This window comes from Rhodospirillum sp. A1_3_36 (assembly GCF_047263945.1).
GTDB lineage: Bacteria > Pseudomonadota > Alphaproteobacteria > Rhodospirillales > Rhodospirillaceae > Rhodospirillum.
Map to the genome: position 1 here is coordinate 1 of NZ_JBLAVB010000020.1, position 54561 is coordinate 54561.

The window sequence follows — 54561 nt, forward strand, 5'->3', positions numbered from 1 at the left end:
GGTGATGTGCTGCTCGCCATCGTCACTGCGCAGTTGGACGTTTTCCGGATCGGCCACGGGGTTTAAAACGCGCGGTTGGCTGCGTAGACCCACAATCGCCATACCATCGGATAGATCGTGCATCCGCCGTTCGGCCTGACCCTGAATGCCCCCGGACTGCCACCAGGAATCAATGCATCGACTGGAAAAGACCACCATTGCCTCGTCCCCCGGCTTAATGGGAAAGGTCAAGCTAAAGCCGCCTCCGCAGGGAAAACAAACCGGAACATCGACCAGCAGAGGCAGGGTCACCTCGGTCGCTTTGCCACGCTCATCGGTCAGGATACCTTTAAGAGATGGCTGGACCGTTACGGTGATCGCCTTGGGATCGTAGGATTGAATAATTCCCGGCAACGCCGTCCACATCTCGGCCTGTCGACCGTCCTGGGCCATACGGTTGCTTTCGGTGGAATCCTGAAGCCTCTCGCGCCGATCCATCTCAAACTCCTATCTGGTCCAGAGGAATATGCATGGTGTCGTCCATGCCGATGGCGAGCAGGTCGGCGGTCCAATCCTGCCCGTGGGTATCACCCTTGAAGTCCGCCTTGATCAGGCGGTAAATCCCATCGCTGTCGATCATCGCCGACTTGTTCCAGGCCCCGATTGTCAGCGGCGTCTTCGCCCGCTGGATCGACTCGTTGTTCAGCTTGATCCTCCCTCCGATCCGCAGCCGAGGGTTCAGCAGGCAGGTGACCTTGATGCCCTGATCGGTCTGCTCGGGCATGCCCAGAAGCCCGGTTTCATGGGTCAGGACCACGGCCTCGCCGGGCAGATAGCCCGCCAGCCTCACCATTTGCAATGCGCCGTCCTGAATGGACCAGACCGCGCCACGATCCTGCCCCACATCGCGCAGGTATTTTCTCGCCATGCCGTGCATGACTTTCCCCCGTGGCAGCGGCTGGCCGCCGATATCGGCGATATGGCCTGTGGTCACGCCTTTTTCGGCCATGGATTTCCCGGCGACAGCCACCTGATCGACCGGCCGCGCACCTGCGGCCAACGTCGTGGAGACTGTAGCGTGGGCATAGGCATGGTCGCCGTCGGCTGCGGTCATCTCCAACCAGGACTCCGTTCCGTTTTCCCGTCCCGTCCGGACCTGCCGGATGTTGCCCGAGAAAATCAGGCCCGCGTTACCCTGATAGCCTGCCGATAAAAACACGGTCGTGAACTCACCGCCGATCCGGCTCGCGGTTGATTTCGACAGATTGGTGATGGTGATCGTGGCGCTGTTCGGCGTTTCAATGTCGCCCTTGGTGGTTTGGAATTGGACCCTCAACCCGGACAGGTCGAGGCCTTCGCCCGAGGCCGTTCCGACCAGGAGAGAACAGGTTCGAATCCATTGACGGTCTCCGCTCATGCCGCATCCTCCGTTTGAAAAATCAGCTTCACGGCGGTGCCTAAATCGTCCTCACCCGCCGGTTCGCCGTCCGCCGATGACACCCACAGCGCCCCGCCGATTTCCAGATGACCATAGGCGGCCAAAAGATCGCAGCCCGTGACCAAAGGCATGGCCGCGATGAGAGGCACGTCGTCCTCGGCCTTGGCGAGATCCAGCAACCAGCCACCTTCATTCGCCCACCCCCACCGAATGGTCAGGCGGCATTCGACACCGACCAGGGTGACCGTGAAGGTCTGCGGTTCGGGGCTTAGGGGGATGATCCAGCTCGCCATTATCCGAACGCCTTTTGTAGTGCGCTTTCCTTTTGGGGCTGTTTTTTCCCCTTGTCCGACACCCCGCCGGTTTGATTCCCAGAACGGTGCCGGGCGCGGGGCGGAACCGTGGTGACCGAGGTCGAGACGATGATCACTTCCCTCAACTCGACGGTCGCGATAAAGGCATTTTCGGTATCCGCGTCTGTGGTGGTCGAAATGCTGATAACGAGCATGTTTGAATAAAGCCGTTTGCCCGTAACGACATCGAAAGGCTCGCGCCTACCCTGAAGCTCGCGCAGCTTGTCGTAGAACTCCTGGCTGCGTTTGGCGCCTTCCGTGGCATCCGCGCCAGAGTCCGAAGCACCGATGCGCAGAACCAGCGACTGGGGCTTAAGGTAGGCATGGTCGGAAATGACCGCGCCCTGCTCCACCGGGAATTCCGTGACCTCAAGACCGTCTTCATGGGTCTCCTCAATCACCACATCGGCGGTCAGCCCGCCGATGTGGCGCTCGGGCATCACCGTCACCGGTTCGGTTTGCTGTGCCCAGCTCATCGCATCGCGCCGGTCATATACCGGGCTGCGTTCGCCGCCGCCCCATCCTGCTCCCGGGCAACCGCCCGACCGGCGGCCATCGCATCGCCGGTCGTAGTGACGGTGATTTCAGTTTTTTGATTGATGGTGACAGGCCTGCTTCCCGCGCCAGATGTCTCGCCGCGCCCCGTCGAGACCGCCGCAGGCGATGGCGTCAAGGCCGGGGCCGATAAATCGGGAGTGGCCGGTGGTTGGTCGATTTTTGGCGCGGACCCCAGACCGACCGCGTCCAACACGGAGTCCGGCAGAAAATCCAGAACCTTCCGGGCCTGATCGCCAACCCAGCGGAGGGCGCTGCCAATACTGTCAGCGATTGCCTTTCCTGATCTTTCCGCCCAACCGGCGAAATCGGGGAATGCCGCTTCGATCCCCGCCCACATCGGCTTGAACAGACTAAGCAGGGTATCGATCATGGCCTTAACGGTTGCGATCCAGCCATCGGCGAACCCGACGATGATCGCCTTGCCCGCGTCTACGGCGCCTTGTAGATCGCCGGAAAAGACCGCCTTCACGAAGGCAATGAACCGGTCAACCTGCGCCGACAAATGGGTGAGCGCGACCGCGATAGGTTGGAACAGGATGGCCGACACGCCGGTGATCACGGCCACGGCCTTCTCGCCCCAGGCCGTGAAATCGGGGAATGCCGCCTTGAACGCCGCACCCGCGGCGACGAAATACCCGGCGATCCCCTCGGCCAGACCGCTCCAGATGGCGAGGATGGTTTCCGCCATCGTCTCGCCAATCGCTATCCAGGCGTCAACCGCGCCCTGCCAGTCACCGGTGACCAGGGCCACCACGCCCTTGACCACATTGCCCGCGATATCCACCAGTCCGATAATCAGGTCGACTGCGGCGCGGACAGCGGCGCCGATCAGGGTTAGCGCACCCACGAACTGCCCCTTAAGAAGCCCCACCAGGGGCTTTAAGAGGCCCCAGACCTTTTCAATTGTGCCCGCCCAGGGACCCCAGTCGATCAGGCTTTTTCCACCCTCCAGATAGGTCTGGAAATCGTCAATCAAGGCAATCAGGCCGATGATCCCGGCCACAATCCAACCGAGTGGGGTCGCCAAAAATCCGGCGTTGAGCAAGCGCCAAGCGGCCAGCAGGCCCACCACGGCCATCGCCGCGATCCTTTGGCTTTCGTCCAACCCCAAAAAAGCATCGGCCAGATCCATAACCCATTCGACCAGGCGCCCGATGAAGGCCATGGCTGAACCGGCCACGCGCAGCACCAATGAAATGAAGGCCTGGAGGGTAGCGCGGATGCGGTCGAAGTTTTCGGTGATCTTTCGGCGCAGACCCTCGAACCCCTCGCGCAGCTTGTCGAAAAGAGCAACGCCGACCGCATCGGCCACCAGCCCGGCCATGGCCTTCAGCCGCGTGATTTCCGCTAAAAGGGACCGGGCAGACTCGGCGGCGGCCTGGGCACCGATCCCTGCCACCCCGGCCATGGACCGATATTCGGCGGTCAAGGCGCCGACGTCGGCGGTCAGCATGGGAATCAACGCAGGATCTATGCCCATGCGCTGGGCATAAAGCTCGCGCGCCGCCTTGCCCATGCCCGCCATGCGCTCGCGCGCTTCTTCCAGGGCCTTGGCGGTGTCGGTGATGTAAGGCCGTGTCGAAATCATACCGGCCAGTGACGCGTTCAACGCTTCGGCGCTGGAGCCCGCCTCTTCCGCCGCGTAGCGCAGTTCTGCGAGGTGATCGGCAGAAATGCGCAGGGCATCAGATGAGGCGCCCAGTTCATCGTACTTGTTGGCGATGGCCAGGATTCCGGCGACGGCTGTACCGGCGGCCACACCTACGGCAATCCCGAAGCCCTTGACCTTGGTCAGAGCATTGGACATTGAACTGTCGTCGGTCTGGAACCCGACTTTCGCCAGGAATTCCGCGATTACGCCACCGAGCATGACTTAATCTCTCCTCCGTGCCGCCCACTCCCGGCCCCGCCGCTCGTTTTCGTCCCGCACATCCAGGGCCTCGTTCAGATCGGCGACGTCCGCCAGGGTCAGGGATCCATCAAAAAGACTTTCGACCCGACAGCACCCGGCGAGGACGGGCCGATAGAGCCAGTCTTCGCCGGTTGCCATGCTCACCCATTTGATGTCAGGCCCGCCAGGGCTGGCCCAAGCCCGGGCAGGGCGTCCGTAAAACCCGCGAGGTTACCCAACAAAACCCGACCGACGACAATCAGCAGCGTCGGCAGATCGATGGGGTACATAAGGACCCCTCTGGCCCGCAGGGGCGCCCAGCCCCCGCCCGTTTGCTTGACATCGACGGTGTCGAGGCAGGCGTCGAGGATATAGTCGACCTGCTCGTCGGGCAGGCTTGAGAGGGCCTCGCCGATGGCTCCGGCGATCTTGAGCGCCTCGGCCTCGGTCGCCGATCCGGCAGACCGGAAAGAGCCGACGGGCAGCCCGTCGACTTTGGCCAAAAGGCTGGCCAAGCGCCGGGCGATATGGAATTGCTTCCGGGCATCCATTTTTTTGGGCTTCAGGGTCAGGGGGCCGGCGGTGAATTCTTCAAGTGCCATGGTATCCTCTTATCTCTTATGACTTTTCGGGTGTGCCGGTGCCGAGCTGGCGGTCGATCCGCCCGGCATGAAAGGTCCACACGACATTTCCGGCCTGCTCGGCATAGCCGTTCGGGGCATCCTTGGCGAAGGCGCAAGCGGTGCAGGTGTAGGTATCGCCCCGGGCCGTATCGCGAACGGTGATCGTGTTTTGCCCCCACCGCGCCGACGAACCTTCCTGATAGGTCAGCAGGTTTTGGAGCTGGGCGTTCATCGAGCTCGTCTTCAGCAGATTGATGGTGACCGTGCCAGATTTATCAGCCCGTAAAGTGTGCATGACCGAGCCGTCGGCGCCGACCGTCATGGCGTTCTTGTCCCCGGTTGCGTCGAGCGAAATTCCCTCGGACGCGGTTCCGGACTCTTCGCCGCCGATGGCGATATTGCCCCCCGGACCATCGATGGCCGCGTGGACGTCTAAGAATGAATAGGCAGGCATGACCCTTTCTCCTTTACCGATTCACATCAATGGCGATGTCGAGACTGTGGATCGCACCGGCCAGCTTTGCCGCGATCTGGATCGGTGGCGCCTTACGCTGCTCCCGTTCCGACTGATCCTGGTCATCCACGCGTTGGGCGTAGATGTACCAGCCCTTGTCAAGCCGATCCCCGCGCTCCAGCTGGCCGAACCCATCGGCGTTCCAGATGCCCGGGGCGATCAAGCCGTTACTCACGGCCTGAGCGAGGACGCCTTCAATGGCCGTTATGATCTGGTTCACGCCGCTGTCGGTCTGGGGGATCTTGGTTTTCGACTGATAGAGCAAATTGTAGGCCGAGACCTGGATGGCGTTGGCCAGCCAATCGAGACCGTGGATTTCATCGAAATAGGCGTCACCGCACATCACGCCTTCCTGAAAAATGGCCGTATCATTGTCGTATGCCGCGAAGACGTTGCAGCGCTTGTTAGCCAGCGCAATCGCCTGCGTTTCGCGCAACCCCTCGGCCACAATCCCCACCAGTTGCTTGAACTTCAGCGTGATCGTCGACCGGTTCATGTTGAAGTTGACGGTGAAGGCCCGACCCAAGGCCGAGATGATCGCATAGGGATTGGCCGAATAGGCCACCGTGGTCCGGGTATACCCCAGGGCCTTGAGGCGGGTCGCCAGATCCAGGACATAGGTCGAATCCATAACCCGGGTATCGGTGATCGTTGCGGCGTACACCCGAGCCTTGGCGCTGGCCTGGATGTATCCGGCGACGGCGATGTGTTGGTCGACGGTCAAATCGGGATCGGCGAAATACAGCCCATACCAGTCGCTCGCCAGATCGGCGAATTCTACTGCGGCCTCCAGCGGTGTCTCGGCGGCCATACCGCCCACGGGCGCGAGGCCGGTGTCCACGGTCAGCTTCATCTGGGCGGCCAGGGCTCCGGTAGCCCATCCCAAAGAGGCTGCGGCGCCGGTGGCCGCCGTGGATAAAACGAACCGCTCGCCGTCGTAGGTCAGGCCCGCGCCAACGCCACCCAGCGCCGCATCGATAATCGCGGCGATGCCTTCCAGGGTCGAGGACGCGCTGAAATCCAGATTTGAAACCGTCTGTTCAACACCGCCGACGGTGATGGTCAAGGATCCGGCATCGATGCCGGTCCATTGTCCGATATCGGCTTCCTCGGTGGTCAATGCCGCGCCGCGAAGGATGGCCGGGGCATCGGCCTTGACCCAGCGTCCAATGCGCAGGATTTTCGGTCGCGGACTCTGGCTGAAAAAGATCGTCGCGGCGGCGTATTCCGGGGCAAGCACACCAAAATCCGCAACCACGCCCTTGAGGTCGGTATAAGTTCGGATCCGCTCGGACTGATCGATCACGGACGACGCCCCGACGATCAGCGGCACACCGAAATTCCGCCGGGCTGCCGCCAGCGGTTGTAGATTGATGGTGACGTTGACAAGGCGGTCGACAGACAGTTCCTTGACCATGACGGCTCCTATGAATTGGCGGTGACGGTGAGTGCGCCACCGGAAAGGACAACCGGGGCCTCAACCAGATCGCGAATGGGAACGGCGACATCGTCCCCGCGCCGCAGCGTGACGGTCAGATCCTGGCGGCCAACCCATTTCTGCCCAACCAGATCTGGCGCGGCGACGAGGCCGCCGACCTTGACCAGCACCATGCCCGCTCGCCACAACCCCTCACGGTTTTGTTTGACGGCCAAACCCAGCTTGACCGCCTTGGCCTTGGCATGGGCCTCAGGGCCATAAAAGCTGGCCATGATCGTTAGCCGATCCTCGGAGTGGAGGACGGACAGACCGGGCTTATGGCTCAGCGAGATCCCCTCGGGTTGCTCATCGATGACACCGAAGGCACACCAGTTTTCATGCTCGGCGGGTTGTGGGGGCGGCTTGGGCTGCCAACGCGGGCGGACCATGCCGCCGGACAGGCCGGACAGAGCGGCGATGGTCTCGCAGATCGCGTCTTCTTGGGCATGAGCCGTCAGGCCCGTATCCAAGGGAAGGAAGCCGCCGGTGGCGCTGTCGTTGCTCATTGAACACCTTCCTGCGTCGCGAGCGCTCGGACGTAGCCGCCCTTCGGCCAGGGCTCCACGGCCTGGATCAGATAGTCGGTCCCCCGCCAATTAAAGCGGATCGCCGCATCCTCGCCGAGCACATCGAGATCCGTGATGGTCCAAACCACCACGGTTGCCTTGTCGCGCTGCCCATCGGGCAGGCTTTCCCGTTCGTCGGGGCTCGCGGGCTGGATGCTGGCCTGGATCTCGTGTAAAACCTCGGCAGCCTCCACAAGCCGCCCATGGTCATCCACGCTTTCGGCGGTGACCCGCAGGCTCAGGGGCTCGGTAAACTCCGGGTCGGACAGAATGGCGGACAGATCCAAGCTCATTGACCGCGCCTCCGGATCACGTAGGTGATGGCGTTTCGCAGGGCGCCACGAAAGATCAGGGGATTCGACCGGGCGGGCTTGCCCGCTTTGCGATGCTTGCGTTTCCCGCCCTCGGGAACCGGATCGGCGGGGTTTTCTGCCCGCCACCGCGCGGCAAGCGTCGCATCGGCCAGGGCAGGCCAATCATTGTCGACGAACCTGGCTGTAACCGCGTTCACCGCGACCTGCCCGGCGGCGTGGAACCCCGCCATGACGCCGCCCGCGTCCCCCCGCAGGGCCGCCCGCGCCGCGTCAGCGAGCAGATCGGTGATGTCCTTCGCCGCCGCCTTCATGCCCGGATAGAGAAAGGCACGGGCCGGGATCCCGGCTTCGGGCGCGCCGAATTCCTGTATGTAGCCAATCGCCGCATTGCCGATGGGCTCGCCCTCCCGCGTGTTCTCTTCAGCCGGGATGCCCACTAACAGCTCGGAGCCCTTCAGGAGCGTCATGGTGCGCTTGACCCGCGCCTCCATTTCCCTTTGAGAGGGGCCCTGAACAGTGATGTCGGGGATCATGCCACGAGTCCTCCAGCGCCGATGGTCGCGGCCAGGGACCAGTACTGTTTTCCCCAACTGGTCGAATTGTAGTCACCTCCCCGAATGTCGGCTGTGGCCGCCGCCCCGCCGCGACTGATCGATGTGGAGATCGACCCGACCGTCTTGCTTTCGGACACCACGCCACCCCCGGCGGCATCCAGGCCGCCGGTGCCATCGGTGGCCTTGGAAGCTGCGGCGATCAAGGTCAGGTGGTGGGCCGCGAGAAAGGCGATACCGTGGGGCTGGAGATCCTGCCACCGCTCCAGCGGGCACCGCTTTTCAGCGAAGGCGAGCCAGCGCGTCACCGTCGCATCCGGGAAGACGGTGGCGTCAGCGAAGGCGGGGATCATCTCTCGGAATTCGGCGGGTGTCATGGTGCGACCTCATGGTTCGATCCGGGCGCCCCCGGGGCCTGATCAACAGGTCCCGGGGGCCGGTGGTGGCGGGCCTCTCACCCGCCTGGGGCCGGTCCCGGCCTGGGCGCTGTTCGGGGCGGACGGCCTCCTGACCCCGGGCGGCCCACCGGGCCTACACGTCGCTGCTCTCCCCTGCGGTATTCCTATTCGGGTTCCTGGGCCTTGGCCCGAAAGGCTCCCCAGGCCGCGTCCCGTTCCGCCGCCGTGACCGTCCGGCCCGCCGCCTCGGACAGAGCCTTGGTTTCGGGAAGACCCGCCTTGGTGAAGTGGTCGGAATTCCCGGTATCGAGCTGGCCGATGAACGCGACCAGATCGGCGGCCCCTTCGGGCTCGGGCTCGGGTTCGGACTCCGACACCGGTTCGGGCTTCGCCCAAACAAAACGTCCCGCGACCTCGCAGGCCTTGAGGTAGGGGTGCGCCTGTTCCGATCGGGTCACGGTCTGGATGCCTCTACCGATGGTCCGTCTCCCCAGGGAAAAGGGCTCGGTCACGATGATCTGGCGATCCATGGCTTACGCTCCGAGGGCGACCAGATCGCCGTAGCTGACGGTTTCGGGATAGACGAATTCAACCCAGCCCAGCAGGCCGTAGTAAACTGTCAGGTGCTGAAGCCCGCGGACTTCAAGCGGCGTCTTCTGGACGGGAACCAGGGGGAACCGCAGGTACCGTTTGCTGCGTGTGTAGGCGACCGCGCGGTCCAGACCACCGACACCGGCGCCAACGGACCATTTGAGGGGAAGAATCTCCAGGTCCCGCCCGTTTTTGGCGGCAGAAACGCACATCTTGGAGACATATTCCAGGATGGAAATGGAGCCCCCGCTGGAGACCGGCTGGAGCAGCAGCGCGAAGTGCTCGGGAGGCAGGCGCAGCTGATCCGGGGCGACGGTGTAGGCCGAGCGCGTCCAGGCGTGGGTCAGGAACAGGTTGACGTCGGCCAGGATTTCGGCGGGCGTCGCCGTCGACCAATCCGCAGAGAGGCCCATGGGGGGAATGGCGGTGTTGTTGAGCAGACCCGTCGCGCCGACCACGCCGTCGCCCATATAGACCATCTCATCGACGTCCAGCTGATACTTCATCTGCATGGCGTCGTACTTCTGCGTATCGATGGGGCGATTCAACCGCTGGGCCTTGGCCGCCTCGATCGTCGAGAAGCCGATCTCACGGCCCCACAGGTGCAGGGGCTGACCAATCTTCGCGGTATTGATATCGACACCGCCAATGGCGGTGGAACCCGATCCGATCCAGGACTTGCCCTTGCCCGCGAAACCTGCGGCGGCGAAATCGGTGACGGTGAAGGCCGCGACCTCGTCCTCCATCGCGATATCCTCGCGCAGGTCGATGTCGCGCTGCCAGGTCACCTCCGTCAAAGGGGCGTTGAAGGTCGTATCCAGCCGCTCCAGTTCGCCGACCAGGAAGGCACCGGCCTCGTCCCGGGTCCGCCGATCGTATGTTCGAATTCCAATCATGTCGGCGCGCTCCTTAGATATTGAAGGCGATTTCGACGGTGCCGTCGGAATCCTGGGGGCCCATGAAGGTGGCGCCGGGAATGGCGACGCCCGCGGAGACGGCGAGTTCGCCGGTGACGTATTCACCCGCGTCGGCCTCGATCAGCTTGACCGAGCCACCGCGCACGGCCGCCGTGGCCTCGGCTCCGGACAGGCGCACGGACATATAGCCCCGGCGGAGCTGGTCCTGAATGGACCCGGCGCTGGCCGAATTTCCGCCGGTCCCGGCGCCGGTCTGAAAGGCCCGAGCGAGGAAAGAGACGACGCTGGCCGCCGTCACGGCCGCGCCAGCCGCGCCAGCCGTCAGGGCCAGGGGAGTGCCAAAGGGCGTCTCGGCGGACAGCTTGACCGGCTCCAGGGTGGCCTCGGCCCGGCGGCTGACACCCCCGGGGATGCCGGTGGGCATGGAAGTGGAATAGGCGGCCATCGGTTATCCCTTCATGTTCTTGCGGTATTCCGCGAATTTGGCGTTGAGGCTGGCGGGGGTGTCATAGGCCCCCGCGTCGCGTCCCTTGGCATCACCCCGGGTCAGAGCATCGGCGGTACGGCCATTGGTCGCAGACCGCTTGATCTCGACCGCCGCCGAAAAAGCCGCGTCGAGGGTTGGGCCGGTCGCCCGGTCGATGCCGTCGCGGGCAATGGCCTTGACGGCCCGGGCTACGGCGCCATCCTTCATGGCAGCACGCAGCGCGACCCGCTTGACCACCGAGGCCCGGTCGCCGGTACTGGCGATCATGCCCGGAGACAGGATCGCGGCATCCCGAACCAGAGTGGCCGTGGCCCAGTCGCCGGTTTTGCGCGGCTTGCGGTCCTTGGTGACCTCGGGGTCTTCATCCTGGACGTCCTCGGGGTCCTCATCCTGGGTGTCCTCGGGATCCTCGTCGGTCATCACCTCGGGATCCTCGTCGCCCGTCGCGCCCATTTTTTCAACCAAGGAACGCAGCAGCATCTTGATCTCAGCCATGTCTTCGGCCAGATCGGGTTCCCCCTCGTCCGTCGCCGGGACCGGTTTTTCCTCCGGATCTTCGTCCCCGGCCTGGCCTTCGACCAGGGCCTCGTCGAGGGCCTTCTTGACCCTGGGGTCGGCGTCCATGGCCTTGCGGACGCCCGCAGACCCCAAGAGGGTCGCCAGAAGCCCAGGCTTTTTCGTCTTCATGTGGTGATCCCTCGTCTTGGTGCGCCAGTCGCGGATGGCGCAGCGCGGGCCGCAACGGCCCTCGCTCACCAGAGCGACATGATTCCCGCGCAGGTGGGTTTGACGGCCCCGGCCAGGGGCGATTTCGATGTAGTCGGCGTCATAGCCGCAGGACAGTTCGCGCAGGCCCCCGTTGACCGCCTTAATGGCATCCGCATCGGTCACCAGCAGATCGGCGAGCAGCAGATCGGCCTCGGGCCCCGTACCCCGCCGGACATTCTGAACCACACCGCGGGCGAGCTTTTTCCATGTGGCGGGCGTGACGTCGTCGGACGGATGGCCGTCGGTCAGGGGGCGGCCCTCGAAGCTGGCCATGGTGGCCTTGTCGAACAGGTCGGCCTCCCCCCGCTCGATTAAAATCATGTCACCATCGCCCGGCGTGACCGGCACTTCCTCGGGCAGGTATTCCAGGTCGCCGGTGCGGGCCAGGGCCACGCCCTCGCACAACAGATACCCCTCGGGGGTCTCCGAAATGCGATCCGACAATCTGGTGGAAACGAGGATGAGGGGCACGGGTTCGCTCCTTGAGTTGCGACAAGGAGGAGACTACCGGTCGACCCGAGGGCTGGCTTGCCCGGAACTGTTCCGGGCCAGGGGGAAGGTGGGGGATTTTTTTGGGCGCCGTGGCGCGGGAGCTAAGTGTTCGGCCCCTGATCGCGGGATGAGCCCACTTGGCGATCCCGGACCCTCTTAAGGCCCCTTATGGGCCGCCCTGGGGGCAGATGCGAGCCCCAGGGTGGGGCGTGGCCTCAAAGGGCTCCATTGAACGCCCATTGAACGGGGCAGGATCGCCGGGGCGGCATCGGGAGCCCCAACCATGCCAGGGGGCACCGAAGAGCCCCCTGCGGGGAACCTAGGCGGTTTTCCCGGTCACGGCCTCGACCTGGCTATCGTGCAGCTTGACCTCGACGTAGGATAGGTCGTAGGGGTCGGCGCTGTTGTTCGGGCCGGGAATGACGAATTCCAGGACCTGAGTATCGGGCACCGATGGACTGGAGATGATGACGGTCCCCTCGAGCCCCGCGGCCAGCTCGAAGGGCGCATCACTTCTCATATTCGTTCCGATCACTTTTTCCTTCAGGCGAAGGCGGGTTTCCTCGGGATACATGACTCACTCCTCCCCCAACCGTACGGCCGCGACAAACGCGCGGCCCTGATCTGTTAAAACCCAGGCCCCGGCATCAGACAGAGCCAACCCCTGACGAACCGCCAGACGGGCCAGCTTAAGGGGCAGGTGATCCAAGCGCCCCTCAGACCCACCCTCGGACCCGGCGGTCAGGAGCCAAAGGCGCATGGCCTGCTCATCGGTTAATGCGCCGGTCATTTCCCGGACTTCTCCATCACGAAAGCCGTGGTCATTCGGGGATGCTCCGCCTGTCTGCCATTAGCTCGAGCATAGATCCAGCCGGTCTCAATCTCAACCGTTCGTCCGTTGGGGCCGGTGACGGGAATATAGGCCGTGATCCGCTCGCCATATTCATCAACCTTCCCCCGCTTGGTCCTGGCGGTAGCCAACCCCTCCAGCAACTGTCGCTGAAGGTCCTCGGCGTGACTGACATCCATGCCCAACGCAGATTTGAACACCCGGGCCTTGTTCTCGTTGACGAGGGAGTAGTTGGCGATTTTGCCGATGGGCAGGTCGGCCCGCTCATGGCCGGGCAGGGGCTGGTCCGGTTCATATGGCACCACCTGCTTATTGTGCTTTTCCCAGTGGGAGAGAAACGTCGGCTTACCCCCGGTGGATTCCTCGGTCGGTAGCGGCTGGGCCACGGGTCTGCCCGTGCCGGGGCGAGGCACCACCGGCTCACAATAGCATCTGCAGTTGGCAAACTCCCCCGCGTGGGCCGTATACCCGTCGATAGTTGGTGGATGGTCCCATTCGATAAACTTCCCCTCCATGGCCGCATGACTCCCCCGGACACCACCGTCCCGGGCCGTGCGCCAGATATATCCGGTCCCGCCGATCCCCTGCGCCCGCTGTTTCGTCAGGGCCGTGTTGGCGCTGGATACCGCTGTCCGAGCCAAGGTCCGCGCCCGCGCACCCGTGGCATCCCCGGCGGCTTCGATCTTCTTGGCCAATTCCTCCGGCCTCATACCGGTCACCAGGGCCTCCTGGGTCAAATTGGCCAACCGGTCGGCGGCATCGCTGGCAAGACTTTTCATGTTGCCCGCATTGACCGCGATCAGCTTTTGCAGGGTCACGCCATTGACCGAACTGGTCAGATGCTCACGCAAGCCCTGACCGATGCGCTCGGACTGACGGCGCCAGATCTGATCGTTCTTCCGCGCCGCCGCCGCAATCATGGTGGTTGCCGCGGCCTCGGCCCAGGCGTTCAGGGTCGTGGCATAGGCCCGCAGCAACCTGATCTTTTGATCGGGGTCCCCACCGCCCGCCGTGATCTGGCGGACCCGTCCGGCCACGGAACCCAGTTGCTTGGCATAGGTTCTTTCGGCAGCTTTGCTGGGCTGGAAATCCCCATCGGCCTTCTTGGCCTGATCGGTCCAGGACCACGCCAACCCGGGCCAGGGTTGGGCCGGGTTGGCGTGGGTGGGGGCATTGACCTCAGGCGTCATGGGCCGGGCCAGGCGTCAGGGAAAGGGGATCTTCGTCCGGCATCTCCGGCAGGGGCGGGGCGATATTTGCCTCCCGCGCCGCTTCAATGTCCTCATCCCGGATCCCGGTGAACCGCCCGGTGACCCGCCCGCTTTCGCGCAGGGCCTCCAGGGCCTGTCCATGGTCGATGATGCCCCCGGCGGTGAGCGCGGCAATGGCCTGGGAATCCGCCGTCGCGATCTGACTTTTCTCCAGCGGCGAGGGGCTGGCCAGTGGCGCGAAACTGAACGTTAAGCCGTCCGGCGGGGGCTTGCCAAATACCGACCGATAGAGCACCTCCAGCAGCAACCAGACGGCCCCGCGCAGGTCATCCTCTTGCGCAGTCGAGATCGTCTCGTAGTACATCTGCAGGTCGCTATCGCCCGTCGCGAAGCCCTTTGGGGCCTGCCCAAACAGGCGCACCAAGGGAATGCCCGAGGCGCCGGAGATCTGCTCGCCGAAGGCCTGAAGGGCATCGTACACACCGGCGAAAGACCAGTTGATCGCGCTGACCTGGTCCTCGGAATCAACGATGGTGATGCCCTCGTTGGATTGGGTCTGGCGGACCATCTCCATCATTTTCATCAGGCCCGATTCCGCCGGGCCGCCCTGGGCCAAAATCCGGCGGAAATCCTTGATCGAAAAGACCCGAAGGAAGCTCTTCATCATCAAATTGGCCGAGCCGTAAGTGGCGCTGTCGAGCGCCAGGATCCGATCAAACGCCCGTTCAACAACGGACGCGCCCCACCCCTGTTCCCGCAGTTTTTCGTACCGGGGCAGCTCGACCCCGACAAACCTCAAAACCCGGCTATGGTGGACCCTTTGCAGGTCCAACCCGGCCACGTCATCAAGGGTATAATAGGCCGGATATCCCAGCATCGGGCCGAGGTCGCGGATTTTCTCCTCGGACGGCGTCACCTGCCAGCGGTCAGCCACAATCAGGCCCTTGAAGCTGCCCTCACCAAGAGTATCCAGGTCCAGGGGTTCGTCCAAAGCTTGCCCGTCGATCAACAGGATCGCCAGGGCACCGCCGTACAGCCTGCCCCATTTGATGGCATCGGACAGGCGCCCCGGAATCCCCGTCTCGCGCCAACCGGCATGAAGCCGGTCGATATCCTCCGGCGCCATCGGGCCTTTGATTTCGAGGCCGGCGCGAACCATGTCCTCGGCCACGACCTCGACCATCCGACCGACAACCCAGCTGGTGCGGTACATGTCTTCCAGTTCGGTTTGGTCGACGATCCGGTTTTTCCGGTATGTGGATCCGGCCAACATATTGTCGGCGCCAAGACCAAGCCGGGCCGTGACATTGTCGAAGCCATCACGGACGCGGGCGCGACCCAGGAAGGATTTGGCGGGACGGGCGGGACGGGACGCGGCTGATGCGCGGCGGGGCGGGCTCATTGTCCAAGGGTCTCCCAAATGGCCAGGGAATCGCCGACGAAATAGCGCAGAGCCTGGGTCATGGCATCAACCTGATCATCGTTCGACCCGGCCGGAAAGGCGATCACCTCGCCGTCGAAGTCCTTGCGCCACGCGGCATTGCGCGGCACATACACGTTTCCGGCTTTCCATAACGGCGTGACAGCCGAGGCTCGCGCTACCTTTGATCCATCGGGCTCAATGGGGATCAGGCCCGGCACGGTATTCTTCAAGGTACTGATTACGGCCGGTCCATTGGCCTTGTCCTCCACCAGCTTGGCCAGGGCCTCGGGCCATTTCTTTGTCATAACCAGGACGGCCTCGACCGTGGCCGTGAACGACATGCGGTCGCGGATTTGATCCAGAAGGTAGTAGGCCGCGCCCCTTTTCCCCCAAATCTGTCCGACGACGAAGTCCGACCCCAGGGTATCCTTGAAGGTCATGTCCCAGGATTGAATCACTTCGTCGAAAACCGGTGGCAGATCGGCGGGGAACCACTCCTGGATCCATGCTTCCTGGAAGATGTTGCCGCCGTCCTGGACGGCGTTCTGCTGGAACAGCGCCGACCATTTGGCGGGCGCCATCAGCCTCTTGAATTGAAGAAGTTGTTCCAGGGGATGAAGCTCCGGAACCAAGGCCTCCCCGTTGTCGTTGATCGCCGGGAATTTCAGGTGAACCGCGTCCGGATTGTCTTTCAGAATCGTCGCCGCGAGATCGTCCGTCGCCCAGGACGTGGCCATAATGATCTGACCAGACCGCTTCGAGAGGCGGGTCAGGAAGACGGTTTCATACCAGCTCCTGATCCCCTTTTTCACGGCGGGGGAGCGCGCCTCGGCCTCGTTCTTGATCGGATCGTCGATAATGCCGATATCGACGCTTTTACCCGTCAAGGGGCCGCCGATGCCCGTGGCGAGGTAATAGCCCTTTTTGCCGACAATATCGAACCGGTCGGAATTGCGGAGGGCCTCGCCCTCGACATGAGCGGCCCGCCTCGTGTTGAGCGCGCTGCGCGGATAGACCTCCCTGAACTCTGAAGCCATCATGATCCGCTGCACATCGCGGTTCATGTCCTTGGCCAGATCCGCCGAATAGGAACAGGCCGCGATCCGGGTATTCGGCCAGCGACCAAAGATGTAGGGGGCCAGCATGCGGCTGACCAGCTCGGACTTGCCATGCTGGGGCGGCGCCTGAAGAACCAGGATCGGTCGCTTGCCCTTGTGCACGTCATCCAGAAACCGGTCGATAGCGGCGCAGACTTCGCGCGAAAACCGGGACCAAATATAGTCCCGGCGCGTGTAACCGACGAAACCGCCGAACGTTCTCCGGGCCAGCTCTGCTTCGAACTTGCGCCGATCCCTTTCGGCCAAAAGCGGATTAAGATCGGGGGCGGATGCGTTCACGGATCGCCTCCTCAAGCTCCGCTGTTGTCATCTCCTTGGGGTCGCGGCCATCTTCCGGCATCAGGGCGGCGAGGCGTTTGTGCGCCGCCTCCTCGGCCTTTTTGCGGCCCCGCTCCTCCGCCTCGGCCTTGAATTTTTTGAGGTTCACCGAAGAGCGTGTCAGGGTCGCGATGTTCTTCGCGGCCTTCGACAACAGCTCGACCCGCTCACCCTGTTCCATGTCTTCGGCCTTGGCCTCCTGAAGCGCCATGATGGACTCGAACAGTTCGGTCTGGATCATGGCCGTTAAGGCCTCGGATCGGGCATCTAGGCTATCCTCAGCCCCCGCCGTGATAATCTTCGCGGCCTCGGTGCTCGCCCGGATCGCCGTAAGCCGCCGGTTCAGATTCTGACCGTATCGCCCGAGCGCTGACCGCGACGGAAGGTCGCCCTGGCCAGCGTCTTCGGGAAACCGTTCCCGCAAATCGCCAATGAGTTCGTCCAAGGTCATTGAATCCGCCGCGAGGGCCGCGTCGATATGATCCTTGATGTCTGGCCGGAGACGGCGAATGGTCGAAGGGCGGCCCATGGCTCACCAATACTTCGCGGGGCGCGCGATGCCCGGCGCGCAGTCGATGGTGTATTCGGCCAGATCAACCCCATACCGGGTTAACTCGGCAAACCACCGGCCCGTGGGCTCCTTGCGCAGATCCACCAACCTGCGGTCGGCCAGATAGTCCAACTCCTTGCGCAGCTCCAAGGCCGTGGCGTCCGAATACTCGGCCTGGGCAACGGTCAATACCGGCCCTTCATAGGCGCCGATTGGTCGGGCATTATTCAGCGTCAGAATGATCAGCCAGCGCAGGTATTCACGCCGGGCCTTCGCCGGATCAACCATGGTTCAGTCCTCTCAATTGGGCGTTTTCGAGCTTGATGGCCAATCCGTCCATCTTGGCTTCCAAGATGGATTGCCCGCGCACGTAGTCTTCGCGACGGACATAATCGACCGGTAGATCGGCCTTGAGCTGCATGAACTGTTTTTCCAGGTCACGCAGATCGTTGGTCGCCTTTTCAACGATGGAAAACCGTTCGTCGAGCCGCTGCCCGATCTGACTGAGAAGCAGCTTTCCGGCGCCAAACACGAACCCAAAAAAGGCAACAAGCAGGCCGATGAACTGATAGAACTCAAGTTGAACCGTCATGCCCGCATGTCCCTTTCGTGATCGTCCTGGCAGTCGACACACCGCGCAGCCCAGGGCAGAACGGCGAGGCGCTCCGCCGGGATCTCGCACCCACAATCCCGGCAGATCCCATTTCCATTGACCTGCGGTCGGCGCGAATGGGCGCTTAAGGCTTGCGCAAGGTGCCGCTCCATGGCCGCTTGCGCCCGGTCGCCATCGTCAGCCACCGGAGCCGATGGGCCGCTGGGCCTTGAGCCGTCCATAAATCGCGAGCACGCCACCCGCCGCCGTCCCGAGCTGCGTTGCGATATCGACCACGGCGGCGGTCGTCTGGTCATCGATGGGGAAGCCGAACGCTTGGAGAAGGCCCCCGACGGTTGCGATTAAACCGCCCCATACGGCGCGGGACTGGTACCAATTTTTATTCACAGTGCTCTCCTTGATGTTTGAGAAATCAGATCGAGGGAATCCAGCGGGCGCGGGCGAGCCAACCGGCTTCGAAGGCCTTGAGTGCCGGATTTTTTTTGACCAAAGCCAGATAGAACCGGCGCTGCTGAAGGCAGAGTTCAGAAACAAGGTGACCGCGAAGATGGATTGCGCGAATGGCCGAAAGGGTCTGCGGCCCCACGATCCCATCATCCACCACGCCAACCCCAAGGGGTACGGTCGCCCGCTGGAGGAGCTTGACCGCCTGCCGACCCCCCATGTTCACGGCCACATCAAAGAGCTTGATGGCCAAAATGGGGGAGATTTCGGCGATTTTATCGCAACCGCAGGGACCCCAAAATTTCAGGTGAAACAGCTCGGCGGCATCGTCCGACGTCAGGGCCTTGATGTCATCGACATCAATGTCGCCGTCACCGTCCACATCGCCCAGCTCAAGGCCGAGCGAGCGGAGGAAGCGAAGGGACACCCCATGGTTCGTCGCCCCGCCGGGATCGGCGGGGTGATTGACGAAGCCGCCCTCGTGGGCCAGGACCTCGGCCCGGGCCAAGGCCCAAACCCGGTCGGGCGACAGACTATTCACCGGATTATTCACGGGACCCTCCGAACCATTGAACAGCGGCGTTAAACACCGGGGGCGCGGATGGCCGCGCTACGGTTCGGAGTATGGTCGGAGGTGGGGGGTGAGGCTTGTCCGGAACAGTTCCGGGGGAGGGGACCTAGAACAGGTCGCCCTGTCGGTCATCGCGGGCCTTGCCCGCATTCCGGACCATCGAAACATACCGCTCGGTGCAGCCCAGTTGCAAGGCTGCCTGACGGTTGCTGAGGCCGGGGTTCTGGTGAATCGCGGCCTTGACCATGCGAGAGTAGACGCCACGAGGAATATCTAGTCGCTGGGCGCCAAACGCCGCACATAATTTTTCCATGTCAGCGAAACCAACGACCTGGGCAAGAGGATGATCGGCTTCGGCACGCACGGGTATATAGGTCTCTACGCCACCAATGGCCCTGCCCAGCAGTTCAGCCTTGTCCTCACCAATCACCTCGGCGATCCGGACAAGGCCGATGGGAAGAGTGCGGGGGCGGCTCATGGCCGCCCCCCGCCAAAGTCATTGAACGAGGCGCGGCCCCAAAGGTCCGGCGCGCCGGTGACGGAGGCGAAGACCGACGCGGTCGGGGTGGCCGATGCGGTCCATGGGAAACGGGACAACCGTCCCCTCTGCCTTTTGCCCAAGCAGTTGATCGACGCAGGCCCTAATAATCTCCTCCACTTCCGGATCGATCCAGCGGTCAGACATGGGACGCTCCCAGCAGGCCGATGGCGCGCAGACGGGCCGTGATATCCTTGACGTAGGTGGGGCGGCGCCCGGTCAACTTGACGATTTCCGACGTCATTAAGCCCAAACGCCGGTACCGGAGGACCCGCCGGGCTTCCGGTGCCAACAGGGGTACCAGATCGTCTGGAGATGGCAGGGCCATGGACCGGACCAAACGGGCCGCGAGGTCCAGAGTCGCGGGCAAGGCGGGTTCTTCCGGATGAGCAAGGGGCGGCTGCGCCTTGCCCTCCAGTACGTCCGATACCCAATCCCGGAAGGCCGCTGCCCGATCCGTTCGGGCCAACATGGCCACACGCGCCGCGCCACGAGGAGAGAAAATCCGAACTTGCTGGGCGCCCCCAGGGGTGGGGGCCGTGATCGTTGCCATCATCGCCGCCCCGAACTCTGAGCGGTGAGCCTTGATCAATCGCTTGAATGTGGTTTGGGGGATTCCAAGGGTGGTCCGGATGTGGTCCCCCCTTACCCAACGAGTTCCATTCAAGTCGAAGACATCGAAGGTGGTGTCGAGAAACGCGACCTGGGCCGCAGGATGAATGATCATCACGGGTACTCCTACTGGCTAAAGTGGGAGCGCCTTGGCCGTTTTCGAGGCGGCACATCGGCGCCCAGGGCTCGAAAACACGCAGTAGGTCGTGCCCGCATGTCTTTAGGCCGAAACCCTGGACATACACATGCGGACCCTGGGCACAGTGGGAAAAGGAACCACCACGCTGTCGGGGGGCGTTGCCGCCTACTGTCTTCGGGTTTTCGAGGCCCTTAACAACGACGGTACGCCCGGCGCGGCTGAAAATCAAGATGTGGTGAGATGGGTTCATCATGACCCTGTTCGCCCCAACCGATTGCCGTACCCCGGATCCAATAAAGGAAGGGCGGCAGCGGCTTCGCGGCGCCCCGGTCGGTTCGGCCACGCCTTCATCCAGGGCAAAGGCTCCAACTCAGGCGCTCCGCTCGGGCTCCATTTGAAATACCCCAGTGCGCCGATGGCCGGGATCGCGGGGACTTCAACCTGATCGGCAAGCACAAGGCCCCGGGGGCCGAAGAACCAGGGGCTCTCATGGGCCTTCACGATGGCCGTGACTGTGGCGGCGCCGACGATGGCGCCACGCACAAGACAATCGGGTCGCGGACAGCGGACGCCGAGAGACGCCATAAAGTCCCTGGCATCCTCATATTCCTCCCGGGTCATGCCCTTGCTGGCATGAATCGCCACACGCCGGGGCTCGAAGCCGCCTTTGGTCACGGCGAAGGTGGAGCGGTTCTCGATGTTCTTGAAGCCCGCCACGATGGCCCAGGCCCAGGGCTGCCGGACGGATATCGCGATTTCAGGAAGGTCCATCATCCCCGTTTCCTTTTCCGCGAATGCCAAACGAACCGATGGATCCTGGCGTCGTCATCCAGCCCCGCGAGGCTGGTTGGCTCGGCATCAACGATGAACCCGCTCTTTCCCGGCTCGATTTGAACGACCAGATAGGCCCGCCGGGCACGCTTGCCCCGGCTGGCCAGGTACTCGCCAACAAGGGGCAAGGGCCGGAACCAGGGGCTCATGGTGAGCCGTACCGTCCCGGGGATCCTACGCATGACCAACCGCCCCCGTTCGAACCTCGGAGGCGCGGCTGAAAATCAAGCGCTCGCCCATTGCGAAAAGCTGCGGGAAATCACCCGCTCGACTCCCGCCGAACCCGATGGCATCCTGCACACCTTGATGGTGTTCGGTGAGAGGGTAATGACGATGATCAAACAGAAAATCAAAATTTTGACCTATCTTTTGGTTGCGGGAACCGGACTTTCCGGTTGCAAGCCTGAAACGGCGATGACTGTTTACCTGTCGGATATCCAGGCTGCTGTGGCGGGCGAAGTCCTGACAAGCGAAGCCCGATTGTCCGTACCCATGCCGAATGCCGAGAAGTGTCAAGAATACGGGCCGACGGTTACAGAAGCCCTGACCCCCTATCTGCCGAATATTCGCAATCCGCAATGCCGCAAGACCGGCATGGATAATGCGCTGGATGTTACTTTCGATATCGCCGTTCTCAAGAATGGCGAGGATCGCGACAGCTGGCCGATCATGGCTGTCGCCGCTACAGAGTCCGAGGCCGGTGACGCATATAGGATAGCCCTGACCCTGAACCGAGAGCAGGTCGGCGCGGCGCAGGCGGCCGTGGAGCGGAAACTCAGCGGTGCCCCGCGCGCGAATTTGGAAGAAACAAAGGTCACCGTTTCCTTTGCGAATGACCTGAAGGACGTCAAGACCATGATGGTCGGCAGCGTCTTCGTCGGTGACGTCGGCGTTCCGTTTCAGGGTGAATACGAAGTTCGGCGCCGCGAAGAGCTTCGGGTCGTTTTTTCGGACGTCACGACTGCCCGACTTTTCCAGAGCGGCGAGACGGAGTTCGGCCTCCTCTTCAAGGAACCGATCCCCGAGGGCAAGTGAACTGACCCTACCCATTCCCGCCCCCGATCATCCGGGGGCCGGAGCCCGAGCCCGAGACGCCGTGTCGGAGCTTAACGCCGTCAGCTGCTTGGTATCCCGCCTCGCGGCTTTTGCAATGACGGTCTAAATTCTTCGGTACAGGAACGTTCCGGGTTCTCAGCCCGGAAAACCGCCGATCCCGCTCCGCCTCGGCCTGCTCAATCAGCAAGGGGTTAGGTGCCCCGAAATGATCCCGCACGGCCAACCTCAGCCGATCCGTCATTCCCTTGCGGAATGCCGTGCAAGCCCGGCGCCGGGTGACACCTTTGCGCTTTTTCTTATATTCCGCAGACGCTTTGAAGCGATCAACCGCCGATTCAATATACCGGTGAAGGAAGGTGTGAAGGTAGGCGGCGATGGTCGGACCCGGCGCGCGACCGATGTAGCTGCGGATACCGATGGCTGTATCGACCACGCTAACACAGCCGGTATAAGCGCCTATGGCAACCCACAGGGCATCTGTCACCGTCGGATGCTTGCTGGCAGGTGCGTCGGCCATCTCCATGCCGAGACACGCCTCGTCCAACCCATGCTCTCGCATCAATTCGGCGGCCTTGGCCGCCGCCGCGACGGCCTCGGCTTCGGTGCAACCTCGGGCGGTGGTTTTATCGAGTAGTGCGGCGATCCGCCGCTTGACGCTGTCCAGATCAGCCATTGCCTTGTTCCTTTTCCACCCGCTCGCCCCAGCCCTTCAGAGCCTCAATCAGGCGGTTTAATTGGTCATTCCGCAGTAGGTCCGGATCGAGCAGCACGTTTTCGTCCGGCGACAACTGGCGCCCGCACCATTTGCGTAGGGCCGGGCGCCCGCCCGTGACCGCGCCGCGCTTTTTCAGCTCATCCCACAGGGCGTGGACCTTTCGAGCCAAGGGATTGGCGGCGGGCTTGAAGCCCTGCCGACCGGTGGGCCTGCGGCCCAGCTTCCGGTATTCGTCTAGGATCGCACCAAGCTGACTGTCGGTGCACTTCGCCGCGGAGCGGTGCCCCGTGATGCGCTCCATCAAGTCTCGGCGCGCGTCCTCGTCTATGGCCAGATCCTTGGCCCCGGCGTGAACGGCGGCGATCAGGGCTTTCCGATCAGATGTCATCATTCGATCCCTCCGGATTTGTAGATCGCGCCACCAAGTTCGGCGCCTTTATGGCCGCGTTCCCAGACATAGAAAGCATGAGCGACCGGCGACCCGTTCTTCCGATCTTCAGGTGGAACCGTGAACAGCCAGCAGGTGGCCCGATCTCCGCAGACCCAAATTCGTGCGGGAGGGTTTTTGGCCCACCACAAGCGGCGCTCATCGCTTTCCCGCCACGCTTGCCGCTGGAAGCAGATGACCTTTCTGGCCCCGAGCCTAAAAGCATGATCTACAAAGGCGCAGGCCAGTGAGAACGGCGGGTTCATGAAGACCGTGTAACCGGTCAGGTCCCGCTCGACCGACAGGAAGTCGATGCCAACGACAGTACCTGGATAGCCCCAATCGTGGAGATCCCAGCTCTCAACCTCGTATCCGACCGCGCGCGCGGCCCGGGACAGAATTCCCGTTCCGCAACATGGGTCGACGACAAGGCGGGTCATAAGCTCCACCCGCAGGATCGCGCTTGCGGCCCAGGGCGCGGTCTCCCAGCATTCCGCCGCCTTCGCCTGCTCTTCGAGGGTACGGTACACAGGAGCGGGTTCGACGCCCTCCAGGTGCCCGAAAAGGGTGAGGCCACTCATCTCTCACTTCCTCCTTGGCGCAGGTGGAGGCTCGGAAGCCTGCGGCCCATGCTCGACAATGAACAGGATCTCAGCGAAGAGACCGGCGAAGATTTCGGGGTGCCCGATGCAGACCGCAGCCACGCTTTCCATCACCTTCACCCGAACATCCAACACGTCCTTTTCCATTGCCTTCCCCTTCCTTTGATCGGCTACGACTTAGTTGCGGCGCCCTGACCGGTCAGGGCGATGGCGCCCTCCCGCTCGGCCAAAAGTTGATTGAGATCAGCGGTGCAGTTGTGCCGCGCCGCCGCGATCAGGGTTGCGGCGAGCAAGACCTCATGCGCCCGACAAAAGCCGCCGCACTGGTCCTGGGCGATGACTTCGGCCACGCGGACCAATCCCTGCAGGGATGCTTCGTCGATCATTTCGGAACCCTCCGAACCGTGATTTCCGGGCAATGTCCCAAGGCCCGACGCACTTCCGGGTCCAGGCGGCCACGGACGTAGTCGGCGTGGAAGGGCGTGGGCGCCTCAAGGGTAGCGACGACACCGCCAGCAGCGCGAACCACGGTGAGCGGCCCAATCCAGGTATCGAACTTGTCCCGGTCCATGCCGATGGCCTGGAAGGCGGGCCACAGCTCATAGTCCGGCTCGGGGGTGCCCGAGGCGTCCTCGCCCTGGTGGTCGCCTTCAGGTGGATCGACGAGCGCATCATCCTCAAACACGCGCTGTCCGAGCCACGTTCTGGCGTAGGGGAAGTACATCGGATCGATGCCCTTGGCCGTCCAGGCCCGGGCCTGCCGCTCGGCAGCGCGGGCCAGGAAGGCCGGGTCGACTCCCCCGACGACCAAGGTCGCAAAGACCTCCCGCGCTTTTACCTTGCCGTCCCGGCGCGGGTAGGCCACCCAAAAGGCCTCCCATGCAGACTCCAGCGTGACGGGGAAGGGCTTAGGTTTCCTCGCCATCGTCTTCCTCCTCGCCATCGGTCGGGAACTCGACCAGACCGTCTGCACACGAAATTATGCGCGGCAGGTTGGTAATCATGGATGCGGCGAGGAACCCGGCCGTACCATGTTTCATGGACGCACGGCAAACGGCTGCGAAAAGCGGCACGAAGGCGTTGTCCACGCCAATGCCTCCGGATTTCGCGATGCTTTCGGCGCGCGAGATCAGATCGTCAGCGGCTTGGTTGATGTCGAAGGTGTCAGCCATGTCACACCGCCGCGATATCAATGGGGACCGGGGTCCAAGGCGCGTCGAAGCCATCCCGGATGTAAAAGCGAGCATAAGACTTGGATCCGATGACCCGGATGGAGTCCTTGATGGCCTCCTGGCCGCTCTGCCACCGCCGATCTTCGAAGTCGAGACGAAGGAGCCGGAACACCGCATCCCGCGACACCTGTCCCTCCTTGTCGGCCTGGAAGGCGTCATCGACCAAGGTGCGCAACTCATCCCGTGCGCCCTCGGCCCAGGCGTCGATACATTCGGCAAAGAGGCCTCGGGCCACCTGCAATTCTGGTCCGAAGGTCAGGCGATCAGCGACGGCGATCCGTATCTGCATCAACCCATCGAAGGTCTGGAAGGTCACGTTTCCCTTGCCCTTGGCGCCGCGCTTCGTCGCGCCGTATTGCTCCTCGGCCAGGACCATGTAGGTGGTGGTGTCGGCGAAGACGTGCCCCTTGAACCGCCGGATCTGGTTGGCCAGATCGACGGCGAATCCCATCACTCTGCGAACCATTTGATCCTCCAGAGCTTGCACCGGCTTGATATGGGCCTCGGGGACAAGGTGCCCCTTATGGTCGGTCAGATAGCCGGGTTGAGGCGGCGTGTCCGGCTGCGGGAGGTGGAATTCTTCGACGCTCATGGTCAAATCCTCTTGATCAGAAACAGGGGAAACAGGAACCAACCGGCCACCCAGGCCAGTCGATTGCGGAGGCTGTAGCGGAAGCGGCGGCGGGCGCGGTGGGTGAGCCTCATGCGGCACTCCCTCCGGTCGGGGGAAAATTCATGGCGCGCTTGCTCTCGCGGTCATGGCGGGCCTGGGCGAGGTCCACGACGCCATCGGGCAGGGTATCCGAACGCGGGAACCACCCTTCCAAGCCAAGGGCCTGGGCTCGACAGTCCTCAAGCGCATTGACCAGGACCACACCGCCGTCGCCCTGAACACGGCTGCGGACGAACTCGACGAGATTGCGGAGATCCTCACTGAGCATTGTCCACCTCCTAAACATCTGCCGTCGCGTCAAATTTCAGCTTTCCCCACGCCATTTCGATATGCGCGATGGTCCGCTCGACCTTGGCGCCGGAGGCCAGCAGGGTCGCCAGCTTCATCGTCTTGTCTATGTTGCCGAGGGCGCCGAACTTCTTCGCCACGGATTGCAGATAGGCGACCTCGCTCGGGTTGGTCACGCCCCAGGCAGCGATGAGCACGTCCAGGTCCCCAGGCTCCGATTGGAAGGCCCGCTCCTTCATCCCCAGGCGTCGGAACAACTGGGCGTTCTTCTCCTGCCCTCCGCCGTAGATGGTGGCCAGGACGGCCCGATTTCCGCAGACAGCCACCCCGACCTTGTACTTGTCGTGAAGAGCCCGCAGTTGGTCCAGGGCCTCCCTGGTCAGCTTCTGCGCCTCATCCATGATAATCAGGGCGCCAGCGTTCTTGACCCGAGCGCCGATGGCCCGGGACAGCTTGGTCGAGGACCGCTCCTCGATGCCCATGACGTGACAGATCTCCTGAAGCATCGGATTGACCCGCGCCGTCGCTTCCTCGGCAGTAACCAGGAACACATGCGGGTTGTTGTCCCGGTAGTGCTCCAGGGTCCTGGTCTTGCCAATCCCCGGGGAACCGACGATCGCCGTGAAGTCCGGCGCCACCTGCGCCCACGTTAGAAGCGGAAGGAACTTCTGGGCTGTGGGCGTCATTTGAAAGGCCGGAGCTTCCGGCATGCGGGAAAATGCCTTGGCCCGCTCTTCCCGGCTCCTTAACCAGATGTCGACCTTGCGGGCCACCTTCTCGTTGTCCCCCGCGTATTTGTCATTCAGGAAGGCCAGGAACGTGGATTCCGGAACATCCGCCTCGCGCCCCGCGGCAGCACGGCTTTCATAATCCTCCACAGCCGCCAAGGCCCGCTTCCGAACTTCTTCCACATCGACTTCAACCGGAATTTTGACAATCGTATTCATCTTGATACCCTTTGCTTTCTCGTGTGCTTGTATCCGGGGCGCGGCGGTGCCAGCCGCCCGCCCCTTTCCCCAGGCCCTATCCCTGGGACGCCTTGGCCAGCGCCACGCCAGCCGCGAAATCCTCGAAATTGAACACCACCCGATCCCCGGGCTCCGGCTTGGGAACATCCGCATCGGCGGCCCGCTTCGGCCCCTTGCCCATCTTGATCACGCCCGCATCCAGGAGCGGCTCGGACACCCCGTCCGGCATCATGGCCGCGATGTCTTCAATCCCCAGTTCCTTGGCCTGGGCGGCGATCTCCTTGACCTTCCGCTTGAAGACCTTCTCCTGCCGACCCCGATCCGCAGCAGCTTCGCGGCTGTCGAACCGGCCCGCTTCGTGCAGTTCCGCAGAGCAAATGAACGACCCGTCGAGGCGGTAGACATGGGCCGGAGCGGTCAAATCGTCCGGGTCGTAGCGAACCGCGACCTGCTTTCCCCGGTATCCGATCAAGGCCTCGTGCCAGTAGATGTTCTCGTGCAGTTCCACCCGGCCATCCGGTTGCCGACAGGTCACGTCTTCCACGGCCAGCAGGAACATCCGCTGTTGTTCCGGCGTCAGGGTCGAAACCCGGCGTACCGGGGCGTTGACATAGTTTTCCTCGAAAACCGCATCAAAGCTCCGGCCCTTGGCCACGCTGGCATTGCGGTCTGGCCGGGCATTGAAACGGGCGATTTCCCGCTCCACCACCTTGACCAAGGTCTCAAAGGGAACGGCCTTGGAGCCATAGTTCGCAGGCTTGTTCTCGGGGCTGTTGCCCGTCCAGGCCCCGGCGCATTCCGGCGCCTTGGCGATGGTCCGCGACAACTCCCCGAAGGCCCTCTCAATAGGCTTTGATTGGCCGTGAGCCGGTCGGGTGAAGTGAACCTCGCAGCCAACCGCAGTGAACACGCCGACAGGATCTTCGGGCTTGATCTTGAACCGGCGCCGGTACCGGGACCCGCCCGTGTTCTGCTTCGCCGCCGCCGCCATGGTGTTGTCGGAGAAAATGTGATCGGGCAGACCGTACCGGGAAATCATCGTCCAGGCCGCCAGACGAAAACCCTCCGCCGTCTCGGCCCGATCCAGCCGCCAGCCCACGATCTTGTTGGACCGCAGATCCTGGAAGGCCAGCAGGAAGACGCGCCCCGTCTTCTCATCGGGCCACTCGACGAACAGGTCGATCTTGTGGCCGTCGTAGTTCACTGCTTCCATCGAGTGGTAATGGGTTCGATCGCGCCGGTTCGGTGCCAGGATGGTCTCCAGACCCTTCTCGCCTTCCCGGGCAAAAACGATCACCTCCGCCGGGATCTCCCGCTCCAGGCGGCGCTGGAAGGTCTTTTTGCTGGGGATCGGGGACCACCCATGTGTTTTCGCCAAGTCTTCGACCAGGGCGTAGGACTCGGCATGGCTCCGCTTCTCATTCCGCAGATAGTCGGCCTTGTAGGCCTCCCAGGCGGGTTCGGACATCGGCGCCGTCTTGGTTCGACCCGCATGGTGATCCACTAGATGCGGCAGCCGATCCCCCAGGGACAGCCCGGCGATCCGGCCCTCCCAATTGTAGTAGGAGCTGGTGGATACTCCGTGCTCGGCACACACCAGGGAGACCGCGACCTCCTTGGCCGTGCCCGCCAGGACCAGGGCGCGGACAGCGTCGAGAACCCGCAGCTTCGCCCGCGCCTTGTTCTTCCGGGAGTCGGGGAGCCTGTCGAAATGCTCCCAGGCCGCATCCCGGTCGATCCGGGCCTTTCGCTGGGCCCGGGTCGCCCCCGGCGCTTCCGCAGCCTTGGCGCGGCGGGCAAGCTGCTTCTGGGCCATGATGGGCAGGACGGAATAGTGGTACTCCGTCGGCCCGCCCTGGACCTTCTCCCGGCGGCGCCAGACGCCGAGGGGATTGTGCTCGGGATGCCAAGCTTTGGCGGGCAAGTTCCACTTGTCCGTCTTAGCACGGCGGATGATCCCGCTTTCAGTCTCCGGCAATCCCGGCAACTTGAGCCTCGAGATCTCATCCGCAGTGAACCATTCCTGAGGGAGGATCTGTGTCATAGCCCAGCCCCCTTCGCCGCCCGAAGTTCTTTCTCATAGGTCCGGGATATCTTGGCCTTGGCCTCGGCGGCTTGGCCGACCCGAACCCAGTGCGCGAACCGCTTGGGCACGACGATATGCCCGAAGGCCTCGGCGCCAAGCTGGAACAACCGCGGATCGCCGGTCACTGCCGACAGGCCGATACCCCTGGCGAAGCTGATTGTGTGGTCCCGGCGGCCCTGGCTGGCATAGGCGTTGACCATGGCCCTGGAGACCGGCTCTCCGGTCCAGTCCGTCAGCCGCGCCGCAATTTCCTCCCGGCCCAGCCCGGCGGCGCCAGCACTATCCAGCGTCGCCGCGACGGCCCGGGAAATGGAGTCCCGCAGGGTCGCGGATCGAACATCAACCGGATCGAACCGCACCACGGGATCGACGGGCACGAAGTCGTCGAACAGGTCGAGGGTGTCGGGATCACGCCACCTCATGACCCACCCCCTGGGCCGCCGCCCAAAAGGGAGTGTCCCGCCGCCGTGACGTGGCGGCGCGTGACGGCGGGACACCCTTCCCGTACTCTGGTCGCGATCAAACAACCCAGAGAGGGAATGTCATGAACAAGGAATCGGAAGACAAGGCAACGAAGGTCGCGGCACGGATGAAGGAGACGGATATGAAGGCGTTCGCTGTTCTGGCGCCGAATGCCATCCTTCATAAGGCCACGGCCATGTGGAAGGCCACGGGGCGCGCGGATCTCGAAGACCTGATCGCGGCCTTCGAGGCGGATCTGGCCTCGCCCATGAACGAGGCGCTGACCGAGACATGCAGGGCCGCGATCAACCATCTCCGCAGCCTCCGCGAAGCTGACTCCGAAGATCCTCGTTGAAGAACGGGACCGTCAGGTAATCGAAAAGGATTTCCCAGCCGTCAGGACTAATGTTCCCGGCATCAGCCCAGGCCAAAAAGACCCCCCGAAAGTCACCGGCCTCCAAAAACGGCCAAGCTTCCGGGGGAAGGTCCGGGAGGGTTGGGCATTTTGCGCGCACCGACGCTATGAAGGACTCCCATTCCTTCCTGTTTTTCTCATCCATCACGCGACCTTCTCGAACTGGGCGGCGTCATCCAGGGCGCCGATCTCGCGAAGGTGCGCGACGAACTGTCGCCGCGCGGCGGCGGGCGCCCGGTTCCATTCCCGGGTCATCCGCGACACGGACGCCTCAACCGGATTGACATCCGCCGCGCGCCGCCCCTCGGCCTTGGCCAGGGCGGCCTTGACGGTGCCCTCGGTGCCCGCCTGGAGCAGCCCCAGGGCCGCGCGCTGCGCCTCCGGGGGCGCCTTGGCGAGCAAAAGCAGGTCGGACTGCTTCTTGGCCCAGACCGTGCCCGCGATGGCCGCGCGCACATCGGGCGCCAATTTGGACGCGATCGTGACGGCCAGCTGAATCGTCCGCTCGGTCAGGCCGACGCGCCGGGCCGTCTCCGCAGCAAACGAAATGATTTCGGTTGCTGATCCCTGGCGGGCCTTGCCACCCGCGACACCCGCCCGGGCTTCCGGATGCAGCTCCTCGTACAGCGCCTTGCGGCGGGCCATGAACATGGCGCGATCCAGAGGGTTCAACTCGTGGCGGACAAGATTTTCGTCCACCTCGGCGATGCCCGCCTCAAGATCGGTCATGTCCTCGTAGACGAGGGCGGGGAGGGATGCCCAACCCAACCGCACGACGGCCTCGAGTCGATGACTACCGGCCACCAGGACCAAGCCCTTGTCCGTCTGGCGGACCTCGATGGGCTGCCGGACCAGCCCCACCTGGGCGATGTTCTCGGCCAGCATGGCGACCCAGGCTTGGTCGACCGGGCGAAGGCGATCCTCGACAATGATGAGGGAGACCGCGACATCATGCAGGACCCCGGCTTTCATTGGGCATCCCCCTCGCCCAACACCCGGCGAAGGGCTCGTTCGGCCACGAACTGGACGGGGCCATGACTGAGCGCCGCGCCAAATCCGGCCACTTCGGCCTCAAGCTGACCGGAAAGCTGAAGGGTGTCGATGCACACTTCCACCGGATAGCCGACCTTATCGACTGCGGCGCGCAGGGCGCCTACCATCGCCATTTCGGTGTCGGACCCAACTTCACAGGCCAACATGACGCCGGAATGCAGATCAACGCAGACCGCCACCGTGGCGGGAAATCCTCCAACGTCAAGGGCGAACCGTCGACCCTTGAAACCAGCGGCGACGCTTGTATCCTGGTAAGACCACTGAATGGACTTCCGGACGCTCTCGCCCTCACCGCATTCCGGCATCGGATCCACCAAGGACGGCACCATCTCCCGAAGGGCACTCCAGGTGGGCAGATCCCAGTGGTTTCGGCCCGCGAAGATCGCGACCCCCGTGACGTTCAAGGTGGTGCCCTTCGGCATAGTCCGCGACATCAGCCAGCGCGCGAGCGACATCGCACTGCGCATGCCTCGTTTGCCGTCCACCACGATCCACGTCTGATGATCGCGAAGTTCTCTATCGTCGAACCGGATCCAGACATCCTCCGGCGCGCTGTCGATGACAAGCAATGGCAACGCCTTGCCAGCCGGGTCGACAAAATCAAGATCACTGCCCCACCCCGGCATACCCCACTCGAAGTCGACACGATAAGGGTAGCCACTGACCCAACGGGGAAGGGCACCAACCGTCGCCGTTTGAACTTCATTGGCTTGGCAGGCGCCGAACGGATCAAACGCCGACAGAGCCTCGACCTCCCGCTCCACGGTTTCAAGGACGCGGGAAAGGTCCCGGTACATGCCGTGATGGTAGGTGTCGTCCGCACTATGGACCCCGGCCTTCACCAGGATCGCCAACGCACCATCCAACCGCCGTTGAGCGTCATCCGTTGCCCCCGGTTCTGGCTGGAATTCGGTCATCTCATAAACCGCCCAATCCGCTTGCCGGATCGCGCCGACAACCGCCGAACGGTCCTCAATCTCCACGCTGAATGCGATGTTCATGCCGCCTTCTCCTTTTGAACATGACTCCCAGGGCTGACGGCGGCAAAATCCAGGTGCTTGGAGAAAACGCGATATTTCGGGGTTCCATCCACGTTGTATCGATTAGGCCATAGGGTCCGGGGGGACTTCCCCAGCCATGTCGCGATCGCCATCTCGCCCCGGTAGTTCGGACCGAAAAGGGCAGCGCGACAGGCACCGGAAGGCAAACCGTTGATTTCGGCCAGCTCGGTCAGGGTAGGACCTGACTTACGAACGGCGGCCTTGATATCCTCTGGATGCCACTTCCTGGCCTTAGCCATGTTATCTCCATGCACCGGCCCCGCCAGGCCGGTTTTTCCGATTTGAAACGCTAACATTTGTCAGCAACAGGAATGATAATGGAAGAAAAGTCGCACATTCGCAAGAAGGAAAATCGCGTCAGATTTCTTTCTCGGAATCTCGCACGAAAAGTTAGACTAACCCATTGTTATCAAATAACTCCGACGCAATATCAGGCGCGTGAGTTCAATGGTCAGAGATCCAGATATGATTTCTGACCAACATGATGATTTTCCAAAGCGGGTAGAGATTTTGGTTTCTCGCGTAGGAAATGTCGCAGAGTTGGCGAGAAGATCGCACTTATCGCGGCGCGTTATCGACAACTACAAAGGCGGAGTGGCCGATCCATCGCGGACACGACTAATCGCTCTGGCCGACGCAGCTGATGTCTCAGTTGAATGGCTAGCTACCGGTGACGGCCCCATGACAAAGGACAGCGGAAGCGACGCCATCCCCATCACGGATATTGAGATTTCTATTCAGGAATGGGAAGAGTGGGAAAACTCAAGGAAAGGCCACAAGTTGAGCCCCATCCGGAAGGCCGAGAACGTGATCCTCTTGGCTCAATTGATCCAAAAATTCCCCGCGACAGAGAAGCGGGCAGAGGCCAAGGACATCATCAAGATCGTATCGGGACGGTTATGAGATAGGGGGAATCCCCTACTCGCCGTTCGTGAGTGCGCACTCTACTTTCAAGTGAGCCGCGAATGCGGTGGACGCGAAGCCCCGCGCCCGGAGCCACAAGTCGTGGTGAGACACGACCGATATGTGATTCCACAGTGTAAACTCACTGTCCCGCCTGCCTCGAGGCAGCCACGGGATATAGCACGCGGGGTGCCAATGTCTGAAAAGTACCGTAAGCTCCTGTCTTTGCGGAGCAATCTTAAGAATGAAGATGCTGATTCCCTTGCCGCCCAGCCAGTTTGCAATGCCAATTGCGAAACAGAGGCGTTCGGCCTTTTACGATTCACTGTCAAAGTGATATCGTTGATTGCGCTGCTCTTACTGATCCACCTGCTATGGACCTCTAAGGGCCACGCAAGAGCCCTTCAAGAGCCCCTTAGAAAATTCCAATATCATGTGTCTATCGGGAAGGGTTTGGGGCAAATTCCAATTTCATATTGGAGAGCCGACGGGCCAATTCTGGTTTGCGATAAGAGCCCGTTTTTAAATACCTTTCCCGATATTTCCCCCTATATCCCACCCAATCCCGGTACTTCCAACACCATGTGTCCCCTAACAACGACCTTTTTCTTGGTCTCGGCCTTGGGAATGACATGGGGCATGTCGAGCTCTCGCCCGGTGGCCGCGTTGTGAATGCAAAAGGCCGCGCCACCTTGGTAGATCCGGTCGAGACAATAGTTCGCCCCAACGCAGGGGCGGATTTCGTCCTCGCGTTTTTCCATGATTTTGCGGACGATATGCGGATCCGTCATGTGAGCGCGGGTCATGCCGACCATATCGACTTTGCCCGACTCGATGGCATGGCGGGCCGTCGCCACATCGGGAATTTTGGCCGCATGGAAGGTGGGGAAGGCCGTCGCCGCCCGCACCTCGCCAGCGAAGTCCAGATGGGGCGCGCCCGGCATGCCCTGAATGGGGATGACATCGGTGAGGCCGGCGTCCGTCTCGATATGGCCGCGCACGACGTTCAGGAAGTCAATCATCCCGCTGTCCTTGAGGCGCCGAGAAATTTCCAGACCGTCGTCCCGGGATAGGCCACCTTCAAGCATTTCATCGCCCGTGTAGCGCATACCGATAATAAAGTCGGACCCGACGCGCCCACGAATGGCTTTCAGGACGTCGAAGGTAAAACCCAGTCTGTTTTCAAGCTTCCCCCCATACGGACCTTCCGATGTATTCGTCAATGGGGACCAGAACTGATCCATCAAGTGACCATAGGCCTGCAATTCGATACCGTCCATGCCACCCGCCTTCATCCGTTCGGCGGCGTCGGCGTAATCCTTGATGATCCGCTCGATGTCCCAATCTTCTATTTTCTTTGGAAAGGATCGGTGAGCCGGTTCGCGATTATGGGACGGCGAGACCACTGGAAGCCAAAACTCCTTGTCCCACCGGGTCCGGCGACCAAGGTGGGTGAGTTGAATCATGATCGCGGCGCCCTGCTCGTGTACGGCGTCGGTCAAATCCTTCATCCATGGCACCACCTCGTCCTTGTAGACGAGAAGGTTGTTGAAGACGGGCGGGCTGTCCTTCGAAACGGTCGCCGACCCCGCCGTCATGGTCATCGCAACCCCTCCCTTGGCCCGTTCCACGTGGTAGGCCCGGTAGCGCCCCTTCGGCATGCCATCCTCTGGATAGGCTGGCTCGTGGGCCGTCACGATGATCCGATTGCGCAACGTCAGATGCTTAAGTTGGTAAGGCTGAAGAAGAGGATCACGCGCCATCTGTCCGACTCCGTCTGTCAAGTTTCGTTGACGCTACACAGAAATGTTCATCTGTGTCAATTTTAGGTGCACCTGTGACGAGGTAATTGACTTGTGTGTTCATTTTCCGTAGAGATTGGGAATGGACAAGATCATCAATGACAGTGGTTGGCGGGGATCGCGGGACCTGTGGCTGGACGCGGCTTACGAGGTGTTGCTGGAGGCCGGTGTCGGTTCCGTTAAAATCCAGGTGCTCGCGAAAACGCTTAACCTGTCGCGCACGAGTTTCTATTGGTTTTTCAAGGACCGCGAGGATCTGCTCGAGGCGCTTGTCGCGCGCTGGCGCGACAAGAACACGGGCAATCTGATTGGCCAATCAGAGGCCTACGCCGAGACGGTTACGGAGGCCATGTTGAATGTATTCGATTGCTGGCTCGACTCATCTTTGTTCGATTCGCCCTTTGAATTCGCGATCCGCAGTTGGGCGCTCCAATCATCCGACATCCAGGACGAGGTGCGCAAAGCGGACACCCAGCGTCTGGAGGCGCTTTCCCGCATGTTTCTTCGCTTCGGATGGAGTCAGGAGCACGCCGACGTTCGCGCACGGACCATCTACCTGACCCAAATCGGATACATCTCCATGCAGACACAGGAGGACAAGGCAGTTCGCATGGACCGCATACCAAACTACGTCGAAATCTTCACCGGTCGACTCCCTGAGCAGCGGGAAATGGATCGTTTTCGTGCCCGACATACTGACAAGAAATGACCTTTGGAGAGAGAGTAAAATGATGGATTATGTGATGAAATTATCAGTTTATGTAGTATGCATTATTAAATGATCATAATTATGTGAGAGGGAAGGTGAGCTTTTTTGTGAAAAAATAATGTAGGTTCAGAAAAATTATTTTTTTCACATATAATTTGTTTATTTGTTTATTTGTTTATTTGTTTAACTAATTTTGTGCCGTTTTTGTCAATTGGTCGATTTTATCTTGTTCTGAAGCGACTGAATGTGTGCCTCGTATTGTAAAGTGTATAACCATAACTTCGTGCGGATTATTAGGGGGGAAGAGGAGAGCTGCCTCTCGAAACGGCTTTCCACCCCTCTGCAACTAAACGGATGAAACCCAAGTTCGACCGGTCCATGCCGGTTGAGCATCGTGAACAGGAGACCCAGCGTGCTGCACGAATCGGAAATCTTGTCGACGCTCATGCGCCGGAAACCCGGCTACTCCTTAGATCAAGCGCTTTACATCGATCCGGGAGTATTCAAGGCAGATATGGATCATATTTGGTATCGCGAATGGCTGTTCACGATCCCTTCCTGTGAAATTCCCAAGGCTGGAGACTATGTCGTTTACACCGTCGGGGTTTATTCCGTCGTCATCGTGCGAGGGGATGATGGTAAGGTTCGCGCCTTTCACAATAGCTGCCGACACCGAGGGTCTGTTCTCTGCAAAACCAAAAAGGGGACCAATCCCAAGCTGGTTTGTCCTTACCACCAGTGGACATATGAGCTGGATGGTCCCCTCATTTGGGCTCGTGACATGGAAGCTGACTTCGATGTCACGAAACATGGCTTGAAGGCGGTCCACTGCCGCAACATCTCTGGCCTGATTTACATCTGCCTCGCGGGTGAGGCGCCCGACATTGAGCCGTTTGTCGCCACATCCGCCCGCTATCTCGCGCCACATGATCTGGAGAATTCCAAGGTCGCCTTCGAGAGTACCATCGTCGAAGAAGGAAATTGGAAACTGGTCTGGGAAAACAACCGCGAGTGCTATCACTGCGCCGGGAATCATCCCGCCCTTTGCCGTACCTTCCCCGAGGATCCGCATGCCGTCGGCAACTCCAGAGATGGCGTCCTCGCCTCGACGCAAAACGCGCATGTCGCCCGATGTGAAGCCGTGGGCGCTCCAGGTGCCCGTGTGGAGGGCCCCCATGGAGAATGGTGTTTTGTCCGCACGCCCCTTCTGAGAGCGGCCGAAAGCTACACCATGGACGGCAAGGTGGCCGTGACCAAACCCAACTCCACTCTCCCGTTTAAGGATGCGGGGTCGCTCCTGAAGTACTCCTATCCGGCGAGCTGGAATCACTTCCTGTCAGACTGCTCCATCGTGTTCCGGTTGACCCCGATCAGCCCAACCGAGACGGAACTCACCACCAAGTGGTTGGTCCACAAGGACGCCGTGGAGGGTCGGGATTATGACCTGACTCGTCTAACCGAAGTCTGGGTCGCGACGAACGCCGAGGATCGGGAGGTCGTCGAGAACAATCAGCGCGGTATCCGAACGCCAGCCTATGAGCCAGGTCGCTACTCTGACATCCACGAAGGCGGCGTGATCCAGTTCGTGAATTGGTATGCCTCGGTGCTGTCTGGTGCCATCGCCGCATCCAACCAAGCCGCTGCGGAGTAACTGTCATGACGCAAAGCGACCTCACAGCATCCGAGGATGCTGCGATTTGGCGAGACAGCGAGGAGTTGGAATGCTGCGCGGTCGTCCCCGAGGCACCGAACGTGGCGACATTCGGTTTTGTCTCCCCAAGCGGCGCCTTTTTCAAATATGAACCCGGACAGTTCCTCACTTTGAAACTGCCCGTTCCAGGCAACGTTGTTTGGCGTACTTACACGATTTCTTCTTCTCCGTCTCGACCCTTGTCGATCTCTGTGACGGTGAAAGCGCAGGAGGGGAGCATCGGTACGCGCTGGATGCTGGACCACTTGAAACCTGGCATGCGTCTTCGCGCCAAAGGGCCAGCTGGCCTTTTCACTCTTCCGACCAAGGAGAGAAAAAAGTACCTGTTCATCTCGGCGGGGTCAGGTGTCACCCCGATGCTGTCGATGACGACTTACCTTTTCGACCGGGGAATCGGTCTTGACGTGGTCATCATCCATTGCGCCCAGCGCCCTGTGGATATCATCGGGCGACAGAATTTGGAGCAGATGGCCTCTCGGGTGCCGTCCTTGAAGCTTCATTTTATTGTCGAGGAAGATGATCCGTTCCAGGTGTGGACGGGTTTCCGTGGACGTCTCAACCAGATCATGATTGGCCTGATCGCCGGTGACTATTTGGAGCGCGAAGTCTACTGCTGTGGGCCTGAACCGTTTATGGACGCGGTGCGCGAGATGCTCATTGGCCTCGGCTATGACATGGAATGCTACCATCAAGAGAGCTTCTCCGCACCGGTGAAGACGGAATCCGACCTGGAGGAGCCCGGCGATCTGGTTCCCGATGAGTCTTCTTTGGCGAGGATTTTCTTCACCAACTCGAACGTCAGCGCCGAATGCACCCAAACCGACACGGTCCTGGCCGTGGCCAAGGCTTCGGGTCTCAACATCCCGTCGGGATGTACCTTTGGTGTCTGTGGAACGTGCAAGGTCCACAAGAGGTCCGGTCAGGTCCACATGGTCCACAACGGCGGCATTTCGCAAGACGACATCGAGGACGGGTATATTTTAGCTTGCTGTTCCAAGCCGATTGGCGACGTCGAAGTGGAAATCTGAGCGGCGGTTGCCAGTATGGGAGTGATCTGTAAAAGTTTAGACCAAACCTGATGATTTGATACAGTGGCAGGGGTATGCCGTTGGAGGGGCTCCTGTAGGGGAGGCCCGCCGGGGCGGACCGAAAGGGTCTCTTCAACGGCGGTCATCTGGAGAGATCCGCCATGGAAAGACCGGACCCCACCCCAAAGGCGAGCTTTTATCGTCTTTAACCATCTGTGGGGAAAGCATGTCGCTGATCGCCATCATCGGATTTCACGGTCGGTTTCCCGGTGACAGGTCTTCTTCCGTCGCCTTTTTCCAGGGGTTACGAGAAGGGGCCAATTTTGTTCGACCGGTTCCTGCGGATCGATGGTCGGGAGCCCGTTTTGTCACCGAGGACCGAGCAGCGGGCAAGACACCCACTGGCGCAGGCGCCTTCATCGACTATGACTACCAGGGGTTCGATCCGGACGTCTTTTCCTATGCACCGGAGGAAATCGCCCACCTCGATCCGCAGCAACGGTTGGTGCTGGAGGTCGCCTGGGAAGCTCTGGAGCAGGCGGCGGTCGACCCCCGCGCCCTCGCGGGACAGGCCGTGGGGGCCTATGTGGGCGGGTTTACCTCCGACCATCTGTTGAATCAGTTCTCCGCTCAGGCGCGGGGAGCGCTTGAGCGCCATTCCGCGACCGGCTCGACCCTGGCCATGCTCGCCAACCGTCTGTCCCATGCTTTGGATCTTCGGGGCCCCAGTGTCACGGTGGACACGGCCTGCGCGTCCAGTCTGACCGCCCTGGACATGGCGGTTCGGGATCTCCGTTCGGGTGCCTGTTGCATGGCCCTGGTGGGGGGCGTGAACTTCATGCTCCGACCCGAGGTTCAGATCGGTATGTCCAAGGCTGGGCTTCTCGCGAAGGACGGCCGCTCCAAGCCCTTTTCCAACCGCGCCGACGGGTACGGACGAGGAGAGGGCTGCGGCATGCTGGTGCTGAAGCCCCTTCACGCTGCCCGGACCGATGGCGACCGCATTTGGGCGGTGGTCGAGGGGAGTGGCTGCGCGCATGGGGGGCGAACGGCGGGGATTTCGCTCCCCAACGGCGGGGCGCAGGAGGCGCTGATGCGTCGGGTTCTCGCCGAAGCGGGGCTGACATCGGACGACATCGGGTACTTGGAAGCCCATGGCACCGGAACCGCCCGGGGGGACGAGATCGAAGCCCGGTCCATCGGCGCCGTCCATGGCCGGGGGCTTCGGGAAACACCGCTGCCCATCGGCTCCATGAAGGCGAACATCGGCCATCTGGAGGCCGCAGCGGGCGTGGCGTCCGTGATCAAGGCGTTGATGATCCTGGAGACAGGCCTTGTTCCCCCCCATGTCTTGGTCGGCCAGCCTAATCCGGACATTCCTTTCGAGGCGCTGAACCTCCGCCTGCCTCGGGAGGAGGAGGGGCTGGTGGGGCGTCGGGTGGCGATCAACGCCTTTGGCTATGGGGGCGCCAATGCCCATGTGATCCTGCGGGCACCAACGGAAAAAGAGCGGGACGCTCCGATCGTCACCCCGCCGGAAGACCCTTCGATCCTGGTCCCACTGGCCGCCCAGTCGCCGGACGTCTTGCGCGACTGGCTGGGGCGTCTCGCCGCGCGGGTGGAAGAGGGGGTGGGGCCCGCTGATCTGGTTTATACCCTGGCCCGTCGGGGGCATGGCGCCTGTCGGGCGTCCTTCTGGACCGGGCGCTCGACCCCGTCCGCCATCCTGGCGGCCCGGATCCGTGCGGTCCGGGATAGGGTTCCGGATCGTCGCGGCGCCGCTTTGTCGGCAGAAGGGGGGCGGGTTCTCTATATTTTCTCCGGCATGGGCCCCCAATGGCCGGGCATGGGTCAGGTTCTATGGGACCGGGAGCCGGTCTTTCGCCGGACCCTGGAGGAGATCGCGGCGTTGCTCGATCCCTTGTCGGGGTTTTCCCTGATCGAAGCCTTGACGCGCCAGGGGGAGAGGCAGGGGGAGGAAGCCGGGGGGTGGTCCTGTCGCTTTGCCCAGCCCGCCAATTTCGCCTTTCAGGTGGGGCTGGTCCGATTGCTGGCCAGTCGGGGAGTGGAGCCCGACCTTTGTCTCGGGCATTCCGCGGGCGAAGTGGCTGCAGCCCACCTCGCCGGGCATCTCTCCCTGGAGCAGGCTGTGGCTTTGTGTTGGGCTCGATCCGTGTCCCAGGACAGCCGGTCAGGTGGAGGCGGGATGCTGGCGGTCAAGGTGACCGAAGACCGGGCGCGGGAGATGGTGACCCGCGTGCCAGGCCTGGAGATTGCCGCCTTGAACGCCCGATCATCCGTGACCGTGACGGGCGGTCGGGCGGCCCTGACCATGGCGTCTGCGCTTTTGGAAGAGCAGGGGATAGCCTATCGGCGATTGCCCGGCGACATCGCCTACCACGGCGCGGACATGGACCCCATCCGGGATAGCCTACTCGAGCGTCTGGCGGGTTTGACGCCCGCCGTGCCCACCTGTCCGTTGGTATCGACGGTCACCGGACAACCTGTTACTGGACTTGGCACCGACCTCATGGATGCCGCCTACTGGTGGAGGAACGTCCGATCGCCCGTGCGCTTTCGGGATGCCTTGGAGCGGGCTTTCGCTCTGGGTGTCACCCACTGTTTGGAGATCGGTGCCAAGCCCGTGCTGGAGGGGGCCATCCGGGAGGCGGCTGGGGAGCAGGCGCGCAAGATCACGGTTCTGTCCGTATTGGATGGGGGAGGGAGCGGGGGAGGGAGCGGGAGAGGGAGAGGGAGAGGGGATGATCAGTGGTCCGTTCAGGCGGCTCTGGCAGGAGTCTTCGAAAGCGGTGGCGCTATTGACTTGCGGCGGATGGTTCCCGAGGGGCGGCTGATTCCTCTGCCGGGAGCGGGATGGTGTCGCGAGCACTTTTGGCACGAGGCGGATGTCCAGGCCCTGGACCGGTTGGGCGATGCGGGGGGATCGCCCTGGGCTGAGCCTGGCCCTATCCCCGGACGATGGACCACCGATCTGAACCGGCAGGATTTCGCCTTTTTGACCGACCATCGGCTCGAAGGGGCCTCGGTTCTTGCCGGAGCAGCGGCGCTGGAAGCTGCTGTCCAGACGGCGCAGGCGGCCAGGGAGGGCTGCCGGAAGGACGATGCGGCGCTCGCCCTGGTGGATATCCGTTTCCACAGGACCTTTCCCTTGGATCGGCGTGTGGCGGCTGTCCTGGATGGGCGATGCCTGGGCGATGCCCTGGACGTCCTGGCCTATGATCCGGTCCATCCAAGGGGAGCGGTTCGTGTCCTCTCCGCCGGGATCCAATCGCCTCAGGCCCAACCCGTGGCTCGGTCCATTGTGGAGTTGGCCGCCCGGGCACCCCACCCCCTGGATCTGAACCGCCACCGGGCGGAGCTCGCCGCTCTCGGGCTGGCGCATGGCCCGGCGTTCCAGGTGCTCCGGGGCCTTTCCGTGGCATCCGACGGCTCGGCCGTTCTCGCCCAATTGAGCGCCAACCGGGCCGTCTGGAAAGGGGAGGCCCACCAATTGCCGCCCTGCCTGATCGACGGCGTGTTTCAGGCTGCATTGGCACTGGTGGTGGCTTCCGGCCCCCTGGTCCCCCTATCCATGGATGCCTATCGGCTTTACGCGCCACTGCCCGCCCACCTTTGGGCTTGGATTACCCTTTCGGATAAGGCCGACGGAGAGGGGGGGCTCGCCGTAGACGCCCTGCTGTTGGATGGGACGGGGGGCTGTCTGGCCTGCTTGGAGGGCATTGTGGCCAAGCCCTTGAAGCCCACTTTGGATCCACCACCCCTCCCCGGCCTTTCCCTTGTTGAGCGCTGGGTGGAGGCTGAGCGCGTGGAGCAGGGGCCGATAGGGGGATCCGTCGCGGTACTGGGGCCAGAAGGCGCGGATCTGGCTGGGCTTCGAGCGGCCCTGGGGCGGGGGGGCCTCAAGGTGGTTGGTCCGGAGGAGGAGGGGGATGTCCGGGCCACGGTGGTCTTGGTCACGGCGGAGAGCGACCTGTTGGCGGAGGAGCTTCCCCGGATCCGGGATCTCTGTGTCCAGGGACGGCGGGGACGGGTCTATCTGATCACCCGGAACGGCCAAGCCGTTTTGCCGGGGGAGGGCAGGGTTCGGCCCGCCCAGACGGCGGTCTGGGGTTTGGGGCGGGTGTTGTACAACGAAATCCCGGAGACCGCGACGACGCTGATCGACAGGACGGAAGAGATGGGCTGGGCCGATGCGGTCGCCCGGGAAATCTGCGGTGGATCCCGGAGCTCCGAAGTGGCCTTCCGGTCTGGGCGTCGTCTGGTTCCGCGCCTGTCTCCCTTGGCCCTTGGTGGTGCCGGTCATGGTACACGACAGGCGGGGCTTTCCCGTCACGGGGCTTCGCCCCCAAATGGGTTTGGGCAATCGCCCCAAGAAGACGAGACACTGTCCTGTACTTTGGGTGCCGGTGGAGGAGCTCATGGGAAACCAAGGTTCCGTCGATCGCGGACCTATATGGTCACCGGAGGGTTGGGCGGTTTTGGTCGCTATCTGGTTCTCTGGTTGGCGCGGTCCGGGGCCGGGCGGATCCTGGTGACCAGTCGCGCCGCCGCCTCCCAGGCCCAGATGGCGCCCCTGGTCCGGGCGGTGGCAGCCCTGGGGGGGGAATTGACCGTGGCGCAGCTCGACCTGCTGGACGAGGGCGCGGTTCGGAATGTGATGGGGGGAATCACCGCCTCGGACCAGCCCCTTGCCGGGGTCTTTCATTGGGCGGGCATGATCCGGGATCGGTCCGCCAGGGAGATGACCCTGGAGGATTTTCGCCTGGTTCTTGAGCCCAAGGGAATGGGGGCTCTGGCCCTGCACCGGGCCAGTCTCGATCTGGCACCGGAGTTGGCGTATTTCGTCCTGGCGTCCTCGCTTTCTGCGGTCATCGGTACTCTGCGGCAGGCCAACTACGCCGCCGCGAATGCCTGGATGGACGGCTTGGCCTGGGCGCGCCGGAGCGCCGGGTTGCCCGCCCTGTCGGTGAATTTCGGTGCCGTTTCCGGGGGCGGCATGGCTGCGGATCCGGTGGTGGCGACCCATCTGAGAGCCGCCGGGCTGCCCCCCATGACGCCGGAGACCGCCTTGGCCGGTTTGGGCGCGGCTCTGGAGGCGGGAATCCCTCGGGTTTGCCTGACACAAGAGATCATTGGGGCGCGGTGGGCCCGCTATGATCCCCGTCGCGCGGCGACCGAGATGATGGACGACCTGTTGTTGGACCGGGACCGGCTTCAGGCGGGAGGAGAAGGGGATCTTCGCAGAGATCTGGGCAGAGATCTGGCCGTCCTAAGTGGCGGGCAGCGAACCCGTCGTTTGGCCGATCTTCTGCAACATCTGCTCGCCGAGGTTTTATCCTGTCCGGCGGCGCGTCTGCCCTTGGAAAGCCCCTTGGACAAGCTGGGGTTGGACTCCCTGGCCGCCATCCAGTTTCAGCTCGGCATAGAACGGGAGCTGGGGGCCGCCATCCCCATCACCAGGCTGATCGGAGGACAGAGTCTGCTGGAAGTGGCGACCCTGGTGGGCGAGGGCGTCGAGGTGGAAGCACAATCGAAACATGATTTTATATAGTAATGGTATTGTCTGCTGGTGGTTATAATTTTAAGGTGTTTTTTCGCCGGTTTTTTTCCGCGTCCGGCCTGGGACAACGTTAAGTGAACAAGGGATAACGTTAAGTGAAATGGCGGAGAACAACGGCAAACGGAAGAGATCCTCATGAGGGACGACCTCATCGCGGTGGTGGCGGATTTCGTGGATGTTGATCCTGCGGAATTGGACGATAGCATGACGCTTGAGGACCTCAAGATCGATTCACTGACCTTCGTCGAGATCATGTTTGAGGTGGAAGAGAAGTACGACGTTCCGGTCCTGAGCGAGATGCAGGGGCAGCGGCTGAACCTGCGTGACTTGGGAGACGTGCTGCGTATGACGGAGGCCCTGATCCGGAAGCAGCAGAATACCGCATCATCGGCGGGGATCGATGTCAGTGGGAACCAATGACCGAGGGCGCATCCGCAAGCCCCGGCGTTGTGGTTACCGGGGGTGGGGTGCTGTCCGGCCATGGGAGGGGGCGGGATGATTTCGAGGCGGGATTGTTCTCGGGTGTCTCGGCCATTCGCCCGATCACGGCCTTCGACCTCGACGGGTTTTCTTGTCGCTTTGGCGCCCAGGTGCCGGATTTCGATGGCGCGTCGCTGATCCGCAAATCGGATCGTCATCTCTACGACCGGGTCAGTCTGATGGCCATGGCCGCCGCCGACGAAGCCTTGGAACAGGCCGGTCTGAGCGCGGCGGAAATCGGACCAATTTGCGGGGTGATGATGGGCTCTGCCTTTGGTCCGGGAGAGTCCATTCAGGACTCCGTTCTGCGCTTTGATGGAAATCAGCGTCTGCGTCCTACGAGCATCGTCAAGATGATGCTGAACAGTCCCACCGCAGCTCTCTGCGCCCGGTATGGAGTGGAGCGGGCCTCCTCGGCCCATGTGACCGCCTGTGCGGCGTCCGGACATGCCATCGCCGCTGGGGTTCGGGCCATCCAGCGGGGGGACATGGATCTTTGCCTCGCCGGAGGGGTGGATGCCTTCCCCATTCAGGCGCTCTTTGCGGCCTGGGATGCCCTGGCGGTGATGACATCCGAAACGGACGAAGCCCGGGGGATCATGCGCCCCTTTGCGCCCGATCGGGCGGGATTCGTTATCGGCGAGGCGGCGACGGTGCTGGTTCTGGAGCGGAGGGATCGGGCCCTAGCCCGGGGGGCGCCGATCCTGGGTGAAGTTCTGGGCTCGGGGGCGGCGTCCGATACGCCCAACCTGACCAAACCCACCAGGAAGGGCATGGAACATGCCATGCGTTGGGCCTTGAAGGACGCGGGTTTGACGGTGGATGCCGTGGGGCATGTCAATGCCCATGGCACGGCGACGGCTTTGAATGATTCCCTGGAGTGGGAGGCCATCGAAGACCTGTTCGGCGAGCGGGCCTCCGCCTTGCCCATCAGTGCCTGCAAGGCTTCCTTCGGTCATTGCATGGGGGCGGGAAGCGCTACGGAGGCCCTGGCCACATTCCTGTCCCTCAACCGGGGAGAAGCGCCCTGTGCCGTGGGCACAGCGGGGACGCTTGGAACACGGTCTATGGATGCCCAGGTGGCCCTATCGAATTCCTTTGCCTTTGGTGGGCATTATGTCTCGTTGGTCCTGTCAAAAGGGTCTTGATGCCGAATGTGCCCGAAAAGGGATTCGGTCACAGTGGATTGCGTCGAGGCTGGGTCTTTCGGGACGTGAGCAGGGCCGCGTTCAGGCGCTCGGACAGGGCGGCCGGTGCCAAGCTGTCCAAGGGCGCGGATGAAAGACCCAAACGGTGACAGAGCGCCAATAGCTCCAGAACGATCACAAGGCGATGGAGCCCCGGATCCATAGGGCCACCATCTCGGTTTTTGGGGGGATCACTGTGGTGGAGGCGTCGGGCGGCGGTGACTGCGGTATCCAGGGTCACCAGATCCTCGGCCAGCCCTCTCCATTCCGGTTCGGCGGGGCGGGTGGCATCGGTCCAGATGGACCCCAGTGCGGATAGGAAAATGCCCGTGGGGTCCTGGGGGATGGTTCGCCCCGTGACCCAGGTCCGCGCCAATAGGCTTTTGGCTTCGTCCGCACGCCCTCTTATGGCGGCAAGGATAGCCCGGCTTTCCGCGTGGCATGCCTTGATCGCCAAAAATGCGTTCCATAATTGGCCTTCCGGGGTCTCTCCGGGCATTGGCCGGTGGTGGGGTGCTTCTGGATTCGGGTCGCTTGTCCAATGTCGTCCCATGGACAGCACTTCCGCCAGGAACGGCGCGAGGCCGGGCGTTTCGGCTAACCGGATGATGCGCTGCTCCAAGAGGGTCTCTGCGATCGACAGGGAGGTTTCCAGTGGGGCGATGGCCAGGGATCCCGGCAGACCTCGGAGGACCTCTCGAAAACCGGTCTCTTGTGTCTCAATCCGCCGTGCCGTGCCAGGGTCGGTGATGGGCGCGGTGAGCATGCCCAGCGCCCCTTCGAGTACATTTGACAGAGCCTCGAGAAGGCCGGGGGAAAGTGTCGTGTCCGGGGCTGTTTCCAGTCTCCCAACCCCCCAAGCCACTTGGTGGGCCCGATGGTGGAGTGTCTGAAGGCTCGGGTCCTGGGCCTTGGCCGTGACTTTGACGAGCCAGTCCGCGCATCGCCCCATGGGGCGGTTTGTCTCCGGTGAAAAGAGGGGCGGCTGAATGGCGTCCAGGAGGCGCAGATACCCCAGGAGCCCTGCAACATGGGGGAGGAGGATCGTGGGATCCGGCTCTTGTGGTGCTGCGAGTACGACCGGCTTGTTTTCCTTCCCAAGGCCGATCCAGGCCCCTTCCACCAGACAGGCGCGGGCCCCTCCCTGTCCCTTGAGGAGAAGGGCCCCGTCAATCGCTGGAAAGATCAGGTCCTCGGGCCCGGGGGAGCCATCGTCGATCATTCGCTCGGCCGCTCGGCCGGAGCCCGGATTGGTCGTGGTGAAGAGGGCGAGGCGGGGCTCGGGCCCCCCCGTGATCGCGCCGGGGGCCGATACATCAAGGGCCAGGGCCAGGGGGGGCGGATCAAGGGAAGGGGAGTGGGGGGTGGGGGAAGGGGAGTGGGGGTTGGGGGAAGGGAAGGCAGGACTTGGGCCTCCCAGGGCCGGAAGGCCAGCGCTGGCCAGGAGGGGAACCGGTTGGATGGCCCGGCGGTCCCTCCATCCCACCCGCTGCGCATGGGGGAAGCGCAGGGCCAGGGCGGCCCTTAGAAGGCGGCTCCAGGCGTCGGCCCGGTGGTCTTCCAGGTACAGGGCCTGACAGGCCAGGGTCACGCCGATGACGCTGGTCGCGGGCAGTCGATCCAGGGCCGCCGACCGGGCCTCCGGGGCTTGGGCCGCGCGGGCCAGGAGGTTGGGGCCACCGCTGGCGTCGTTCTGGATATCGTACCACAGGGGGTGAGTGACGATCTCATGACTCTCCGGGCCGGGTGTCGCGGTGAGGATGGGGCTGGCCGCCACAGTCCAGGGAGCACGGGTGAAGGGGATCATGCCATGGGCGATCGCCCCTTGGAGGGGAGCGTCGGCTGGTGGCAGGGTCTCGCGCAGGGCGGGGAGCAGATCGTTCCGGACCGCGAAAACCTGGAACAGCTGTTCTCCGTAGGTCAGAGAGCGCACCACATGGGTGCCGAAATCCTGAAAATAGCTGAGATAGCGGGCGGCTTGTCGGGCTGTGACATCACCGTGGAATTCGTGGCCTTCCTGGCGCAACTCATCCACTCTAAGGCGGGCCAGGGCCCTGCGCCCCTCCGCAGTCAGCCAGCGCAGGATCCGATGCTTGCGGTTCAGGCCTTCCCATTCGGGCGTGTAATAGAGGGTGCCGCGCCGTCCTCTTAGACGCGCCAGCAAAAAGGCTGCCGCCGGTCGTTCTGTGAGGTCGAGGCTCAGGCGTGCGCCCAGGGTGGCCAGGGCATGGGGGTCCATGACCGTTCCGGCGCCTAGGGAAAGGGGACCGTCCAAGCCGACCATGGGGATCACGGAAATGTCCAGAATATGGTTCACCAGATCCTGGGGCGTGTCATGCAGGGTAAGGGTCGGTTCCTCCCAAACCACGGGACCGCTGGGTGGCGTGGAGGCCTCGGCGATCACGGGCCGGTTCGGGGGGACCCGCCAGGGTGGGGTCGGTCCGGGAAAATGGGATTCGAGACCCGCCAGGAGGTTGACGGGATCGCCTAGGTTGATGGTCAAGCCTGTCTCCGCATGCTCTAATCATATGATTCTATACACCATTTCCGCGAAAATCGGGAAACTATGCTTCGCAGTTTCTGGGCTTTGCCCAGACCCGCAAAGGGTCACGGACCCTTTGATCCCAAATGGGGGTCCGGGGCCTCAGGCCCCGGTGGGGGACGGGGCAAAGCCCCGTGACGGGAGAGGCCCGACTGCCGTGTACCCTGGGGCGGTTTGATCTAGAGCAAATCCCGAGCAATCTGGAACAGATTGCGACGGGCGGAACGCACGCCGTAGGCATGACGATTTGCTTCAATATCAGAAACTTAGAGCATGTTGCGTGAATCACATTTCACGCAACATGCTCTAAGTTGGTTGGAAGGTGCCGACGATGACCAGATCGGTGGGGACCTCCACCACGTCCATCTTCATCAGATTCCCGGGAAACAAGACGCTGCGTAGCGCGAAATAGGAAACGGGGCCGAAGGAAATGCCCGCCATAGCCGCCGCGAAGTCGTCGTTGAGGATGGACTTCAGTTTGTCATTGATGGTGCTCGATGCCCCGCCGGTGACGTTGACGACGGGGGGCTGGGGCGTTATGCGGATCGTCTGGGATTCTCCGCTGCCCGACAGGCTGACGGGATTGTCCGCGTTGACGGTGATCGTGTTGCCGATGTTGCCGCTGGGCGTGATCGATTGGTACAGGTGGAAGCCGTTCTTTGCCGTTCCAGAGTAGGTCCCGCCCAAGTATAGGGAGTAGGTGACCGTATGGCGGTTGCAGCAACTCCCATAGCTGAACGAGCCTGAAAAATGCATTTGTGGGGCGATATAGGCGGTATAGCCCGCCGTTGGGGATTGGCTTTGGGGATAGAGGTTAAAGGGCTTGCCCGCGTTGTTGAATCCGTCGCACAGAATATCCTTGAAGGTGATCCGCGAATTGATCATCAACGAACAACTGTAGCCGTCGGCCGTGGGCACCGGTTCCAGGACGATGGGGTCGCTTCGGCCGGAGGTGCCGTTGGTGACGATCAGGATCTGGACGATGATGTTGCCGGAGTTGGTCTTCAAAACCTTGAATTGGAATTTCGTGGGAGTGAGGGAGGGGTCGGAATTGCCGGAGAAGCTCAGCGAGGCCACCTGATATTGGACCCCATGGGTCATGAACCAGCTTTTAATCTGGTCGGACAACTGCTGGGACGAGACGTTCTCGATGGTCACGTTGTTGGCTGTGAACGCGCCATTGGCGAAGTCTAACACCACCGTATGGGTATTCTGATCCTGGTCGACGACGCCGGTCACCGTAGTCAGTTGCACGACCGCCGTCATGCTGGGATGGTTGCCCAGGTCGATCGAATGGCGCTGGCCCCATTGGACGCGGCTGTCATTGGCCACGCATCCGCAGGAGTCGGGATCGAAACCGGCCGAGGCGGGAAGGCTGCCCGTGCGGGTGGAGCCGGACAGGATGGCTTGGGTGACGGTCACCGTGTTCGATCCGCCCGTGAACTCGAAGTGCGGGGGACCCAGGGTAAACGAAAAATCCGTGACGACGGAATAGTCGCCATGGGGATTGGGAAGGCGAGGGCCACAGAAAATTCGGGAAATCGTCATCTCGCCGCTATGCCCGGTCATCTGGTCGAACTGGGCTTGGAAGAAGGTGTTGATGGAGGATTCCAGGAGGTTCAGGACCGCGTCCCACCCATTCAGAACTTCCTTGTCCTGCGCCATTTGACCCAGCAGGTAACTGAGAGTTGGGCTATTCGACATGCTGTTCCCTTTCGGTGGACAGGGTGGGGGCGGGATCTGTGGGGCCAGGACGATAGGGGCAGGTCAGGGTGTGGGCTCGAGATGACCGGCGATGACAAGCTCGGCGGGCAGGGCGGAGATCTCGAACCGGGGCCTGTGGCCGGTCAGGACCATGTCTCGCAGCAGAAAGTCACTGATCGCGGTCATCTGGACCCGGGTCATGTCGCTCCGGATCTGGCCTGTCAGGAAGTTTTCCAACTGGGGTTTGACGATGTTCTCGTAGAAGCCTTCGCCGTTGATCGATTGCCCACCTTCGCTGAGACCAACACGTTGGTCTGCGCCGGTCCCGCTGATCGCCGTGGGGTAATGGGCGGCGATCTCCAGGTGAAGGTGGACGGAGGACGCCGGGTCGGTGAAGGTGAACAACCTGAGTCCCTGGTCCGGGGAGCCGCCGAACCGCAGATATTGTTCCGACCGGTCGGTGACGAAGATTTGACCGTCTTCCGTGCCGAAGGTCCCTTCGAAAATCATCGGCTCATGAATTTGGGCGAACCAATGGGCGTCACCGCTGGAGGGCGCCATGGAAACCAACTTGATCTCCCCGGTACCCTGGTTGTAGCCGCTGACGATCATTGCCATGGTCGATTTCGAGGAGACCAGGACGCTGAAATCATAGCCATCGGGATGCGGGATGGCTCGTCCCGCACCTTCGACTGGTGCGTCGGGGGTCAAGCCCGCGAGAATCTGTAGAACCGGGTCCCCTGCCACGGAACGCCCCATGCGGGTGGAGACAGCGTCCGGTGCGATTCTCGAGACGGTGGCGCTTTTGTTGGCGCGAGCGAAAGATGCGATCTGGCCCGTCAGGTTTTGGGCCGACAGCCACTGCGTCAAGGGTTGTGCCACCGTGTGACTGGACAGTCCGCCTTCATCGGCGCTGGTCAAGGTCAAGCCATTCGCTGAAATATCCAGGGCAATGGCGAAACGCTGGCCATCCGGCGTGGGGCGCACCACCAAGGGCATGGCACCCGCCAATCGGAGCGGGTTTTGGCTTGTGATGTCCACGGGGTTGGACCAGGACACATCATTGGTTTGCAGGAGCATCTGGGCATCTGGCATATGTGCGGCCCGTTCCGCAGACACCTTGCCGATCCGCAGGACACCAGTGTCGATGCCGTAGGTCAGAGTGACAACAGAGGCGCTATCGTCCAACGCGACGGTGGGGGAGGAAAGGTCCGTGCGGACCTCCAGAATATCATGTTGGCCGTCGACCTGGGTCGGAGCCAGCCAAGTCAATCCGCGCTCCTTGGCCTTTCCAGTTCCCCCCTCCCAATTGCTCAAGAGCAGGGATTGGACGGCGTTTTGGGACAGATTGAGCGCCAGATCCCACCCCTCGGGTACGGCGGGTGTCTCGGACATCGCCTTGAGAAGGTCGTCCATGGGGAAGGTCCTTTGGCGCGAAAAGGGGAAACGGGGGCAGAGCCGTAAGGGCGAAAATGAAGGAACCGCCGGAAGGCTCCGGCGGCCCGATAAGGTGGGGCAAGGTTATTTGCCTTTGGTGCTCGGATATCCCGGAAGCAACAGGGCGACGTTTTGCGGTGCCTTGTCCGCGTCGGATTGATAAACGGTTGCGATCACGAAGGGACTAATCTTGCCGGTTTCAATGTTCACGTCATAGGTCACCTGCCCCCCGAGGGAGGAATCCACGGGGCCGTAGGTTACCTGGAAGGATGCGGGCATGTTGGATTTGGTCACGCTGTTGACGGTGGTCCCATTCTGGAAGTCCTGGCCACCGAAGCTTCCCTTCGCGTTGGCGGCTGCGGGGATCGTGATGGTGTATTTGCCATTCGGGCTCTTCTTCCTGACCTGCGCGAGGAAGCGGCCCACCACCAGGGAGTCTCCGGGGACCTTGGCCGTGGACATGGCGATCAGCTGTCCTGCAGGGAACAAAAGGCTTTGCAGGGCCATGACAGACAGAGGCTTGAAGCTGATCTGTTGCATGTTCGCCTGTAACTGCTCGGGAATAGAGTCCGAGAGCGCTGACATGAGGGCAATTTTTACATCGTTGTTATTACACTCACAGGCGCCTGTCGGTTTCAGCTCGCTGGACTTGTCCACCTTTACTTCGGGATTGGTCGTCGAGAATTTGATCAACTGGTCGCCCCCCTGGTCGAACACCTCCAAGGGATAGGTGCCGTTCATGGTGACGTAGGCCATGGCCGAGGCATCTTGCCATTCGGTCCAGTAGTAGCGTCCAGGTATGTAACCCCCGCCGGGCATGCTCATGCCGGGCGAGTAGAGATATTGCCGGTATTGGAAGTCCACGTTGGTTCCGCCCGTGGGGCCATCGGCTCCGGTGGCTTCGCCGTTGGAGTAGTAAAGAGCGACACCTTCCGTTGCCGTCCGGGTGTAGGTCAGGCCGGAAATGTCCCAGGACAGATCGTTGGAACTGGCTGAGATCCGGAATTCGGTCTTGGTGCCGTTCACTTGATAGCTGTCTTTGAAGGGGACAGGCGCGGTAACCATGCCGGTTTTCATCCTGGCGCTCCAGGCTTGGTAGTTCGTGCCGGGAGCGACGGCGTCCACCATGAAATTCGTGCTGCCCCTGTTGAAGCTGTTGACGAACACATGCTGGAAGGTCAGTTGCGAACTGATCATCAGCGAGACCATGAAGTCGCTTATCCCCGCGACGGGTCCGGCTGGATTGTAGGCGACCGGTTCGGTCAGAGTCAGGGATTGGGAACTCTGGGGCTTCCCACTTGTGGCGATCAACAGTTGCAGGACGTTGTTGCCCGCCTGGGTCGTCAGCCCGTGCAGCACGAATTGTGTTGGTGTCAACGCTTTATCTGCTGCGAGGTCTGTGGTGTTGATGGTCTGAACGTCGAAGCGAATCTCGTTCTGACTGTAGTAATTGGCAATCGCGTTGGAAATCCGGGATGCGTCGCCACTGGGGTCCCAGTTCTTCGGTTCCACCGTGATGTCCTTCAGGACGAAGGATCCACTGGGGAAATCCAGGGTGACGGTCAAGGTGTCCTCAGCGTTGCCCTGGTCGTCTGGCGGGGCCACCACGCCCCGAATGGTGCTGAGCTGTACGTTGGCGTGGATGTAGGGGGACTTGCTTGTATCCACCACGGAGGGCGATGCCCAATTCACTTCCAAGGTCAGGGTTTGGGTGCCACTGCCCGCGTCGGTGACCGAAATGGCGTCCTTGCCTGCGGTATCGGCGGTTAGCTTGATCCGGGTTTCGGTTCCGGTGCTGCTCCAGCTCGCGACATAGTACTCGTTGGTATAGGCGCTGGGATCGCCTGGTTTGAGCGGGGCGGGCAGGGTGCCCGTGGTGCTCAGGAAGATCCCTCCCATCCCCAACCCGAGGACGTTGCCCTGGGCGATCACCAGTTCGCCCGTTGCCGTATCCGCCGTGAAGGTAAGAGGACCGTCGGGCAGATAGGCCTCGCCGGGCAGGAAGGTGCTGCTGCTTGTCTTGTTGTCGCCGGTGACATCGACCGTGCCGACCACGACATTGCCGCCTTTGATGTACTGCTGGATCTCGGCCTGATCAGACCCGGCGATGAATTGCAGCAGGGGGTTCGTGACCTCGAAGTTGAACTTGGTGATCGTGGCGGACCAAAACCCGCGACCAATGGGCGCTGGCGTGCCGAAGTAGGATTCCTCGATCTTCATCAGACCACTGTCATCGCCTGGCCGCAGAGTCTTCAGATAGGCCTGGAATTGTTGGTTCAGGAAGGCGTTGACCGGGTTGGAGAGCATGCTGAAGGCCGCGTCCCACCCCTGGAGGACGGCCTGATTCTGATACATCTGGCCTTCCAGATAGCTCAGGCTGGGCTCCGATCTCGTGTCCATGGCGACAAGGGTCTGGGCGAGGCCCATGGGAGGCTTGGCCTTCAACATGGCGGTCATGGGCTCGACCCTGTTGGCCGCGAGGGCGCGTTGCATGGTCGCTTTCAGCGAGGCCATTGGATCGTTGTAGATCGCGGTAATGTGGAACTCGAGCTCGATATCCACCAAAAGGTCATCGAAGGTGATGCCCGCGTTGGTGCTCTTCGCCGGGAAGCTGATGCTCCAGTCGGTGAAGGGGGTGATGTGGGTCACATTATCCGCGAAGACGCCTTTCTCACCACCGAACTTCAGGGCGCCGGTCTTCACGTCGTAGACGAAGGGGCCGAAAAACCGTTGGGTGCTGGCGAAGGTTCGGGTTTGGCGTTCCGGATCCCGGTCCATGAAGGGATGGGCCTGGGTGCTCAACTCGATCTCGAATTGATCGCTGTCCGTCGATTTGACCCCTTTGATTCGGGGAAGGATCTTGTCGATGCGGACCATGACGTAGTTGATGAAGGCTGGGGTGGAGGCTGACACGGAGAAGCGCTTGAACCGTCCACCGGTCAGTTCCTTGTGGGGAATGGATGGGATCGTGATCGTGATCGGGTCCGGGACCGGTCGGGGTGGGGGATTCAATCGCTGAATGGCGTTGATAATGCTGGCGTCCTGAGCGGAGATCACTCCCAATAATGCGCCCAGGGAGAAAGAGGTGATCGACGCCGGTTCGCCGAAATAGGTGAACTGCAGGGCACCATTCTGGTTTTCCAGCACGCGCGCCAGCGTGCTCAGGACCTGTTTCAACTGGAATTGCAATTGGCCGGTCATACCGATCAGGTCCACCTTGGCCAAGTTCGGCCCCACTACGGGGTCGGTCAGGTTCAAGGCATTGCCCAGGGCGGACATGCTGCTCTGTTGTTGGCTGTTGATG

General features: G+C 62.2%; 61 protein-coding genes and 1 pseudogene (1 of these 62 only partly in view). 9 read left to right on the forward strand and 53 right to left on the reverse strand.

Translation table 11 applies throughout. The annotated features are described in order from the left end of the window. From ACLIRY_RS22930 to ACLIRY_RS23090, 33 genes are all read right to left on the reverse strand, one after another. Positions 1–477: Gp138 family membrane-puncturing spike protein (locus ACLIRY_RS22930; RefSeq protein WP_413207755.1), on the reverse strand; the 477-nt coding region annotated here is incomplete at its 3' end. Position 478: 1 nt separating this feature from the next. Further along, entirely contained in the window at positions 479–1396 is a 918-nt protein-coding gene (locus ACLIRY_RS22935) for a phage protein (RefSeq protein WP_413207756.1), read from the reverse strand. Then, entirely contained in the window at positions 1393–1710 is a 318-nt protein-coding gene (locus ACLIRY_RS22940; protein ID WP_413207757.1) for a phage baseplate plug protein, read from the reverse strand. The genes ACLIRY_RS22935 and ACLIRY_RS22940 overlap by 4 nt, the downstream gene beginning before the upstream one ends. Beyond that, on the reverse strand, positions 1710–2246 hold the full coding sequence (locus tag ACLIRY_RS22945) for a phage baseplate protein (protein WP_413207758.1): 537 nt from the start codon (positions 2244–2246) through the stop codon (positions 1710–1712). The genes ACLIRY_RS22940 and ACLIRY_RS22945 overlap by 1 nt, the downstream gene beginning before the upstream one ends. Next, positions 2243–4198 carry a hypothetical protein gene (locus ACLIRY_RS22950; protein ID WP_413207759.1) on the reverse strand — a complete coding sequence of 652 codons (1956 nt, stop codon included), beginning with the start codon at positions 4196–4198 and terminating at the stop codon, positions 2243–2245. Before ACLIRY_RS22950 ends, ACLIRY_RS22945 begins: the two co-directional genes overlap by 4 nt. A gap of 3 nt (positions 4199–4201) precedes the next feature. Continuing rightward, a complete protein-coding gene (locus ACLIRY_RS22955; RefSeq protein ID WP_413207760.1) occupies positions 4202–4378 on the reverse strand; it encodes a DUF6889 family protein in 177 nt (58 codons plus the stop codon). A gap of 2 nt (positions 4379–4380) precedes the next feature. After that, the gene (locus ACLIRY_RS22960) at positions 4381–4821 is read right to left on the reverse strand and encodes a phage tail assembly chaperone (RefSeq protein WP_413207761.1); all 441 of its coding nucleotides are present in this window, start codon (positions 4819–4821) and stop codon (positions 4381–4383) included. A gap of 16 nt (positions 4822–4837) precedes the next feature. Further along, on the reverse strand, positions 4838–5296 hold the full coding sequence (locus tag ACLIRY_RS22965) for a phage structural protein (protein ID WP_413207762.1): 459 nt from the start codon (positions 5294–5296) through the stop codon (positions 4838–4840). A 13-nt stretch (positions 5297–5309) separates the two neighbouring features. Beyond that, a complete protein-coding gene (locus tag ACLIRY_RS22970; protein WP_413207763.1) occupies positions 5310–6773 on the reverse strand; it encodes a DUF3383 domain-containing protein in 1464 nt (487 codons plus the stop codon). A gap of 8 nt (positions 6774–6781) precedes the next feature. Beyond that, entirely contained in the window at positions 6782–7339 is a 558-nt protein-coding gene (locus tag ACLIRY_RS22975) for a hypothetical protein (RefSeq protein ID WP_413207764.1), read from the reverse strand. Beyond that, on the reverse strand, positions 7336–7692 hold the full coding sequence (locus tag ACLIRY_RS22980; protein ID WP_413207765.1) for a hypothetical protein: 357 nt from the start codon (positions 7690–7692) through the stop codon (positions 7336–7338). Before ACLIRY_RS22980 ends, ACLIRY_RS22975 begins: the two co-directional genes overlap by 4 nt. Further along, a complete protein-coding gene (locus tag ACLIRY_RS22985) occupies positions 7689–8246 on the reverse strand; it encodes a hypothetical protein (RefSeq protein ID WP_413207766.1) in 558 nt (185 codons plus the stop codon). The genes ACLIRY_RS22980 and ACLIRY_RS22985 overlap by 4 nt, the downstream gene beginning before the upstream one ends. Continuing rightward, on the reverse strand, positions 8243–8641 hold the full coding sequence (locus ACLIRY_RS22990) for a DUF4054 domain-containing protein (protein ID WP_413207767.1): 399 nt from the start codon (positions 8639–8641) through the stop codon (positions 8243–8245). The genes ACLIRY_RS22985 and ACLIRY_RS22990 overlap by 4 nt, the downstream gene beginning before the upstream one ends. 185 nt (positions 8642–8826) lie before the next feature. Further along, the gene (locus ACLIRY_RS22995) at positions 8827–9192 is read right to left on the reverse strand and encodes a hypothetical protein (protein ID WP_413207768.1); all 366 of its coding nucleotides are present in this window, start codon (positions 9190–9192) and stop codon (positions 8827–8829) included. Between the two features lie 3 nt (positions 9193–9195). Continuing rightward, a complete protein-coding gene (locus ACLIRY_RS23000) occupies positions 9196–10149 on the reverse strand; it encodes a DUF2184 domain-containing protein (RefSeq protein WP_413207769.1) in 954 nt (317 codons plus the stop codon). A gap of 13 nt (positions 10150–10162) precedes the next feature. Beyond that, positions 10163–10615, reverse strand: coding sequence for a hypothetical protein (locus ACLIRY_RS23005; RefSeq protein WP_413207770.1), 453 nt, complete (start codon positions 10613–10615; stop codon positions 10163–10165). Between the two features lie 3 nt (positions 10616–10618). Continuing rightward, positions 10619–11896, reverse strand: a complete 1278-nt coding sequence (locus ACLIRY_RS23010) for a DUF2213 domain-containing protein (RefSeq protein WP_413207771.1) — start codon at positions 11894–11896, stop codon at positions 10619–10621. Positions 11897–12236: 340 nt separating this feature from the next. After that, entirely contained in the window at positions 12237–12491 is a 255-nt protein-coding gene (locus ACLIRY_RS23015; protein ID WP_413207772.1) for a hypothetical protein, read from the reverse strand. A 3-nt stretch (positions 12492–12494) separates the two neighbouring features. Further along, complete coding sequence (locus ACLIRY_RS23020; protein WP_413207773.1) at positions 12495–12707, reverse strand: hypothetical protein; 213 nt, start codon at positions 12705–12707, stop codon at positions 12495–12497. Beyond that, on the reverse strand, positions 12704–13957 hold the full coding sequence (locus ACLIRY_RS23025) for a phage minor head protein (RefSeq protein WP_413207774.1): 1254 nt from the start codon (positions 13955–13957) through the stop codon (positions 12704–12706). Before ACLIRY_RS23025 ends, ACLIRY_RS23020 begins: the two co-directional genes overlap by 4 nt. Continuing rightward, on the reverse strand, positions 13947–15380 hold the full coding sequence (locus ACLIRY_RS23030) for a DUF1073 domain-containing protein (RefSeq protein WP_413207775.1): 1434 nt from the start codon (positions 15378–15380) through the stop codon (positions 13947–13949). The genes ACLIRY_RS23025 and ACLIRY_RS23030 overlap by 11 nt, the downstream gene beginning before the upstream one ends. Then, the gene (gene terL / locus ACLIRY_RS23035; RefSeq protein ID WP_413207776.1) at positions 15377–16798 is read right to left on the reverse strand and encodes a phage terminase large subunit; all 1422 of its coding nucleotides are present in this window, start codon (positions 16796–16798) and stop codon (positions 15377–15379) included. Before terL ends, ACLIRY_RS23030 begins: the two co-directional genes overlap by 4 nt. Continuing rightward, complete coding sequence (locus tag ACLIRY_RS23040; RefSeq protein WP_413207777.1) at positions 16773–17366, reverse strand: phage protein Gp27 family protein; 594 nt, start codon at positions 17364–17366, stop codon at positions 16773–16775. The genes terL and ACLIRY_RS23040 overlap by 26 nt, the downstream gene beginning before the upstream one ends. Positions 17367–17369: 3 nt before the next feature. After that, a complete protein-coding gene (locus ACLIRY_RS23045) occupies positions 17370–17675 on the reverse strand; it encodes a hypothetical protein (protein ID WP_413207778.1) in 306 nt (101 codons plus the stop codon). Next, positions 17668–17979 (reverse strand): hypothetical protein, encoded by a 312-nt coding sequence (locus tag ACLIRY_RS23050; RefSeq protein ID WP_413206732.1) that lies wholly within the window; start codon positions 17977–17979, stop codon positions 17668–17670. Before ACLIRY_RS23050 ends, ACLIRY_RS23045 begins: the two co-directional genes overlap by 8 nt. Further along, complete coding sequence (locus tag ACLIRY_RS23055) at positions 17976–18185, reverse strand: TraR/DksA family transcriptional regulator (RefSeq protein WP_413207779.1); 210 nt, start codon at positions 18183–18185, stop codon at positions 17976–17978. The genes ACLIRY_RS23050 and ACLIRY_RS23055 overlap by 4 nt, the downstream gene beginning before the upstream one ends. Next, positions 18178–18387 carry a hypothetical protein gene (locus ACLIRY_RS23060; RefSeq protein ID WP_413206734.1) on the reverse strand — a complete coding sequence of 70 codons (210 nt, stop codon included), beginning with the start codon at positions 18385–18387 and terminating at the stop codon, positions 18178–18180. The genes ACLIRY_RS23055 and ACLIRY_RS23060 overlap by 8 nt, the downstream gene beginning before the upstream one ends. Positions 18388–18412: 25 nt before the next feature. Continuing rightward, positions 18413–18997, reverse strand: coding sequence for a glycoside hydrolase family 108 protein (locus ACLIRY_RS23065; protein WP_413207780.1), 585 nt, complete (start codon positions 18995–18997; stop codon positions 18413–18415). 124 nt (positions 18998–19121) lie between these two features. Further along, the gene (locus tag ACLIRY_RS23070; protein ID WP_413206736.1) at positions 19122–19493 is read right to left on the reverse strand and encodes a hypothetical protein; all 372 of its coding nucleotides are present in this window, start codon (positions 19491–19493) and stop codon (positions 19122–19124) included. An 18-nt stretch (positions 19494–19511) separates the two neighbouring features. Then, positions 19512–19700 (reverse strand): hypothetical protein, encoded by a 189-nt coding sequence (locus tag ACLIRY_RS23075; RefSeq protein WP_413207781.1) that lies wholly within the window; start codon positions 19698–19700, stop codon positions 19512–19514. Continuing rightward, the gene (locus ACLIRY_RS23080) at positions 19693–20280 is read right to left on the reverse strand and encodes a hypothetical protein (RefSeq protein ID WP_413207782.1); all 588 of its coding nucleotides are present in this window, start codon (positions 20278–20280) and stop codon (positions 19693–19695) included. Before ACLIRY_RS23080 ends, ACLIRY_RS23075 begins: the two co-directional genes overlap by 8 nt. Positions 20281–20553: 273 nt before the next feature. Next, positions 20554–21078 carry a hypothetical protein gene (locus ACLIRY_RS23085; protein ID WP_413207783.1) on the reverse strand — a complete coding sequence of 175 codons (525 nt, stop codon included), beginning with the start codon at positions 21076–21078 and terminating at the stop codon, positions 20554–20556. Further along, positions 21075–21317: a hypothetical protein gene (locus ACLIRY_RS23090; RefSeq protein WP_413207784.1), complete on the reverse strand. Its 243-nt coding sequence runs from the start codon at positions 21315–21317 to the stop codon at positions 21075–21077. Before ACLIRY_RS23090 ends, ACLIRY_RS23085 begins: the two co-directional genes overlap by 4 nt. Between ACLIRY_RS23090 and ACLIRY_RS23095 the strand changes: the two genes are divergently transcribed. Beyond that, positions 21316–22170 (forward strand): hypothetical protein, encoded by an 855-nt coding sequence (locus ACLIRY_RS23095; RefSeq protein WP_413207785.1) that lies wholly within the window; start codon positions 21316–21318, stop codon positions 22168–22170. The genes ACLIRY_RS23090 and ACLIRY_RS23095 overlap by 2 nt on opposite strands. Positions 22171–22177: 7 nt before the next feature. On the opposite strand, the gene ACLIRY_RS23100 is transcribed toward ACLIRY_RS23095, so the two are convergent. The 12 genes from ACLIRY_RS23100 to ACLIRY_RS23155 all read right to left on the reverse strand — a co-directional run bounded on the left by ACLIRY_RS23100 (position 22178) and on the right by ACLIRY_RS23155 (position 29604). Then, positions 22178–22864, reverse strand: a complete 687-nt coding sequence (locus tag ACLIRY_RS23100; protein ID WP_413207786.1) for a DUF2786 domain-containing protein — start codon at positions 22862–22864, stop codon at positions 22178–22180. Beyond that, the gene (locus ACLIRY_RS23105) at positions 22857–23297 is read right to left on the reverse strand and encodes a regulatory protein GemA (RefSeq protein ID WP_413207787.1); all 441 of its coding nucleotides are present in this window, start codon (positions 23295–23297) and stop codon (positions 22857–22859) included. Before ACLIRY_RS23105 ends, ACLIRY_RS23100 begins: the two co-directional genes overlap by 8 nt. Then, the gene (locus ACLIRY_RS23110; protein WP_413207788.1) at positions 23294–23914 is read right to left on the reverse strand and encodes a hypothetical protein; all 621 of its coding nucleotides are present in this window, start codon (positions 23912–23914) and stop codon (positions 23294–23296) included. The genes ACLIRY_RS23105 and ACLIRY_RS23110 overlap by 4 nt, the downstream gene beginning before the upstream one ends. A gap of 3 nt (positions 23915–23917) precedes the next feature. After that, complete coding sequence (locus tag ACLIRY_RS23115; protein ID WP_413207789.1) at positions 23918–24082, reverse strand: hypothetical protein; 165 nt, start codon at positions 24080–24082, stop codon at positions 23918–23920. Positions 24083–24105: 23 nt separating this feature from the next. Beyond that, positions 24106–24321: a hypothetical protein gene (locus ACLIRY_RS23120; protein ID WP_413207790.1), complete on the reverse strand. Its 216-nt coding sequence runs from the start codon at positions 24319–24321 to the stop codon at positions 24106–24108. Further along, complete coding sequence (locus ACLIRY_RS23125) at positions 24318–24860, reverse strand: DnaA N-terminal domain-containing protein (RefSeq protein WP_413207791.1); 543 nt, start codon at positions 24858–24860, stop codon at positions 24318–24320. Before ACLIRY_RS23125 ends, ACLIRY_RS23120 begins: the two co-directional genes overlap by 4 nt. Then, positions 24844–25107 carry a hypothetical protein gene (locus ACLIRY_RS23130; protein ID WP_413207792.1) on the reverse strand — a complete coding sequence of 88 codons (264 nt, stop codon included), beginning with the start codon at positions 25105–25107 and terminating at the stop codon, positions 24844–24846. Before ACLIRY_RS23130 ends, ACLIRY_RS23125 begins: the two co-directional genes overlap by 17 nt. 1 nt (position 25108) lies before the next feature. After that, positions 25109–25759: a DUF3164 family protein gene (locus ACLIRY_RS23135; RefSeq protein WP_413207793.1), complete on the reverse strand. Its 651-nt coding sequence runs from the start codon at positions 25757–25759 to the stop codon at positions 25109–25111. A 109-nt stretch (positions 25760–25868) separates the two neighbouring features. Continuing rightward, a complete protein-coding gene (locus ACLIRY_RS23140) occupies positions 25869–26108 on the reverse strand; it encodes a hypothetical protein (protein ID WP_413207794.1) in 240 nt (79 codons plus the stop codon). Between the two features lie 10 nt (positions 26109–26118). Further along, complete coding sequence (locus tag ACLIRY_RS23145) at positions 26119–27075, reverse strand: AAA family ATPase (protein WP_413207795.1); 957 nt, start codon at positions 27073–27075, stop codon at positions 26119–26121. A gap of 76 nt (positions 27076–27151) precedes the next feature. Then, positions 27152–29140 carry a transposase domain-containing protein gene (locus ACLIRY_RS23150; RefSeq protein WP_413207796.1) on the reverse strand — a complete coding sequence of 663 codons (1989 nt, stop codon included), beginning with the start codon at positions 29138–29140 and terminating at the stop codon, positions 27152–27154. Beyond that, complete coding sequence (locus ACLIRY_RS23155; RefSeq protein ID WP_413207797.1) at positions 29137–29604, reverse strand: DNA transposition protein; 468 nt, start codon at positions 29602–29604, stop codon at positions 29137–29139. Before ACLIRY_RS23155 ends, ACLIRY_RS23150 begins: the two co-directional genes overlap by 4 nt. A gap of 122 nt (positions 29605–29726) precedes the next feature. On the opposite strand from ACLIRY_RS23155, the gene ACLIRY_RS23160 reads away from it, so the two are divergent. Beyond that, positions 29727–29999, forward strand: coding sequence for a hypothetical protein (locus tag ACLIRY_RS23160; protein WP_413207798.1), 273 nt, complete (start codon positions 29727–29729; stop codon positions 29997–29999). A gap of 204 nt (positions 30000–30203) precedes the next feature. Here ACLIRY_RS23160 and ACLIRY_RS23165 read toward each other — a convergent pair whose 3' ends face one another. Genes ACLIRY_RS23165 through ACLIRY_RS23175 form a run of 3 tightly spaced genes read right to left on the reverse strand, consistent with a single transcriptional unit; the run spans position 30204 to position 32412 of the window. Continuing rightward, a complete protein-coding gene (locus tag ACLIRY_RS23165) occupies positions 30204–31031 on the reverse strand; it encodes a ParB/RepB/Spo0J family partition protein (RefSeq protein WP_413207799.1) in 828 nt (275 codons plus the stop codon). Beyond that, positions 31028–32113 (reverse strand): hypothetical protein, encoded by a 1086-nt coding sequence (locus ACLIRY_RS23170; RefSeq protein ID WP_413207800.1) that lies wholly within the window; start codon positions 32111–32113, stop codon positions 31028–31030. The genes ACLIRY_RS23165 and ACLIRY_RS23170 overlap by 4 nt, the downstream gene beginning before the upstream one ends. Further along, positions 32110–32412 carry a helix-turn-helix domain-containing protein gene (locus tag ACLIRY_RS23175; RefSeq protein WP_413207801.1) on the reverse strand — a complete coding sequence of 101 codons (303 nt, stop codon included), beginning with the start codon at positions 32410–32412 and terminating at the stop codon, positions 32110–32112. The genes ACLIRY_RS23170 and ACLIRY_RS23175 overlap by 4 nt, the downstream gene beginning before the upstream one ends. A gap of 226 nt (positions 32413–32638) precedes the next feature. Here ACLIRY_RS23175 and ACLIRY_RS23180 point away from each other — a divergent pair, with 226 nt between their 5' ends. Next, positions 32639–33076, forward strand: a complete 438-nt coding sequence (locus tag ACLIRY_RS23180; RefSeq protein ID WP_413207802.1) for a helix-turn-helix domain-containing protein — start codon at positions 32639–32641, stop codon at positions 33074–33076. Positions 33077–33663: 587 nt separating this feature from the next. Here the strand turns inward: ACLIRY_RS23180 and ACLIRY_RS23185 are convergent. Beyond that, positions 33664–34839: pseudogene (locus ACLIRY_RS23185) on the reverse strand (N-methylproline demethylase); the annotation flags it as partial. Between the two features lie 121 nt (positions 34840–34960). Here ACLIRY_RS23185 and ACLIRY_RS23190 point away from each other — a divergent pair. The 6 genes from ACLIRY_RS23190 to ACLIRY_RS23215 all read left to right on the forward strand — a co-directional run bounded on the left by ACLIRY_RS23190 (position 34961) and on the right by ACLIRY_RS23215 (position 45535). Beyond that, entirely contained in the window at positions 34961–35587 is a 627-nt protein-coding gene (locus ACLIRY_RS23190; RefSeq protein WP_413207803.1) for a TetR/AcrR family transcriptional regulator, read from the forward strand. Between the two features lie 514 nt (positions 35588–36101). After that, the gene (locus ACLIRY_RS23195) at positions 36102–37238 is read left to right on the forward strand and encodes an aromatic ring-hydroxylating oxygenase subunit alpha (protein ID WP_413207812.1); all 1137 of its coding nucleotides are present in this window, start codon (positions 36102–36104) and stop codon (positions 37236–37238) included. Between the two features lie 5 nt (positions 37239–37243). Then, positions 37244–38326, forward strand: a complete 1083-nt coding sequence (locus ACLIRY_RS23200; RefSeq protein WP_413207804.1) for a 2Fe-2S iron-sulfur cluster-binding protein — start codon at positions 37244–37246, stop codon at positions 38324–38326. A gap of 226 nt (positions 38327–38552) precedes the next feature. Further along, positions 38553–43898, forward strand: coding sequence for an SDR family NAD(P)-dependent oxidoreductase (locus ACLIRY_RS23205; protein ID WP_413207805.1), 5346 nt, complete (start codon positions 38553–38555; stop codon positions 43896–43898). Positions 43899–44042: 144 nt separating this feature from the next. After that, a complete protein-coding gene (locus tag ACLIRY_RS23210; RefSeq protein WP_413207806.1) occupies positions 44043–44327 on the forward strand; it encodes an acyl carrier protein in 285 nt (94 codons plus the stop codon). Then, positions 44324–45535, forward strand: a complete 1212-nt coding sequence (locus ACLIRY_RS23215) for a beta-ketoacyl-[acyl-carrier-protein] synthase family protein (RefSeq protein WP_413207807.1) — start codon at positions 44324–44326, stop codon at positions 45533–45535. Before ACLIRY_RS23210 ends, ACLIRY_RS23215 begins: the two co-directional genes overlap by 4 nt. 28 nt (positions 45536–45563) lie before the next feature. Here the strand turns inward: ACLIRY_RS23215 and ACLIRY_RS23220 are convergent, their stop codons facing one another. The 4 genes from ACLIRY_RS23220 to ACLIRY_RS23235 all read right to left on the reverse strand — a co-directional run. Further along, entirely contained in the window at positions 45564–48077 is a 2514-nt protein-coding gene (locus ACLIRY_RS23220) for a hypothetical protein (protein ID WP_413207808.1), read from the reverse strand. A 345-nt stretch (positions 48078–48422) separates the two neighbouring features. Further along, a complete protein-coding gene (locus ACLIRY_RS23225) occupies positions 48423–49820 on the reverse strand; it encodes a hypothetical protein (protein ID WP_413207809.1) in 1398 nt (465 codons plus the stop codon). Between the two features lie 63 nt (positions 49821–49883). After that, entirely contained in the window at positions 49884–51236 is a 1353-nt protein-coding gene (locus tag ACLIRY_RS23230) for a hypothetical protein (protein ID WP_413207810.1), read from the reverse strand. Between the two features lie 105 nt (positions 51237–51341). Then, positions 51342–54561, reverse strand: the 3' portion of a protein-coding gene (locus ACLIRY_RS23235) for a hypothetical protein (protein ID WP_413207811.1). 2681 nt of this gene lie beyond the right edge of the window; the window shows 3220 of its 5901 coding nt (coding positions 2682–5901); its start codon lies beyond the right edge, outside the window; its stop codon occupies positions 51342–51344.

What these genes read in the sequence shown, in the direction of transcription:
- ACLIRY_RS22935 (WP_413207756.1), bottom strand. Translation starts at nt 1,396, where the DNA reads ATGAGCGGAGACCGTCAATGGATTCGAACCTGTTCTCTCCTGGTCGGA.
- ACLIRY_RS22940 (WP_413207757.1), bottom strand. Translation starts at nt 1,710, where the DNA reads ATGGCGAGCTGGATCATCCCCCTAAGCCCCGAACCGCAGACCTTCACG.
- ACLIRY_RS22945 (WP_413207758.1), bottom strand. Translation starts at nt 2,246, where the DNA reads ATGAGCTGGGCACAGCAAACCGAACCGGTGACGGTGATGCCCGAGCGC.
- ACLIRY_RS22950 (WP_413207759.1), bottom strand. Translation starts at nt 4,198, where the DNA reads ATGCTCGGTGGCGTAATCGCGGAATTCCTGGCGAAAGTCGGGTTCCAG.
- ACLIRY_RS22955 (WP_413207760.1), bottom strand. Translation starts at nt 4,378, where the DNA reads ATGGCAACCGGCGAAGACTGGCTCTATCGGCCCGTCCTCGCCGGGTGC.
- ACLIRY_RS22960 (WP_413207761.1), bottom strand. Translation starts at nt 4,821, where the DNA reads ATGGCACTTGAAGAATTCACCGCCGGCCCCCTGACCCTGAAGCCCAAA.
- ACLIRY_RS22965 (WP_413207762.1), bottom strand. Translation starts at nt 5,296, where the DNA reads ATGCCTGCCTATTCATTCTTAGACGTCCACGCGGCCATCGATGGTCCG.
- ACLIRY_RS22970 (WP_413207763.1), bottom strand. Translation starts at nt 6,773, where the DNA reads ATGGTCAAGGAACTGTCTGTCGACCGCCTTGTCAACGTCACCATCAAT.
- ACLIRY_RS22975 (WP_413207764.1), bottom strand. Translation starts at nt 7,339, where the DNA reads ATGAGCAACGACAGCGCCACCGGCGGCTTCCTTCCCTTGGATACGGGC.
- ACLIRY_RS22980 (WP_413207765.1), bottom strand. Translation starts at nt 7,692, where the DNA reads ATGAGCTTGGATCTGTCCGCCATTCTGTCCGACCCGGAGTTTACCGAG.
- ACLIRY_RS22985 (WP_413207766.1), bottom strand. Translation starts at nt 8,246, where the DNA reads ATGATCCCCGACATCACTGTTCAGGGCCCCTCTCAAAGGGAAATGGAG.
- ACLIRY_RS22990 (WP_413207767.1), bottom strand. Translation starts at nt 8,641, where the DNA reads ATGACACCCGCCGAATTCCGAGAGATGATCCCCGCCTTCGCTGACGCC.
- ACLIRY_RS22995 (WP_413207768.1), bottom strand. Translation starts at nt 9,192, where the DNA reads ATGGATCGCCAGATCATCGTGACCGAGCCCTTTTCCCTGGGGAGACGG.
- ACLIRY_RS23000 (WP_413207769.1), bottom strand. Translation starts at nt 10,149, where the DNA reads ATGATTGGAATTCGAACATACGATCGGCGGACCCGGGACGAGGCCGGT.
- ACLIRY_RS23005 (WP_413207770.1), bottom strand. Translation starts at nt 10,615, where the DNA reads ATGGCCGCCTATTCCACTTCCATGCCCACCGGCATCCCCGGGGGTGTC.
- ACLIRY_RS23015 (WP_413207772.1), bottom strand. Translation starts at nt 12,491, where the DNA reads ATGTATCCCGAGGAAACCCGCCTTCGCCTGAAGGAAAAAGTGATCGGA.
- ACLIRY_RS23020 (WP_413207773.1), bottom strand. Translation starts at nt 12,707, where the DNA reads ATGACCGGCGCATTAACCGATGAGCAGGCCATGCGCCTTTGGCTCCTG.
- ACLIRY_RS23025 (WP_413207774.1), bottom strand. Translation starts at nt 13,957, where the DNA reads ATGACGCCTGAGGTCAATGCCCCCACCCACGCCAACCCGGCCCAACCC.
- ACLIRY_RS23030 (WP_413207775.1), bottom strand. Translation starts at nt 15,380, where the DNA reads ATGAGCCCGCCCCGCCGCGCATCAGCCGCGTCCCGTCCCGCCCGTCCC.
- ACLIRY_RS23040 (WP_413207777.1), bottom strand. Translation starts at nt 17,366, where the DNA reads ATGGGCCGCCCTTCGACCATTCGCCGTCTCCGGCCAGACATCAAGGAT.
- ACLIRY_RS23045 (WP_413207778.1), bottom strand. Translation starts at nt 17,675, where the DNA reads ATGGTTGATCCGGCGAAGGCCCGGCGTGAATACCTGCGCTGGCTGATC.
- ACLIRY_RS23050 (WP_413206732.1), bottom strand. Translation starts at nt 17,979, where the DNA reads ATGACGGTTCAACTTGAGTTCTATCAGTTCATCGGCCTGCTTGTTGCC.
- ACLIRY_RS23070 (WP_413206736.1), bottom strand. Translation starts at nt 19,493, where the DNA reads ATGAGCCGCCCCCGCACTCTTCCCATCGGCCTTGTCCGGATCGCCGAG.
- ACLIRY_RS23075 (WP_413207781.1), bottom strand. Translation starts at nt 19,700, where the DNA reads ATGTCTGACCGCTGGATCGATCCGGAAGTGGAGGAGATTATTAGGGCC.
- ACLIRY_RS23080 (WP_413207782.1), bottom strand. Translation starts at nt 20,280, where the DNA reads ATGATCATTCATCCTGCGGCCCAGGTCGCGTTTCTCGACACCACCTTC.
- ACLIRY_RS23085 (WP_413207783.1), bottom strand. Translation starts at nt 21,078, where the DNA reads ATGATGGACCTTCCTGAAATCGCGATATCCGTCCGGCAGCCCTGGGCC.
- ACLIRY_RS23095 (WP_413207785.1), top strand. Translation starts at nt 21,316, where the DNA reads ATGACCAACCGCCCCCGTTCGAACCTCGGAGGCGCGGCTGAAAATCAA.
- ACLIRY_RS23090 (WP_413207784.1), bottom strand. Translation starts at nt 21,317, where the DNA reads ATGCGTAGGATCCCCGGGACGGTACGGCTCACCATGAGCCCCTGGTTC.
- ACLIRY_RS23100 (WP_413207786.1), bottom strand. Translation starts at nt 22,864, where the DNA reads ATGGCTGATCTGGACAGCGTCAAGCGGCGGATCGCCGCACTACTCGAT.
- ACLIRY_RS23105 (WP_413207787.1), bottom strand. Translation starts at nt 23,297, where the DNA reads ATGATGACATCTGATCGGAAAGCCCTGATCGCCGCCGTTCACGCCGGG.
- ACLIRY_RS23110 (WP_413207788.1), bottom strand. Translation starts at nt 23,914, where the DNA reads ATGAGTGGCCTCACCCTTTTCGGGCACCTGGAGGGCGTCGAACCCGCT.
- ACLIRY_RS23115 (WP_413207789.1), bottom strand. Translation starts at nt 24,082, where the DNA reads ATGGAAAAGGACGTGTTGGATGTTCGGGTGAAGGTGATGGAAAGCGTG.
- ACLIRY_RS23120 (WP_413207790.1), bottom strand. Translation starts at nt 24,321, where the DNA reads ATGATCGACGAAGCATCCCTGCAGGGATTGGTCCGCGTGGCCGAAGTC.
- ACLIRY_RS23125 (WP_413207791.1), bottom strand. Translation starts at nt 24,860, where the DNA reads ATGGCGAGGAAACCTAAGCCCTTCCCCGTCACGCTGGAGTCTGCATGG.
- ACLIRY_RS23130 (WP_413207792.1), bottom strand. Translation starts at nt 25,107, where the DNA reads ATGGCTGACACCTTCGACATCAACCAAGCCGCTGACGATCTGATCTCG.
- ACLIRY_RS23135 (WP_413207793.1), bottom strand. Translation starts at nt 25,759, where the DNA reads ATGAGCGTCGAAGAATTCCACCTCCCGCAGCCGGACACGCCGCCTCAA.
- ACLIRY_RS23140 (WP_413207794.1), bottom strand. Translation starts at nt 26,108, where the DNA reads ATGCTCAGTGAGGATCTCCGCAATCTCGTCGAGTTCGTCCGCAGCCGT.
- ACLIRY_RS23145 (WP_413207795.1), bottom strand. Translation starts at nt 27,075, where the DNA reads ATGAATACGATTGTCAAAATTCCGGTTGAAGTCGATGTGGAAGAAGTT.
- ACLIRY_RS23150 (WP_413207796.1), bottom strand. Translation starts at nt 29,140, where the DNA reads ATGACACAGATCCTCCCTCAGGAATGGTTCACTGCGGATGAGATCTCG.
- ACLIRY_RS23155 (WP_413207797.1), bottom strand. Translation starts at nt 29,604, where the DNA reads ATGAGGTGGCGTGATCCCGACACCCTCGACCTGTTCGACGACTTCGTG.
- ACLIRY_RS23160 (WP_413207798.1), top strand. Translation starts at nt 29,727, where the DNA reads ATGAACAAGGAATCGGAAGACAAGGCAACGAAGGTCGCGGCACGGATG.
- ACLIRY_RS23165 (WP_413207799.1), bottom strand. Translation starts at nt 31,031, where the DNA reads ATGAAAGCCGGGGTCCTGCATGATGTCGCGGTCTCCCTCATCATTGTC.
- ACLIRY_RS23170 (WP_413207800.1), bottom strand. Translation starts at nt 32,113, where the DNA reads ATGAACATCGCATTCAGCGTGGAGATTGAGGACCGTTCGGCGGTTGTC.
- ACLIRY_RS23175 (WP_413207801.1), bottom strand. Translation starts at nt 32,412, where the DNA reads ATGGCTAAGGCCAGGAAGTGGCATCCAGAGGATATCAAGGCCGCCGTT.
- ACLIRY_RS23180 (WP_413207802.1), top strand. Translation starts at nt 32,639, where the DNA reads ATGATTTCTGACCAACATGATGATTTTCCAAAGCGGGTAGAGATTTTG.
- ACLIRY_RS23190 (WP_413207803.1), top strand. Translation starts at nt 34,961, where the DNA reads ATGGACAAGATCATCAATGACAGTGGTTGGCGGGGATCGCGGGACCTG.
- ACLIRY_RS23195 (WP_413207812.1), top strand. Translation starts at nt 36,102, where the DNA reads ATGGATCATATTTGGTATCGCGAATGGCTGTTCACGATCCCTTCCTGT.
- ACLIRY_RS23200 (WP_413207804.1), top strand. Translation starts at nt 37,244, where the DNA reads ATGACGCAAAGCGACCTCACAGCATCCGAGGATGCTGCGATTTGGCGA.
- ACLIRY_RS23205 (WP_413207805.1), top strand. Translation starts at nt 38,553, where the DNA reads ATGTCGCTGATCGCCATCATCGGATTTCACGGTCGGTTTCCCGGTGAC.
- ACLIRY_RS23210 (WP_413207806.1), top strand. Translation starts at nt 44,043, where the DNA reads ATGAGGGACGACCTCATCGCGGTGGTGGCGGATTTCGTGGATGTTGAT.
- ACLIRY_RS23215 (WP_413207807.1), top strand. Translation starts at nt 44,324, where the DNA reads ATGACCGAGGGCGCATCCGCAAGCCCCGGCGTTGTGGTTACCGGGGGT.
- ACLIRY_RS23225 (WP_413207809.1), bottom strand. Translation starts at nt 49,820, where the DNA reads ATGTCGAATAGCCCAACTCTCAGTTACCTGCTGGGTCAAATGGCGCAG.
- ACLIRY_RS23230 (WP_413207810.1), bottom strand. Translation starts at nt 51,236, where the DNA reads ATGGACGACCTTCTCAAGGCGATGTCCGAGACACCCGCCGTACCCGAG.